At 74.5% G+C, this 57671-nt stretch carries 47 protein-coding genes and 1 pseudogene (1 of these 48 cut by a window edge); 25 read left to right on the forward strand and 23 right to left on the reverse strand.

The genetic code is table 11. From position 1 onward, the window contains the following. Positions 1 to 455 precede the first annotated feature (455 nt). The gene (locus IO29_RS07495) at positions 456 to 1199 is read left to right on the forward strand and encodes a class I SAM-dependent methyltransferase (protein ID WP_030377924.1); all 744 of its coding nucleotides are present in this window, start codon (positions 456 to 458) and stop codon (positions 1197 to 1199) included. Between the two features lie 16 nt (positions 1200 to 1215). Here the strand turns inward: IO29_RS07495 and IO29_RS07500 are convergent, their stop codons facing one another. The 3 genes from IO29_RS07500 to IO29_RS07510 all read right to left on the reverse strand — a co-directional run bounded on the left by IO29_RS07500 (position 1216) and on the right by IO29_RS07510 (position 3657). Then, positions 1216 to 2184 carry an acetylxylan esterase gene (locus IO29_RS07500; RefSeq protein ID WP_030377925.1) on the reverse strand — a complete coding sequence of 323 codons (969 nt, stop codon included), beginning with the start codon at positions 2182 to 2184 and terminating at the stop codon, positions 1216 to 1218. A 219-nt stretch (positions 2185 to 2403) separates the two neighbouring features. Beyond that, positions 2404 to 2991: an Rv1733c family protein gene (locus IO29_RS07505; RefSeq protein ID WP_030377926.1), complete on the reverse strand. Its 588-nt coding sequence runs from the start codon at positions 2989 to 2991 to the stop codon at positions 2404 to 2406. 216 nt (positions 2992 to 3207) lie between these two features. After that, positions 3208 to 3657 (reverse strand): MarR family winged helix-turn-helix transcriptional regulator, encoded by a 450-nt coding sequence (locus IO29_RS07510; RefSeq protein WP_030377927.1) that lies wholly within the window; start codon positions 3655 to 3657, stop codon positions 3208 to 3210. A gap of 243 nt (positions 3658 to 3900) precedes the next feature. Between IO29_RS07510 and IO29_RS07515 the strand changes: the two genes are divergently transcribed. The 3 genes from IO29_RS07515 to IO29_RS07525 all read left to right on the forward strand — a co-directional run bounded on the left by IO29_RS07515 (position 3901) and on the right by IO29_RS07525 (position 7371). Continuing rightward, positions 3901 to 4677, forward strand: coding sequence for a putative protein N(5)-glutamine methyltransferase (locus IO29_RS07515; RefSeq protein ID WP_030377928.1), 777 nt, complete (start codon positions 3901 to 3903; stop codon positions 4675 to 4677). An 81-nt stretch (positions 4678 to 4758) separates the two neighbouring features. After that, positions 4759 to 6774, forward strand: coding sequence for an NADPH-dependent 2,4-dienoyl-CoA reductase (locus IO29_RS07520; protein WP_030377929.1), 2016 nt, complete (start codon positions 4759 to 4761; stop codon positions 6772 to 6774). Between the two features lie 42 nt (positions 6775 to 6816). After that, a complete protein-coding gene (locus tag IO29_RS07525; RefSeq protein WP_030377930.1) occupies positions 6817 to 7371 on the forward strand; it encodes a PadR family transcriptional regulator in 555 nt (184 codons plus the stop codon). A 25-nt stretch (positions 7372 to 7396) separates the two neighbouring features. Here the strand turns inward: IO29_RS07525 and IO29_RS07530 are convergent, their stop codons facing one another. After that, positions 7397 to 7951 carry a hypothetical protein gene (locus tag IO29_RS07530; RefSeq protein ID WP_030377931.1) on the reverse strand — a complete coding sequence of 185 codons (555 nt, stop codon included), beginning with the start codon at positions 7949 to 7951 and terminating at the stop codon, positions 7397 to 7399. Positions 7952 to 8417: 466 nt separating this feature from the next. Between IO29_RS07530 and IO29_RS07535 the strand changes: the two genes are divergently transcribed. Further along, positions 8418 to 9302, forward strand: coding sequence for a glycoside hydrolase family 75 protein (locus tag IO29_RS07535; RefSeq protein ID WP_051707361.1), 885 nt, complete (start codon positions 8418 to 8420; stop codon positions 9300 to 9302). Between the two features lie 769 nt (positions 9303 to 10071). Here the strand turns inward: IO29_RS07535 and IO29_RS07540 are convergent. From IO29_RS07540 to IO29_RS07560, 5 genes are all read right to left on the reverse strand, one after another. Beyond that, the gene (locus IO29_RS07540) at positions 10072 to 10500 is read right to left on the reverse strand and encodes a PTS-dependent dihydroxyacetone kinase phosphotransferase subunit DhaM (protein WP_030377933.1); all 429 of its coding nucleotides are present in this window, start codon (positions 10498 to 10500) and stop codon (positions 10072 to 10074) included. Then, positions 10493 to 11092: a dihydroxyacetone kinase subunit DhaL gene (dhaL, locus tag IO29_RS07545; protein ID WP_030377934.1), complete on the reverse strand. Its 600-nt coding sequence runs from the start codon at positions 11090 to 11092 to the stop codon at positions 10493 to 10495. Before dhaL ends, IO29_RS07540 begins: the two co-directional genes overlap by 8 nt. Before the next feature lie 46 nt (positions 11093 to 11138). Further along, the gene (dhaK, locus tag IO29_RS07550) at positions 11139 to 12131 is read right to left on the reverse strand and encodes a dihydroxyacetone kinase subunit DhaK (protein ID WP_030377935.1); all 993 of its coding nucleotides are present in this window, start codon (positions 12129 to 12131) and stop codon (positions 11139 to 11141) included. Between the two features lie 283 nt (positions 12132 to 12414). Then, positions 12415 to 14028, reverse strand: coding sequence for an MFS transporter (locus IO29_RS07555; RefSeq protein ID WP_030377936.1), 1614 nt, complete (start codon positions 14026 to 14028; stop codon positions 12415 to 12417). A 235-nt stretch (positions 14029 to 14263) separates the two neighbouring features. Then, a complete protein-coding gene (locus tag IO29_RS07560) occupies positions 14264 to 14716 on the reverse strand; it encodes a MarR family winged helix-turn-helix transcriptional regulator (protein ID WP_420705342.1) in 453 nt (150 codons plus the stop codon). A 1197-nt stretch (positions 14717 to 15913) separates the two neighbouring features. On the opposite strand from IO29_RS07560, the gene IO29_RS07565 reads away from it, so the two are divergent. The 11 genes from IO29_RS07565 (at position 15914) to IO29_RS07615 (ending at position 28947) form a co-directional block, all read left to right on the forward strand. Then, a complete protein-coding gene (locus IO29_RS07565) occupies positions 15914 to 17509 on the forward strand; it encodes an acyl-CoA dehydrogenase family protein (protein WP_234307400.1) in 1596 nt (531 codons plus the stop codon). 47 nt (positions 17510 to 17556) lie between these two features. Then, positions 17557 to 17868, forward strand: coding sequence for an acyl carrier protein (locus IO29_RS07570; protein WP_033224716.1), 312 nt, complete (start codon positions 17557 to 17559; stop codon positions 17866 to 17868). Then, positions 17868 to 21863, forward strand: coding sequence for a non-ribosomal peptide synthetase (locus IO29_RS07575; protein WP_051707366.1), 3996 nt, complete (start codon positions 17868 to 17870; stop codon positions 21861 to 21863). The genes IO29_RS07570 and IO29_RS07575 overlap by 1 nt, the downstream gene beginning before the upstream one ends. Next, positions 21850 to 22314 (forward strand): SRPBCC family protein, encoded by a 465-nt coding sequence (locus IO29_RS07580; RefSeq protein ID WP_030377941.1) that lies wholly within the window; start codon positions 21850 to 21852, stop codon positions 22312 to 22314. The genes IO29_RS07575 and IO29_RS07580 overlap by 14 nt, the downstream gene beginning before the upstream one ends. Next, positions 22311 to 23612, forward strand: a complete 1302-nt coding sequence (locus tag IO29_RS07585) for a beta-ketoacyl-[acyl-carrier-protein] synthase family protein (RefSeq protein ID WP_051707367.1) — start codon at positions 22311 to 22313, stop codon at positions 23610 to 23612. The genes IO29_RS07580 and IO29_RS07585 overlap by 4 nt, the downstream gene beginning before the upstream one ends. After that, a complete protein-coding gene (locus IO29_RS07590) occupies positions 23609 to 24826 on the forward strand; it encodes a beta-ketoacyl-[acyl-carrier-protein] synthase family protein (protein WP_030377943.1) in 1218 nt (405 codons plus the stop codon). Before IO29_RS07585 ends, IO29_RS07590 begins: the two co-directional genes overlap by 4 nt. 143 nt (positions 24827 to 24969) lie before the next feature. Next, entirely contained in the window at positions 24970 to 25338 is a 369-nt protein-coding gene (locus tag IO29_RS07595; RefSeq protein WP_030993893.1) for a DUF6479 family protein, read from the forward strand. A 72-nt stretch (positions 25339 to 25410) separates the two neighbouring features. Continuing rightward, positions 25411 to 25761: a DUF8129 domain-containing protein gene (locus IO29_RS07600; RefSeq protein ID WP_030377945.1), complete on the forward strand. Its 351-nt coding sequence runs from the start codon at positions 25411 to 25413 to the stop codon at positions 25759 to 25761. Positions 25762 to 25882: 121 nt separating this feature from the next. Beyond that, positions 25883 to 26269 (forward strand): four-helix bundle copper-binding protein, encoded by a 387-nt coding sequence (locus IO29_RS07605; RefSeq protein ID WP_030377946.1) that lies wholly within the window; start codon positions 25883 to 25885, stop codon positions 26267 to 26269. Between the two features lie 208 nt (positions 26270 to 26477). Further along, positions 26478 to 27287: an oxygenase MpaB family protein gene (locus tag IO29_RS07610; RefSeq protein WP_420705341.1), complete on the forward strand. Its 810-nt coding sequence runs from the start codon at positions 26478 to 26480 to the stop codon at positions 27285 to 27287. 85 nt (positions 27288 to 27372) lie between these two features. Continuing rightward, a complete protein-coding gene (locus tag IO29_RS07615) occupies positions 27373 to 28947 on the forward strand; it encodes a phytoene desaturase family protein (RefSeq protein WP_030377948.1) in 1575 nt (524 codons plus the stop codon). Between the two features lie 54 nt (positions 28948 to 29001). On the opposite strand, the gene IO29_RS07620 is transcribed toward IO29_RS07615, so the two are convergent. After that, positions 29002 to 31410 carry a penicillin acylase family protein gene (locus IO29_RS07620; RefSeq protein WP_030377949.1) on the reverse strand — a complete coding sequence of 803 codons (2409 nt, stop codon included), beginning with the start codon at positions 31408 to 31410 and terminating at the stop codon, positions 29002 to 29004. A 215-nt stretch (positions 31411 to 31625) separates the two neighbouring features. Between IO29_RS07620 and IO29_RS07625 the strand changes: the two genes are divergently transcribed. The 4 genes from IO29_RS07625 (at position 31626) to IO29_RS07640 (ending at position 35008) form a co-directional block, all read left to right on the forward strand. Beyond that, positions 31626 to 33191, forward strand: a complete 1566-nt coding sequence (locus IO29_RS07625; RefSeq protein ID WP_051707370.1) for an acyl-CoA synthetase — start codon at positions 31626 to 31628, stop codon at positions 33189 to 33191. Positions 33192 to 33285: 94 nt separating this feature from the next. After that, positions 33286 to 34023, forward strand: a complete 738-nt coding sequence (locus IO29_RS07630) for a nucleotidyltransferase domain-containing protein (RefSeq protein ID WP_033224719.1) — start codon at positions 33286 to 33288, stop codon at positions 34021 to 34023. A 197-nt stretch (positions 34024 to 34220) separates the two neighbouring features. Continuing rightward, positions 34221 to 34463 (forward strand): DUF397 domain-containing protein, encoded by a 243-nt coding sequence (locus tag IO29_RS07635; protein WP_030377952.1) that lies wholly within the window; start codon positions 34221 to 34223, stop codon positions 34461 to 34463. Between the two features lie 47 nt (positions 34464 to 34510). Then, the gene (locus IO29_RS07640; protein ID WP_030377953.1) at positions 34511 to 35008 is read left to right on the forward strand and encodes a hypothetical protein; all 498 of its coding nucleotides are present in this window, start codon (positions 34511 to 34513) and stop codon (positions 35006 to 35008) included. Positions 35009 to 35103: 95 nt separating this feature from the next. On the opposite strand, the gene IO29_RS07645 is transcribed toward IO29_RS07640, so the two are convergent. Together IO29_RS07645 and IO29_RS07650 are read right to left on the reverse strand one after the other, a co-directional pair. Beyond that, a complete protein-coding gene (locus tag IO29_RS07645) occupies positions 35104 to 37119 on the reverse strand; it encodes an N-acetylmuramoyl-L-alanine amidase (protein WP_030377954.1) in 2016 nt (671 codons plus the stop codon). A gap of 198 nt (positions 37120 to 37317) precedes the next feature. Continuing rightward, positions 37318 to 38448: an aminoglycoside phosphotransferase family protein gene (locus tag IO29_RS07650; RefSeq protein WP_030377955.1), complete on the reverse strand. Its 1131-nt coding sequence runs from the start codon at positions 38446 to 38448 to the stop codon at positions 37318 to 37320. Between the two features lie 234 nt (positions 38449 to 38682). Here IO29_RS07650 and IO29_RS07655 point away from each other — a divergent pair, with 234 nt between their 5' ends. Then, the gene (locus tag IO29_RS07655) at positions 38683 to 40182 is read left to right on the forward strand and encodes a DNA-binding protein NsdB (protein ID WP_030377956.1); all 1500 of its coding nucleotides are present in this window, start codon (positions 38683 to 38685) and stop codon (positions 40180 to 40182) included. A 42-nt stretch (positions 40183 to 40224) separates the two neighbouring features. On the opposite strand, the gene IO29_RS07660 is transcribed toward IO29_RS07655, so the two are convergent. From IO29_RS07660 to IO29_RS07700, 9 genes are all read right to left on the reverse strand, one after another. Then, positions 40225 to 41664: a PP2C family protein-serine/threonine phosphatase gene (locus tag IO29_RS07660; protein WP_030377957.1), complete on the reverse strand. Its 1440-nt coding sequence runs from the start codon at positions 41662 to 41664 to the stop codon at positions 40225 to 40227. 316 nt (positions 41665 to 41980) lie between these two features. Beyond that, positions 41981 to 42994, reverse strand: coding sequence for a Gfo/Idh/MocA family protein (locus tag IO29_RS07665; protein ID WP_030377958.1), 1014 nt, complete (start codon positions 42992 to 42994; stop codon positions 41981 to 41983). A gap of 66 nt (positions 42995 to 43060) precedes the next feature. Further along, entirely contained in the window at positions 43061 to 44800 is a 1740-nt protein-coding gene (locus IO29_RS07670; RefSeq protein WP_030377959.1) for an alpha/beta hydrolase, read from the reverse strand. 145 nt (positions 44801 to 44945) lie between these two features. Next, complete coding sequence (locus IO29_RS07675) at positions 44946 to 46154, reverse strand: acyltransferase family protein (RefSeq protein ID WP_078618099.1); 1209 nt, start codon at positions 46152 to 46154, stop codon at positions 44946 to 44948. A gap of 211 nt (positions 46155 to 46365) precedes the next feature. Next, entirely contained in the window at positions 46366 to 46629 is a 264-nt protein-coding gene (locus IO29_RS07680) for a GlsB/YeaQ/YmgE family stress response membrane protein (protein ID WP_030377961.1), read from the reverse strand. A gap of 97 nt (positions 46630 to 46726) precedes the next feature. Further along, positions 46727 to 48301, reverse strand: a complete 1575-nt coding sequence (locus IO29_RS07685) for an FAD-dependent oxidoreductase (protein ID WP_033224722.1) — start codon at positions 48299 to 48301, stop codon at positions 46727 to 46729. Beyond that, on the reverse strand, positions 48298 to 49008 hold the full coding sequence (locus tag IO29_RS07690) for a class I SAM-dependent methyltransferase (protein WP_030377963.1): 711 nt from the start codon (positions 49006 to 49008) through the stop codon (positions 48298 to 48300). Before IO29_RS07690 ends, IO29_RS07685 begins: the two co-directional genes overlap by 4 nt. Beyond that, positions 49005 to 50234, reverse strand: a complete 1230-nt coding sequence (locus IO29_RS07695) for a lycopene cyclase family protein (RefSeq protein WP_030377964.1) — start codon at positions 50232 to 50234, stop codon at positions 49005 to 49007. The genes IO29_RS07690 and IO29_RS07695 overlap by 4 nt, the downstream gene beginning before the upstream one ends. Positions 50235 to 50369: 135 nt before the next feature. Beyond that, the gene (locus IO29_RS07700; protein ID WP_033224724.1) at positions 50370 to 50975 is read right to left on the reverse strand and encodes a sigma-70 family RNA polymerase sigma factor; all 606 of its coding nucleotides are present in this window, start codon (positions 50973 to 50975) and stop codon (positions 50370 to 50372) included. A gap of 230 nt (positions 50976 to 51205) precedes the next feature. On the opposite strand from IO29_RS07700, the gene IO29_RS07705 reads away from it, so the two are divergent. Beyond that, a complete protein-coding gene (locus IO29_RS07705) occupies positions 51206 to 52465 on the forward strand; it encodes an NAD(P)/FAD-dependent oxidoreductase (protein ID WP_030377966.1) in 1260 nt (419 codons plus the stop codon). A 19-nt stretch (positions 52466 to 52484) separates the two neighbouring features. Here IO29_RS07705 and IO29_RS07710 read toward each other — a convergent pair whose 3' ends face one another. Both IO29_RS07710 and IO29_RS07715 read right to left on the reverse strand, forming a co-directional pair. Then, the gene (locus IO29_RS07710; RefSeq protein WP_030377967.1) at positions 52485 to 53855 is read right to left on the reverse strand and encodes a cryptochrome/photolyase family protein; all 1371 of its coding nucleotides are present in this window, start codon (positions 53853 to 53855) and stop codon (positions 52485 to 52487) included. A gap of 44 nt (positions 53856 to 53899) precedes the next feature. Beyond that, a complete protein-coding gene (locus tag IO29_RS07715) occupies positions 53900 to 55498 on the reverse strand; it encodes an SDR family oxidoreductase (protein ID WP_030377968.1) in 1599 nt (532 codons plus the stop codon). A gap of 318 nt (positions 55499 to 55816) precedes the next feature. Between IO29_RS07715 and IO29_RS36385 the strand changes: the two are divergent. From IO29_RS36385 to crtI, 3 genes and pseudogenes are all read left to right on the forward strand, one after another. Beyond that, a pseudogene (locus IO29_RS36385) lies at positions 55817 to 56116 on the forward strand (hypothetical protein); the annotation flags it as partial. A gap of 4 nt (positions 56117 to 56120) precedes the next feature. Beyond that, the gene (locus tag IO29_RS40340) at positions 56121 to 56228 is read left to right on the forward strand and encodes a hypothetical protein (RefSeq protein ID WP_420705344.1); all 108 of its coding nucleotides are present in this window, start codon (positions 56121 to 56123) and stop codon (positions 56226 to 56228) included. A 157-nt stretch (positions 56229 to 56385) separates the two neighbouring features. Continuing rightward, positions 56386 to 57671: the 5' portion of a phytoene desaturase family protein gene (gene crtI, locus IO29_RS07725; RefSeq protein ID WP_234307402.1), read on the forward strand. Its footprint extends 283 nt past the window's final position; 1286 of the gene's 1569 nt are visible here — the first part of the coding sequence; the start codon lies at positions 56386 to 56388; its stop codon lies beyond the right edge, outside the window.

Consider the following 57671-nt stretch of genomic DNA (forward strand, 5'->3'; position numbering starts at 1 on the left):
GAAGGGGAGGGGGCCGCGAGGGGGAGGGCCTGTGGGCACGTCTCCACGGGGCGGCGGGAACGGCGTCCCGGGCGCGGTTCCGCTACGGGAACCGCCATGACGGCCGCGAGGACCGTCGGGTCGGCGGGATGCCGGGTGGGAAGCCACCGGCCGGTCGTACGACGACGGGCGGGGCGGCGGAACGGGAGTGAACAGTTGCACCGGCGCCCCGGACGGGGCGTGAACACAGGTGCTGTTCGCACTGTAGCACTGGCCTCGACGGCGTCAACGCCCCGGCGGCCGGGCTTGTTCCCCGACGGCGGCGTCCACGGAGGCGGCGGCGAGCCCGTGCCGGCCGGGCGGGGGCGGGACGGAACGTGCGCACGGGGCGACGACAGGCGACCGGGGCCGATACCCGCGGGACGTGTACGAGGCTGCCCCGACCGGGTGCGCGGTTGCGCATAGGCTGTGCGGTGATGTTCTCTCCCCAGGGGCCCGGCCTCCGTGAACTGGCCGTCCAGGCGCTGTCGTCCGTCGAACACGGCTACGACCTCCTCGCGCCCAAGTTCGACCACACGCCGTTCCGTACGTCGGACACCGTCCTGGACGCGGTGGCCCGCGCGCTCACGGACCTCGGCCCCTTCGACCGCGGCCTCGACCTGTGCTGCGGCACCGGGGCGGGGATGGACGTGCTGCGGTCGGTGTGCGGCGCGAGCGTCACCGGTGTCGACATCAGCGCGGGCATGCTCACGGTGGGGCGGGAGCGCTCGGCCGGGCGGGGCGCGGCGACGCCCCCGCGCGTCGACTGGGTGCGCGGGGACGCCCTGGCCCTGCCCTTCGGGCCGGTCTTCGACCTGGCCGTCAGCTTCGGCGCGTTCGGGCACTTCCTGCCCCGGGAGTTGCCGGCGCTGTTCGCCCAGGTCCACTCCGTGCTGCGGCCGGGCGGGCGGTTCGCGTTCCCGATCGGCGCCCCGCCGCCCCTCGCCTCGCCCTGGTACTGGGCCCTGCTCGGCTTCGACACGGCGATGCGGGTGCGCAACGCGGTGTGGCGGCCGCCGTTCGTCATGTACTACCGGACGTTCCGCCTCGGCGACGTCCTGTGCGCGCTGAACGGCGCGGGCTTCGCGACCGGACTGCGCGCCCTGCCGGAGTTCGGTCGGCGGCCGGACGGCAGCCCGCGCGGGCGACTGGTCGTCGCGACGCGGGCCGCCGCCGGCTGACGTCCGGGGCGGGGACTCAGATGCGGGCGGGGAGCCAGGCCAGCTGGGCCGCCTGCTGGTAGGGGCCGCCGCCCTCGTGGTCGTTGAAGTCGTACACCTCGATCGCCTTGTCCTCGCCCGCCCACGCGTTGAACGCGGCGAACACCGTGGACGGCGGGCAGGTCTGGTCCTCCAGGGCCGTCGAGAACAGGGCCGGGGCGTTGCCGCGGGCGGCGAAGTGCACGCCGTCGAAGTACGACAGGGTGCGCAGCACCTGCTCGGTGCGGCCGCGGCGGGTCTTGAGGTAGTTGCCGATCTCCCGGTACGGATCGCGGTCCGTCAGCGTCGTCGCGCGCGGGAAGTCGCACAGGAACGGCACGTCCGGGGCGACGGCGGCGAGGTCGGGCACGAGGCCGCCCACGGCGAGCGTGATCCCGCCGCCCTGGCTGACGCCGACGGCGGCGGTGCGGGCCGGGTCGGTGAGCGGATGGGAACGGGCGGCCTCCACGGCGCGGACGGCGTCCGTGAACAGCCGCCGGTAGTAGTAGTCCTCCGGGTTGTCGATGCCGCGCGTCATGAACCCGGGGTAGGCGGGGCCGAAACCCACCGGGTCCGGGGTGTCACCGCCGCCGCCCCAGCCGCTGCCCTGGCCGCGGGTGTCCATCACGAAGTGGGCGAAGCCGGCGGACGCCCACAGCAGGTGCGTGTGCGGCAGCCCGCGGCCGCCGCCGTAGCCGAGGAACTCGACGACGGTCGGCAGCGGGCCGTTGGCCCACGCCGGAACCGTCAGCCAGCCCTTGACCGGGTGGCCGCCGAAGCCGGCGAACGTGACGTCGTGCACCCGGACGGTCTTCAGCTGCGTCTCGACGGGCTCGAAGCGGGCGTCCAGGTCGTGGGCCCGGGCCTCGTTCAGTGTCTTCGCCCAGAACGCGTCGAAGTCCTCGGGTGCGACGGATGCGCTGCGGTAGTCGCGGAGCTCGTCCAGGGGAAGATCGAACAGGGCCATCGAGGACCGCCTTCTGCAACATCGGGTGCCGGCCCGGGTGGCCGTACGCGAGTGATCACACGGTACGTGGCGGGCGGGGTGTGCAGAAGGGGGGTCTGGAAAGGGCTTTCGCCCGCTCGTCGCCCGCTCGTCGCCCGGTCGGTACCCGGTCGGCACGCGGTCGGCACCCGGTCGTCGCCCGGCTTTCGCCGGGCTTTCAGGGGGCGGGCCGGGCGGCGTTCACGGGGTCCGGTTGCGCCACTCCGGTTCCGTGCGCTCCCACTCGCGTTCCCACTCCGCCATGCGGTGCCGTTCGCCGACGCGGCGGACGGTGAGCCGGCCGACGAGGAGCACGGTGGCGGCGCCGCCCGTGGCCCAGATGCCGGTGGTCAGCGCGTGCTGCCAGACCGTCGTGTCGGTCATCGGCGCGTCCACGCCGTGCCCCTGGCGGTCCAGCCAGACCTCGGCCCGGTCGCCCTGCCGGCTGCCGGCCGGTACCAGGGCGCGCCCGGTCCGCGCGGTGTCCGAGTGGGGGACGGTCCACCGCACCTCCACGCGGTACAGCGGCTGTTTGCCGCCCTCCGTGGAGGAGACGGCGGCGGGCGCGTCCTCGAGCAGGACGGCGGAGACCTGGTGGCGTGCGGCGCGCTGGGCGGTGGCCTGGGCGCGCGCGTCGTCGTACGCGCGCAGACCGGCGACGGCGCCGGCGAGTGGCGCGCCGACGAAGAGGAGGACGGCGACGATCAGGGCCGCCCATGCCTCGAAGACGTCCGAGCGGCGGCGCAGCGGATTGCGACGCCAGCGCCAGCCGCGCACCCGGGTTCGCATCTCGACCTCCTCGCCGCTCGGGTTCACCCCGGCCGGCGTCCCGCGCCGGGGCGACGGCGTTCGGCCCCCTGTCGATTCTCCGCCCTGACCGAGGTGCGGCGCACCTGCGGAGTGCCCGCGGGGGGCCGCCCGAAACGGGGCGCCTCCGGCGGTGGGGAGGGACTGCGCGGGGCGGGGCCGTTCGGCGGCCGACGATGATCCTTCAGATGAGGGCCGTCAGCCGGCGGGGTCGGGTCCCGGCCCCGCGGACGACGCGTTGTAGCGGACCAGGTAGTCCGCGAACCGCGCGAGGTCCTCCTCGGGCCAGTCCGCCAGCCGGTCCTGGAACGCCCGGCGCCGCCGGTCCGTGACCCGCGCCAGGATGCGCGTGCCCGCCTCCGTCAGGTGGAGCTCCTGCACCCGGTGGTCCTCCGCCGCGAGCCGCCGCTCGATCAGCCCGGCCCGCTCCAGCGCGGTGACCTGCCGGCTCACCGTCGACTTGTCGAGCGCGTAGTGCGCGGCCAGGTCGGTCGCCCGGCACCCCCCGCTGTCCTCCAGATGCCCCAGCAGCGTGTACGACACCAGGGACAGCTCCGGATGCATCCGCCCCGCCGACGCCCTGGCCCGGCGGGCGAACGCCGTCAGCTCGCGGTGGATCGTCTCGACGGACCGCTCGGCCGCACTCACGGAACGGAACCCCCTTCGGTTGCGCAGTACAACTAGCCTACGGCCCCGGCCGCGGAGGTCACGGCCCGGCTGCTAGGGTGACCGTCCCGGTGCGGACGGCCCCGCCGGGACCGGACGAGGAGGTGAGACCCATTACCGCAGTGTCAGGTCGGGTGCTCTCACCCCCGCGCGGCGCGAACCGCTAGCCGCCGGCCGGGAAGGGGAGCGCCTTCGGCTCACTCCCCGAAAGGCCCCTTGGCTGTCATGCCTTCCCCTGTACTCGCCTCCGTCGTCACCACCCTGCGCGCTGCCGGCTGCGTCTTCGCCGAGGACGAGGCGGAGTTGATTTTCGCCGCTGCCCGTACACCCGCCGAGGTCACCGCCATGGTCGACCGCCGGGTCGCCGGCGAGCCGCTGGAACTCGTCGTCGGCTGGGCCGAGTTCCACGGTCTGCGGATCACCGTCGAACCCGGCGTGTTCGTTCCCCGCCGCCGTACCGAGTTCCTCGTCGACCAGGCCCTCGCCCACGCCCCCGGTGCCCGTCTGGTCGTGGACCTGTGCTGCGGCTCGGGCGCGGTCGGCGCCGCCCTCGCCGCGTCGCTGGACGGACCGGAACTGCACGCCGCCGACATAGAAGAGGCGGCCGTGCGCTGCGCCCGCCGCAACGTCGCCCCGTACGGCGGCCACGTCCACGAGGGCGATCTGTACGCGGCCCTGCCGGGCGCGTTGCGCGGACGGATCGACGTGCTCACCGCCAACGTGCCGTACGTGCCCAGCGACGAGGTGCGCCTGCTGCCGGCCGAGGCGCGCGAGCACGAACCGCTGGTCGCGCTGGACGGCGGCGCCGACGGCCTCGACCTGTTGCGCCGGGTCGCCGCGGAGGCGCCCCACTGGCTGGGCCCCGGCGGCGGCCTGTTCGTCGAGACCAGTGAGCGGCAGGCCGCGGCGGCCGCGGCCGCCTTCTCCGGTGCCGGGCTCGAGACCCGGCTCGCTCAGTGGGAGGAGTTCGGGACGACGGTGGTGATCGGCCGCCGGGGGTGAGGACGGTTGTGCAACTAGTTGCACAATGGAGGGCGCGTCGTCTACAACGGAGACGTCCACCGTTGTGTCCGGAGGGTCCCGATGAGCCGTTACCCGCACCTGCTGAGCCCCCTCGACCTGGGCTTCGTCACGCTGCCCAACCGCGTGCTGATGGGCTCCATGCACGTCGGCCTGGAGGAGGCCGAGAACGGCTTCGCGCGGATGGCGGAGTTCTACGCGGCCCGGGCCCGCGGCGGCGTCGGCCTCATCGTCACCGGCGGCATCGCGCCCAACGAAGCGGGCCGCCCGTACGAGGGCGGCGCCAAGCTGACCACCGGGGCCGAGGCCGAGCAGCACCGGGTGATCACCGACGCCGTGCACCGCGAGGGCGGCCGCATCGCCCTGCAACTGCTGCACTTCGGCCGGTACGCCTACCACCGCGACCTGGTGGCGCCGAGCCCGCTCCAGGCGCCCATCAGCCCCCATGTGCCGCGCGAGCTCACCGACGCGGAGGTGGAGGAGACCGTCGAGGACTACGTCCGGGCCGCCCGGCTCGCCCGCCGGGCCGGCTACGACGGCGTGGAGATCATGGGCTCCGAGGGCTACCTCATCAACGAGTTCGTCGCCGCGTGCACCAACCACCGTACCGACCGCTGGGGCGGCCCGTACGAGAACCGCATGCGCTTCCCCGTCGAGATCGTGCGGCGGGTGCGGGAGGCGGTCGGCGAGGGCTTCCTCCTCGTCTACCGGCTCTCCATGCTCGACCTCGTGCCCGGCGGCTCCACCCCGGAGGAGGTCGTCACCCTCGCCAAGGCGGTCGAGGCCGCCGGGGCGACGCTGCTGAACACCGGCATCGGCTGGCACGAGGCGCGCATCCCCACCATCGCCACCTCCGTGCCGCGCGGCGCCTACACCTGGGTCACCGAGCGGCTCATGGGCCAGGTGTCCGTGCCGCTCGTCACCACCAACCGCATCAACACCCCGGAGGTGGCGGAGCGGGTGCTCGCCGAGGGGCGGGCGGACATGGTGTCGATGGCCCGGCCGTTCCTCGCTGACCCGGACTTCGTCGCCAAGGCCGCCGCCGGGGCGTCCGACACCATCAACACCTGCATCGGCTGCAACCAGGCCTGCCTCGACCACACCTTCGGCGGGAAGATCACCTCCTGCCTGGTCAACCCGCGCGCCTGCCACGAGACCGAGCTGGTGCTCGCCCCGACCCGGCGGCGCAAGCGGGTCGCCGTGGTCGGCGCCGGGCCCGCCGGTCTCGCCTGCGCGGTCTCCGCCGCCGAACGCGGTCACGAGGTCGTCCTCTTCGACGCCGCCGGGGAGATCGGCGGCCAGCTCAACGTCGCCCGCAAGGTGCCCGGCAAGCAGGAGTTCGACGAGACCCTGCGCTACTTCCGCACCCAGCTCCGCCTGCGGGGCGTGGAGGTACGGCTGCGCACCACGGTCGGCGCCGGTGACCTCGCGGAGTACGACGAGGTCGTCGTCGCCACCGGTGTCACCCCGCGGGTCCCCGAGCTGCCGGGCGTCGACCACCCCAGCGTCCTCGGCTACCTCGACGTGCTGCGCGACGGCGCCCCCGTCGGCGAACGGGTCGCGATCCTCGGCGCCGGCGGCATCGGCTTCGACGTCGCCGAGTACCTCACCGACGGCGGCGAGGGCGCGAGCACCGACCCGGCGACGTACTTCCGCCACTGGGGCGTCGACATGGAGTACCGCACGCCCGGCGGACTCACCGCGCCGAAGCGGCCCGCGCCGCCGCGCACCGTGCACCTGCTCCAGCGCAGGACCACCAAGGTCGGCGCGGGGCTCGGCAGGACCACCGGGTGGATCCACCGCACGGAACTGAAGCACCGCGGCGTCACCATGATTCCGGGCGTCACCTACCGGCGCATCGACGACGCCGGACTGCACCTGAGTGTCGACGGTGCCGACCGCGTCCTGGAGGTCGACACGATCGTCCTGTGCACCGGGCAGGAACCCCGCCGCGAGCTGTACGACGCCCTGGCCGCCGCCGGGCGCACGGCACACCTCATCGGCGGCGCCGACGTGGCCGCCGAGCTCGACGCCAAGCGCGCGATCCAGCAGGGCACCGGGCTGGCGGCGGCGCTGTAGGGGCGGCCCTTGTTCGGGGTGGGCTCTTCCTAGGATGACGTCATGTCACTCCCGCACGCGATCCTCACCGCCCTGCTCGAGAAGCCCTCGTCCGGGCTGGAGCTGACCCGCCGGTTCGACATGTCGATCGGCTACTTCTGGTCGGCGACGCACCAGCAGATCTATCGCGAGCTGGGAAAACTGGAGGGCCGGGGACACATCCGGGCACTCCCGGCCGAGCAGCCGGCCCGCGGGCAGAAGAAGGTGTACGAGGTCCTGCCCGCGGGCCGCGCCGAACTGGCCCGCTGGACCGCCGGGGCCCAGGACCCCAAGCCGCTGCGCGACACCCTGCTGCTGCGGCTGCGTGCCGCGGCCGTCGTCGGCACCGACGGGATCGAGGACGACCTGCGCCGCCATCTCGTCCTGCACGAACGGCAGTTGGCCGAGTACCGGGAGATCGAGGAGCGCGACTTCGGCCCCGGCCGGGACACCGCCCAGGACCGGCTGCGCCATCTGATCCTGCGCGCCGGCATCGACCTGGAGACCTTCTGGACCGGGTGGCTCACCCATGCCCTGGAGGAGTTCGGCCGGCTGCCCGCGGCGCCCCGGCCGGAGTAGGGGCCCTGCAAGACGTGTCCGGCGGTCAGAGGTGGTGCGGGCGCCGGGTGCGGCGGCGCAGGTACCACGCGGTGGCGCCCACGCCGGCCGTGACCAGGACACCGCCCGCCACCTTGGTGAGGGTGCCGTAGTCGCGGACCGATCCGCCGATCCCGCCCATGACACCCAGCGACGGGGACACGGCGGGCGAGGGGGTCGCGGGGGAGGGGGTGGCGGGCCTGCTGGTCGCCGACGGCGAGACGATGATCGGCTGGGTGCCCGCGGTCGAGCCGTTGGCGCACACCACGACCACCGTGAACGTCCCGCGGCCGACGTTCGACCAGGCCGCGGACTGGGTGCCGTTCGCCTGCGACAACGCGGTCTGCCGGCCCTGGGCGAAGTTCGACTGCCCGGGGGAGAGCAGCGAGGCGTTGCCGAAACTGCCGTTCACCTGCTTGCAGGCGGTGGTGGCCACCGACACCGTGGACCCCGCGGTGCTCACCGAGATGCCCGCGGCGGTGGCGGGCGAGGCCAGGGCCAGCGGCAGCGCGGCGGCGGTCGCGGCCAGGCCGGCGCGGGCCGATATCTGAGATCTACGCATGGGACTGCCCTCCAGCGGCACGGCCGGCGGCACACCATTGCGCCGCCGGGATCGGGGAACGTTCGTGCCGCCTCGAAGCGATCTCAGACGCCCCGGGGGCGGGCCGCATCCGGACGGCCCCCGGCCAGGTGAACCTTTCCGTCGTCCGGCGCACGGTTTCGCCGCCGGGCGGACACGGGTGGGGCGGGTGCCGGGGCGCGGACGGCGGGGGAGTGTGCGGCGGGCCTGCGGGGCTTCGTATGCTGAACCCCCACGGGGCGTGAACTCCGCCGTCCGCGACGGCAGTTCGCGCCCACGGCGCGGACCGCTGTCGTCGCTGAGCCCGCGCCGGCGCGGACGGCCGGGGGCCGTGGCCGGGTCCGGCCCGGTCCCCGGCCGGTCACCCGAACGGCCCCGGTCGGTGCCGGGGAGCGCTCCGCCGGGCGGTGCGTGATCGGCGCCGTCCGCCGTGAGAGGGTCCGTAGCCGTGCGTTACACCACCTCGTTGTCGCTGGTGGCGGCCAGTGCCGCCCTCCTCGCCCCGGCCGGGCCGGCTCCGGCCGGGCCCGTCGCGGCCGTCCGCCCGCAGGCGCCCGCGCCGCCCCTGCCGCCCGCGGCGGCGGAGCGCGGTGCCGGTCGGAGCCACGCCCTCGCGCCGCAGGGCGGCGGGGTCCCGGGGCGCTCCCCGGTCTTCCACGACCGCGATCGCGGCCGGGAGCGGCCGGTCCTCGGGCGGCGCGGGGCGCGCGAGGGGCGGGTCGCCGCGGCCGATCTGCTGGCCCAGACACGGCACTGCACCCCCGTCTCGCACGGGCGTTTCCGCAGCGACGCGGGGGCACGCGCCGACATCCCGGTGTGCGGCCGGCACGGTGCGGTGTTCTGGAAGGCCGACATGGACATCGACTGCGACGGCCGCGCCGGGCGGCGCTGCAACCGGCGGACCGATCCGCAGTTCGCCCGGGCCACCGCGTTCCAGGGGCCGGACGGGCGGCGGCTCGACGCCGAGAAGGTGCCGTACATCGTGGTTCCCGAGCCGAGCCGGCTCTGGGACCACCGGGCGGACGGGGTCCGTGGCGGTTCCGTCGCCGCGGTGATCCACGGGGACCGGGTGCAGTACGCGGTGGTCGGCGACACGGGGCCGCGCGACATCATCGGCGAGGCCTCGTACGCCACGGCGAAGGGGCTCGGTATCCGCCCCGACCCGCGCGGCGGCGGCACGGACGACGACGTGACGTACGTCGTCTTCCCCCACTCCGCGGTGCCCTCGCTCGACCGCGAGGCGACGGCGGAACGCGGGGAGGAACTCGCCCGCGAGTTCCTCCGGAGGTCAAGCGGCACCCACGCACCGGGGGGCACCCCCGCGCACCCCTAGCACAGCGAGGGGCTCCGCCCCACCACCCCGGAAACCTCCGGGGCCGCGCCCCCGACCCCAGCGGGGGCTGCGCCCCCCCGCACCCCCGACAGGCGTGAGGGGCTCCGCCCCTGAGCCCGCCCCTGGGCTTCGCCCGAACTCCCGAGGGGGCTCCGCCCCCTGGACCCCGGACAGGCGTGAGGGGCTCCGCCCCCGAGCCCGCCCCCGGGGCTTCGCCCGAACTCCCGAGGGGGCTCCGCCCCCTGGACCCCCGACAGACGTGAGGGGCTCCGCCCCCGGGCCCGCCCCTGGGCTTCGCCCCGACCCCAGCGGGGGCTGCGCCCCCCGCACCCCCGACAGACGTGAGGGGCTCCGCCCCCGAGCCCGCCCCCGGGCTCGGCCCCGGACTCCCGAGGGGGCTCCGCCCCCTGGACCCCCGGGAAAGTCCGGGGCTGCGCCCCCCGCACCCCCGACAGACATCCCCACCCCGTGGCACTCCGACGCCGCACTTCTCCGCCCCGGCTCACCCCGGCCGACCCCAGGGGCGCGGGACTGTACTGATGTGCGGCTTCGCTGCGTGGGCGCGACCTGCTACTCCCGCACATGCACCCGTCGGCGCACCGCGGCCGACCTAGGGGCGCGAGGCTGTATTGACGTGCGGCTTCGCCGCGTGGGCGCGACCAGCCCCCGCCCACCCGCGCCCGCCAAGGCACCGCACCCCCCGAGCTGTCCCGCAGGGGGGCCACCGGGGGCCACCGGGGGCCGCCCGAGGTGCGGTGGCCACCTTCGCCTACTCCTTCCGGTAGGAGTACGCCTCCGCCGCCGCGGACTCCACCGCGGCCACGTCCGCCCCGGCCGACGCCGTCACGACCGCCGCGACCGCGCCCTCCACGAAGGGGGCGTCGACCAGGCGGGTGCCCGGGGGGAGTTCGTCGCCCTCGGCCAGGAGCGCCTTGACCGTGAGGACCGCGCTGCCGAGGTCCATCAGGATCGCGACGCCCGCGCCGCGGTCCACCGACGCCGCCGCCGCGGAGATCAGCTCCGCGCTGGTGCCGAGACCGCCGTCCGCCGTGCCGCCCGCGGGGGCCACGGGCGCCGTCGGGCCGCCGCCCGCGAGGCCCCTGGCCAGCTCCGCCACCGACGCCGCCACCGCCGCGCTGTGCGACACCAGCACCACACCGACCAGCCCCTGCTCCGCGCTCCCGCCCGCCTCACTCACCGCGGGCCTCCTCGAGCGCGGCGATCAGCAGCGCCGCCGAGGTCGCACCCGGGTCCTGGTGCCCGATGCTCCGCTCGCCGAGATAGCTGGCCCTCCCCTTGCGGGCCCGCAACGGCGTCGTGGCGACGGCACCCTCCTCCGCCGCCGCTCCGGCCGCGGCGAACGACTCGCCGAGCGCCCCGACCGCCGGCACCAACGCGTCGATCATGGTCTTGTCACCCGGCGCCGCCCCGCCCAGCTGCCGCACCGCGTCCACGGCGGTGCCCAGCGCCTCGGCGAGCTGCGCCTCGGTGACCTCGGCGGCGTCGCCGAGCGCCTTGCCGGTGCGCCGCAGCAGCGTGCCGTACAGCGGTCCGGACGCGCCGCCGACCGTGGAGATCAGCTGCCGTCCGGCCAGCGTGAGCACGGCTCCGGGCGTGTCCGGCGCCTCCTTGTCGAGTACGGTCACCACGGCGCGGAACCCGCGTTGCAGATTGCTGCCGTGGTCGGCGTCGCCGATCGGCGAGTCGAGGGCGGTGAGCCGCTCGGCCTCGCGGTCGACGGACGCGGCGGTCGCCGCCATCCAGCGGCGGAAGAAGTCGGCGTCGAGCATGGATCTCCTTGCGTGGTACGGACGTTGCGGGCGGCCGGAAGCGGGGCTACCTGCCCCAGCGCAGCCCCGGCGTGCTCACCGGCGCGTCCCACAGCCGCAGCAGCTCCTCGTCGATCTGGCACAGGGTGACGGACGCGCCCGCCATGTCCAGGGAGGTGACGTAGTTGCCCACCAGCGTGCGGGCCACGGCCACGCCCCGCTCGGTGAGCACCCGCTGCACCTCCGCGTTGAAGCCGTACAGCTCCAGCAACGGGGTCGCGCCCATGCCGTTGACGAGCACGAGGACCGGGTTGCGCGGCTCCATGTCCTCCAGGATCGCGTGCACCGCGAAGTCCGCGATCTCCCGCGAGGTCATCATCCCGCGCCGCTCGCGCCCCGGCTCGCCGTGGATGCCGATGCCCAGCTCCAGCTCCCCGGCGGGCAGGTCGAAGGTGGGGGTGCCCTTGGCGGGGGTGGTGCAGGCGGACAGGGCGACGCCGAAGCTGCGCGCGTTGTCGTTGACCTGCCGGGCGAGCGCCTCGACCCGCTCCAGCGGCTGCCCCTCGTCCGCCGCCGCGCCCGCGATCTTCTCCACGAACAGGGTCGCGCCGGTGCCCCGGCGGCCCGCGGTGTAGAGACTGTCGGTCACGGCGACGTCGTCGTTGACGAGGACCTTGGCCACCTGGATGCCCTCGTCCTCGGCGAGCTCGGCCGCCATGTCGAAGTTCAGGACGTCACCCGTGTAGTTCTTGACGATGAAGAGGACACCCGCCCCGCCGTCCACGGCGGCCGCGGCCCGCACCATCTGGTCCGGGACGGGGGAGGTGAAGATCTCGCCGGGGCAGGCCGCCGAGAGCATGCCCGGGCCGACGAAGCCGCCGTGCAGCGGTTCGTGCCCGGAGCCGCCGCCGGAGACGAGGGCCACCTTTCCGGCAACCGGCGCGTCCCGCCGTACGATCACCCGGTTCTCCACGTCGACGGTGAGCTCGGGGTGGGCGGCGGCCATTCCCCGCAGCGCGTCCGCGACCACCGTTTCCGCGACGTTGATCAACATCTTCATGGGTACCTCCGGTGAGCCGGGCAGGCCTCGCTCCGGCCTGCGTCCTGGGCCGCTCCTACCGGCAGTATCTGCCCCGGAACGGCGAAGGTCACCTGTGACGACGGTGGGGGAGGTGCCCGGCGGGCCGGATGTGCCGGCACCCGCTGCCGCCGGGGGGCCGGGAACGGGAACGCCGATACCCCCCCTGGTGGTCCCAGGGGGGAGCGGAGCGACGGAGTACCGTCCCGGTGGCGCGGGGGATGTGACCACCGGGACGGTGCCGGGGAGAGAGGCGCCGGGCCTCTCAGGCGGGCGCACCCACCGCGACGTCCGTGGTGTCGTCCGGGCGGACCTGGCCGTCCTCGTCGAGGTCCGGCGGGACCGTCGAGAGGGCGCTGGCGTGCAGGTCCTTCGTGCGCAGCATGGTGAAGCCGATGACCGCGGCGACGAAGCCGAGGATCGCGCTGAAGGTCATGGCGCCGTGGAAGGCGTTCATGAACGCGTCCTGGCCGGCCACGAGGACCTTGTCGCGGAGCGGGCCCGCGGCCTGCGCGACGGCGTCGAGGCCACCGGCGCTGATACCGTGCGCGGCCTCGTTGGCGGCGTCGTCACCCATCTGCCGCCCCACCGCGGAGCCGGTGAAGTCGTCGGCCACGCTGTGCTGGAAGTAGGCGCCCACGGCGGCGATGCCGACCGCGATGCCGACCTGCTGGAAGGTCTCGTTGATGCCGGAGGCGACACCCGACTTCGCGGGCTCGGTGACCCCGATGGCCAGCGCGGCCCGGGCCGGGTTGAAGGCGCCCATGCCGAAGCCGGAGATGACCAGCGCCGGGATGAGGACCGTCCACTTGGAGTCGGCCTCGGTCATGTTGAGGAAGAGGATGCCGACGGCCATCACCAGGGTGGAGCCGCCCAGCAGGACGCGGAAGGGCACCTTGCCGATGAGGCCGCCGCCCAGCGCACCGGCCACGAACATCGCGCCGGTCAGCGGCAGGAAGCGCAGACCCGTGCCCCACGCGTCCACGTGCAGCATGTTCTCGATGTAGCTGGTCTCGAAGAACACCGACGGCAGGGCGCCGGCGTTGCCGATCATGGCGACGAGGGAGATGCCGATGAAGGTCGGGCTGCGGAAGAACGCCAGGTCGATCATGGCGCGCTCGCCCAGCCGCTTCTCGATGAACACGAACAGCGCGAGGAACACGGCGCTGGCGGCGTAGAGGCCGAGGGTGGTGGCGCTCTTCCAGCCCTCCACCGGGCCGCGGATGGTGGCGTACACCAGGGCGGCCAGGGCGACGCTGAAGGTGGCGAGCCCGGCCCAGTCGGTGGGGTGGGCCTTGGGGTTGCGCGACTCGCGCACCCGCAGGGCGCCGATGACCAGGGCGATCACGCCGACCGGCACGTTGATGTAGAAGATCCAGCGCCAGGACAGGGAGTTGATCAGGGAGCCGCCGATGAGCGGACCGGTGGCCACGGCGAGACCCACGGCCGCGCCGAACGCGGTGAAGGCGGTCGCGCGCTCCTTGCCGTGGAACTCGTGGCTGAGCATGGCCGGGCCGACGGCGAACATCACCGCGGCGCCGACGCCCTGGATCGCGCGGAACCAGCTCAGCGCGTTGGCGCCGTCCGCCAGACCGCAGGCCAGGGAGGCGACGGTGAAGACGGCGAAGCCGACCTGGAAGAGCTTCTTGCGGCCGATCCGGTCGGCCAGCGAGCCCGCCGCCACCAGGAAGATCGCCAGCGTCAGCGCGTAGGCGTCGAACACCCACTGGAGGTCGGCGAAGCTGCTGCCCAGGGACTCGTGGATCTGCGGCAGCGCGATCGAGACCACGCTCAGGTCGAGCATCAGCATGAACGAGCCCAACGCGACGATCCCGAGCGTCCACCACCTCGTGGGGGACGGGACGCGTTCTGCGGACATGCGGGGAACCTTCCAATCAGCAGGTGTTGTAGATGATGGAAATCTAGATGATTGGAAAGTGGTGCGTCAACGCGAGTCCGCCGAACGGGCTGTGAACGGTCACCGGCCGGGCGGCGCAAGGGAGTTGGTGCGGGGGAGCGATGGCCCCCGGACATGCGAGAAGGGGTGCCCGGCCGAGCCGGACACCCCTTCTCAGGGCTTCATGGTGCCTGCGGGATCCCGCAGACGTCTCGCGTCAGTCGGAACAGACCGACGCCGGCCAGCGGCCCGCGAGCAGCCTGCCGAGCATGCCGCGCAGCGCCTCGCGCTCGCCGTCCCCGAGCGCGCCGAAGAACTCCGCCTCCACCTCGGAGGCCACCCGGTCGGCGGTCGCGAGCGCCTCGCGGCCGGAGTCGGTGAGGATCAGGTTGTAGCGCCTGCGGTCGGCGGGGTTGCGCTGCCGCTCGACGTGCTTGTTGCGCTCCATCTCGTCGATCACGGTCACGACGGTGGTCGGGTCGAGGTTGAGCAGCCGGCTCAGGTCCTGCTGCGAGAGCTCGGGTCCGCCGGCCAGGGCGGCCAGCACGAAGAAGTAGCGGATGCGCATGCCGACGTCGGCCAGCGCCTTCTCGGCGTCCTCGAGCAGCACCAGCCCCGCCTTGTGCAGCAGGTAGCCGGGGCGCTCGGCGATGAGGAAGTCCTCCCGCAGGGACTGCCGCGCCTCGGGCCGTTCGGCGTTGCCGGTGCGAGCCATGAACCCGCTCCTCTCGATCATACGAAACTTCTACCATCAAGATAGCAATGTTTCCGGGGAGAGATCCAGTCCCGCCGATCGCGGGCTCCCGAGTGCCCGGTCCGCGGGCCGCGGCGGGGCGCGAGGGTGCCGGGGACCTGCGCGGTTTCCCGGCCGGCCGGCCGCTCGTGCGCGCCCGCTACCCCGCCCGGGGCGGCCGCGCTGGCCGGCCCGGCGGCCCGGCTTGTTCACACCGCTGTTGCACGACGGCGGCCGTCCACCCATGAAATGGCAAAATCTGGCGGGCTCCCGGGCGGCCCGGCGTGCGGCGGAATCCCTGGTTCATCCGCGCCCTGCCAGGTCGGGCGGCTATCCGGGGCGCGCGGTATTGCCCCGCCGAACTGTCTCGGTAAACCGGGACGTGACCTGGGTCACATGATTTCGGAATAGCGGCCCTGCTACGCTCTCGCCCCGTTGGCCGGAACGTCACGCACAGTGGCTTACGGAAGTCGTTGTGTAGGCTCGATTTCGAGTCACGGGCCGTCGACCGAAGAGTCCGTATCTGAGGCAGCGGGGGTAGCTTCGAGAGAAGTGACGGGGAATGGCACAGAGGAGTCTTTGTGACCCGTCGTGGGGTCACGGGGGAAGAATCAACACCACACCATCCATTGCAGGCTGTCGTCAGGCATCGTGCTGACGTCGGGGTTCCGTGCGCCCGTTTGCGCTGGTCAGCCCTGGTGTAGATGCCCTTGTCCGGCCTTCCGTATTTCTCGTCGTCATGCGTTGCGCCCGGTGTGCACCGCTTTTCGGCGTGCGCTGTTTCGATGTTCTCGGCCGTCCGTCGCCGTCAACAGGTCGGTCGGCCGATCCGCCCTGCCCTTTCGTCAGATGAATCCCACACCTCTTGCGCGAAACGGAAACAGACGCGATATGACCCAGTTAGAGGCCGAGTCACCCACCGTTACGTCCCTCGCATTGGCGGAGTCGCTCGAGAAATGGTTCGGGGACCCCGGTACGGAGTCCAACTCCCTCAATTTTTCCTCAGCTCTGGAACTCGACGAACGCAATGAACTGCCGGCCGCGGGAATCGATCGGCTACGTAGGTTCGGATTCAACCGCTTTTTCGTCCCGGCGCAACTCGGCGGTAACTTGCGGGCCGCCGAGGACATCCTCATGCTGACCCGTGCCATCGCCCGCCGGGACATGAACGTCGCCGTCAGCGAGAGCACCCAGGTGTGGATGATGCTCGCCTGGATCGGCGGCACCCCCGAGCAGCAGGCCAAGCACGCGGCCACCGTGCTCCAGGGCGGGGTCATCCCGTGCCTGGCCTACTCCGAGCCGGAGCACGGCGCCGACCTCGCGGCCAACACCTTCCGCGCCACCCCCGACGGCGGGCAGTACGTCCTGTCCGGTGAGAAGTGGCCCATCAACCGCGGCCGCACCTCGACCCACGTCGTACTGCTCGGCACCACCGGCGACGAGACCACCCCGGCCAAGCGCCGGCAGTCCATGTTCCTCGTCGACCGCTCCACCGTGCTCTCCGGCGAGGTGACCGGCGTCCCGCGCGTCCCCACCTACGGCCTGCGCGGCTGCGACATCAGCGGCGTCGCCTTCGACGAGGCCCGGGTGGACGCCTCCGCCCGGCTCGGCGCCGAGGGCGAGGGCCTCGAACTGGCCCTGCGCGGCCTGCTCATCACCCGCACCTTCTGCACCGGCCTCTCCCTGGGCACCGGCGACACCATGCTGCGCACGGTGGGCGACTTCCTCTCCGACCGCGTCCTGTACGACGGACCGGCCAGCGAGATCCCCTATGTCAACGAGTCCCTCGCGGGCGCCTACCTCAGCCTGCTGGTGGCCGAGTGCGAGAGCCTCGTCGCGATGCGCGGACTGCACCTGTACACCGAGCAGTTCAGCATCTGGGGCAACCTCGCCAAGGTGCAGGTCGCCCGTCTGGTCGACTTCAGTGCCAAGGCGCTGGCCCGCACCCTGGGCGCCCGCTACTTCATGCGCGCCCACGAGCACGTCGGCACGTTCCAGAAGATGTACCGCGACAGTGCCGTCGTCTCCGTCTTCGACGGCAGCGAGCCCGTCTGCATGGACAGCATCGCCCTCCAACTGCCCGCCCTGGCCAAGGCACACGGCCACGACCGGGACGAGGACTGGCGCCCGCTCTACGACCTGCGCGCCGAGCTGCCCGTCTTCGAGCCGCACCGGGTCAGTGTCTTCGGCCGCGGCCGGGACGCCACCTTCGCCAGCCTGCCCGCCCTGATCGACCGCCTCGCCGCGCTCACACCCACCGTCGGCTGCGACGCCGAACGGCTGGCCACCCTGCGCACCCGCGCCGAAGGCATGCGGGACGAACTGGACGCGCTGCTCGCCCGGGTCCAGGAGGCCCGCCGCACCCCGGCGGACGCCACGGCGACGGCGTCGGCCAAGACCACCTCGCCCGCCCTGATCCGGGTGGCCGAGGAGCTGAGCGCCCTGCACGCCAAGGTCGCCGCGCTCGGCATCTGGCTGTTCAACCGCGACCACCTCGGCGCGTTCTTCGCCGACGGCGTCTGGCTGGAGGCCGCCCTGGCCCGAGAGCAGGTCCATCAGTACGGCACCGGCGACCTCGACCCGGCCGCCGCCCGCACCCTCGCCGCCGAGATGCACCGCCAGCGCACGGCGGGCGAGTACTTCTCCCTGCTCACCGTGCGCATGGCCGCACCCGGCGCCCCCGAGGAGGGCGGCACCGACACGCTGGCCTCCCCGCCCACCGCCGCCTGACCGTCACTCACCCCACGCCCGGACCACCGGAAAGGTTCCGATCCGAGATGAGCACCACGGACATGACGCTGGACGACGTCCGCAACGTACTGATCAAGGCGGTGTCCGCCGAAGCCGGCGTCGCCCCCGCCGAACTCGCCACCGACCAGCCCTTCACCTCCTACGGCCTGGACTCCATGGCGGCGCTCACCGTCGGCATGGAGATAGAGGACTCCTGCGGCCTCACCGACCCGCCGGTGGACCTGCTCTGGGACCATCCCACGGTCGACTCCCTCGCCGAGGCGCTGTGGGCGCTGATGAACGACGGGACGCCGGCCGACGGCGCCGTACCGGCCCGGGCCGCCGCGGACGGTCAGTGATGAGCGCACCGATACCCGCCAACCACCAGCAGGCCGGACTCTGGTTCATCCACGAGACCGACCCCGGGTGCGCGGCCTACCACATCACCTTCGCCGCCGAGGTCACCGCCGACCCCGCACTCGGCCCCCGGGTCCTGGACGTCGTCGAGGACCTGACCCGCGAGCACGACGCCCTCCGCATCGCCTTCCGCAGCGGCCCCGAGGGGCCCGAGCAGTGGGTGTCCGACACCGTCCGCCCCGACATCCGGCACGCCGACGTCCGCGGCACCGACCCCGACGCGCTGCGCCGCCGCATTCGCACCGACAGCCGCGAGCCGTTCGACCTGGCCCGACCGCCGCTGTGGCGCGTCCACCTCTACCGGACCGCCGAGCGCACCTGGGTGTTCACCGTCGTGATGCACCACATCGCGATCGACTTCTGGTCGCTGGCGCTCCTGCTGTCCGAGGTGCGCGGCCGGCTGGAGGGCACCGAGAACCGGTTCACCCTGGACGGCGGCGCCTTCGCGGCCTACGCCGAGCAGCAGCGCACCTTCCTCGCCGGCGAACGGGCCGCCACGCTGCTCGCCGGCGAGGCCGAACGGCTCGCCGACGCGCCCCCCGCCCTCGACCTGTACGGCGACCGGCCCCGGCCGCCCGCCCCGTCCTACGACGGCTCCTCGGTGCCGTTCGGCCTGAGCGCCGGCACCACCGAGGCGGTACGGCGACTGGCGCGCGAGTCCGCCACCACGCCGTACACCGTGCTGCTCTCCGCCTATCTGGTGCTGCTCAGCCGGCTCAGCGGCCAGGTGGACGTCATGGTCGGCACGCCCACCTCCGGCCGGGTGCAGCGGCAGTTCCGGGACGCGCTCGGCAACTTCGTCAACACCGTCGTCGTCCGCGGCGAGGTGGACGAGGAGTCCACCTACCGCCAGCTCCTCGCCTCCGCCCGCGAGCGGGTGCTGCGGGCCACCCGGGCGCAGGAACTGCCCTTCCCCTGGCTGGTCCGGGAGCTGGCGCCACCGCGCGACCCCAGCCGCACGCCCCTGTACCAGGCCGGTTTCGCCTGGGACCGGCTGCCGTTCCTGAACGACATGGACGACTTCTTCCTGCTGGAGCCCGGCGAGGGCACCGAGCTGGAGCTGGCCGGCGCCACCCTGCGGCCGTACCCGCTGCCGCAGCAGGAGGGCCAGACCGACCTCTGGATCGAGATGGGCGCGGAGCGCGCCGGCGCCTACGCGGGCGTCCTGCGCTTCAACACCGACGTCTTCACCGCGGAGACGGCCCGCGAACTGGCCGCCTCCTTCGTCACCACCGTGGAGACGCTGGTCACCCGCCCCGACGAGCCGCTGGGCAGCCTGCCCCGGGGCGACGAGGGACAGCGGACCCGGATCGCCGGCTGGGGCACCGGCCCCGACCGCGCCGTCCCCGAGGCCGGACTGCCGCACCTCTTCCGGGAACAGGCCACCCGCACCCCCGACGCGACCGCGCTGGTCGCCGGGGCCGCCGGGGAGGAGCAGTGGAGCTACGGCCGGCTGCTGCACGAGGTCGAGACGATCGCGGCCGCGCTGCGGGCCGCCGGGGTCGTCACCGGGGACCGGGTCGCGGTGATGGTCGACCGCGGGGCGCCGCTCGTGGCCGCCCTGCTCGGCGTCCTGGAGGCCGGGGCCGCCTATGTGCCCCTGGACCCGGGCCTCCCGGCCGAGCGGCTGGCCTACATGGCCGAGGACTCCCGCGCCCGGCTGCTGCTCAGCCGGAGCGCACTGGCCGCGAGCCACCTGCCCGGACTGCCGGTGCTCGACCTCGACGAGCTGCCGCCCGCCGCCCCCGGCGGCGAGCGCGCCACGGTCGGGGCGGGCGACCTCGCCTACGTCCTCTACACCTCCGGCTCCACCGGCCGGCCCAAGGGCGTGGCGATCCCGCACCACGCCCTGACCAACCTGCTCCTCTCGATGCGCGAGGACACCGGTTTCACCGCCGCCGACAGCCTGCTCGCCGTCACCACGGTCTCCTTCGACATCGCCGGCCTGGAGCTGTACCTGCCGCTCCTCACCGGCGGCCGGGTGATCGTCTGCGACAGCACCACCGCGGCCGACGGCGCCGCGCTCGCCGTCCGTATCGAGGAGTCCGGCGCCACCTGGATGCAGGCCACGCCCACCTCCTGGCGCATGCTCCGGGACGCCGGCTGGCAGGGCTCCCAGCGGCTCAACGTGCTCTGCGGCGGCGAGGAACTCCCCCTGGAACTGGCGGAGTTCCTGGGCTCCCGGGTGGCGAGCCTGCGCAACGTCTACGGGCCGACCGAGACGACCATCTGGTCCACCTCGGGCCGCGTCGACCCCGCCCGGGGCATCGACATCGGCACACCGCTGGCCAACACCCGGCTCTACACCCTCGACCCGCAGGGCCGGCAGGTGGAACCGGGCTTCCCCGGCGAGCTGTGGATCGGCGGCGACGGCCTCGCGCTCGGCTACTGGGACCGCGAGGAGCTGACGGCGGAGCGGTTCGTCACCGGACTCCCCGCCGCCCCCGGGGACCGGCTCTACCGCACCGGCGACCGGGCCCGCTTCACCAGCGACGGACGGCTGCTGCACCACGGGCGGCTGGACAACCAGGTCAAGCTGCGCGGCTACCGCATCGAGCTCTCCGAGGTCGAGACCGTCCTCGAAGCGGTCGACGGGGTCGCCACGGCCGTGGTCGTCGTCCGCGACGACCGTCTCGTGGCCTACCTGGTCGCCGAGCCCGGCGCCGAACTCAAGCAGGCGGACGTCAAGTCGGCGGCGGCCGTCTCCCTCCCGCCGTACATGGTGCCCGGCGTCGTCATGGTCCTCGACGAACTGCCGCTGACCGCCAACAAGAAGATCGACCGCAACCGGCTGCCCGAGCCCGTCGTCACCTCCGACGCCGGATTCGCCAAGCCGCGCGACGCCACGGAGATCACCCTGGCGCGGATGTGGTCGGAGATCCTCGGCCTGTCCCAGGTCGGCATCCACGACAACTTCTTCGACGTGGGCGGCCACTCGCTGCTCGCCGTCCGGCTCAGCGCGGCCATCCGCGAGGAGTGGGACGTCGACGTGCCGATCTCCGTCATGCTCCGCCAGGGCACCGTCGCGGAACTCGCCGCGCTCGTCCGCCGCGGCGGCCAGGACAGCGAGCGCGTCCCGGTGGTCACCCTGCGGGAGGGCGACCCCGCCCACCCGGACCAGCGGCCGGTGTTCCTGTTCCACCCCTTCGGCGGCACCGTCTTCTGCTACGTCGAACTCACCCGCCACCTCCCCGAGGGCCGGCCCGTCCTCGCCATCGAGGCGCCCGGCATCGAGAGCGAGGGCGAGGCCGAGGTCAGCGTCGAGGCCATGGCCACCCGCTACCTGGAGTACCTCAAGGACGTGCAGCCGGCCGGCCCCTACTCCGTGGGCGGCTGGTGCTTCGGCGGCGTCATCGCCTACGAGGTCGCCGTCCAGCTGCGCGCGGCGGGCGAGGAGACCGACCTCCTCTTCGGCATCGACAGCCGCGCGCCCATCGAGGAGAACATCCCCGAGTCCTCCGACGACGCGACGATCCTGTCGTGGTTCGCCCGGGACCTCGCGGTGCCCTACGGCAAGACGCTCGACATCCCGGCCGAGCTCCTGCGCGAACTCGGCGGCGACGCCGCGTTCGACCACATCCTCAAGGAGGCCGCCGACCTCGGCGTCCTCGCCCAGGACGCCGACCGGGCGCAGATCCTGCGCTACTTCGAGGCCTACCTGGCCAACGGCATCGCCCTCCAGACCTATCTGCCGGAGCCCGCCGACGTCGACCTGGTGCTGCTGCGCGCCGTCGACGAGACCACCGACTACGGGCCCACGCTCGGCTGGCAGTCACTGATCCAGGGGTCCCTGGACGTCATCGACGTCCCCGGCGACCACAACTCGGTGATGTACCCGCCGCACGCCGAGAAGGCCGCCCTGGCCGTCGGCCCCCACCTCCACACGCACCCGGCCGCCGGCCACGGAGAAGGAGACACCCACGATGACCAAGGATGAGACGGTCAGGGCCGAGTACACCTTCAGCGTGCCCGTCCCCCCGCAGGAGGCGTTCGCGCGCATCTCGGACCCCGAGCAGGACCCGGTGTGGCAGGCGGCCGTCGTCGAGGTCACCCTCCTCAACGGCGAGCCGCGGCCCGGCTGCCGGTACGACATCGTGTTCCAGCTCATCGGCAAGCGCATGGAGTTCACCGTCGAGATCGACGAGTTCGAGCCGGGCCGCCTGTCGACGTTCCACACCCTGAGCGGACCGGTGCAGTACCAGGGCACCTACGCGTACACCGCCAACGCGGACGGCGGCACCGACGTGCACTGGACGTTCGACGTCCAGCCCGGGGACTACTTCGGCATCATGCCGAAGACCCTGCTGCGCAAGGTCCTCGTCAACTCCGTCAAGAAGGACTCCGGCAAACTCGCCGCCCGGCTCGGACAGGAGGCACGCACCCGATGAGCACTTCCCAGGAGCAGGCCAAGGTCGTCGTCACCGGCCTCGGCGCGACCACCCCGCTCGGCGGTGACGTGGCCGCCACATGGGACGCGCTGCTGCGCGGCGACAGCGGCGTCCGCGTGCTGGACGACGAGCCGTGGACCGAGGAGATGCCGCCCGTCCTGGGCGGCCGCGTCAAGGTCGAGCCCGGCGCCGCACTCGACCACCAGCAGCGCCGCCGCTTCAGCCGCTCCGCACAGCTCGCGGTCACCGCCGCGGCCGAGGCGTGGAGCGACGCCGGGCTCGACGACGCCCCCCTCTCCCCGCACCGGGTGGCCGTCGCCGTCTCGGCCGCGCTGGGCGACATGAACGCCATCATCGCGGGCTGGGAGGCGCTCAAGGACCGCGGCTGGCGGCGGGTGCCGCCGATGACCGTCCCGATGTCCATGGGCAACGGCTCCGCCGCGGCCGTGGCCCTGCTGGTCAACGCCCGCGTCGGGGTGCACGCCAGCGTCAACGCCTGCTCGTCGGGCACCCAGGCGCTGGCCACGGCCGCCGAGCTGATCCGCCGCGGCGACGCCGACGTCGTCGTGGCGGGCGGCACGGAGGCCCCGCTGCACCCGCTGGTCCTCGCCTCGTTCTCGGCCATGCGGGCACTGTCCTCGCGGGTGGACGACCCCGGCTCCGCGCCCCGCCCCTTCGACGCGGACCGCGACGGCATGGTCCTCGGCGAGGGCTCGGGCATCCTCGTCATGGAGTCCGAGCGGCACGCCCGCGAGCGCGGCGCCCGGATCTACGCCGAGCTGGCCGGGGTCGGCATCACCTCCGACGCCTACCACATGGTGCAGCCGGACCCGGAGGGCGCCGGCAGCGCCCTCGCCGTACGGGCCGCGCTCAAGGAGGGCGGCGTCTCCCCCGGGGAGGTGGCCTTCTTCAACGCCAACGGCACGGCCACGCTCCCCGGCGACGCGGCCGAGGCCAAGGCGGTGCGGGCGGTGTTCGGCGAGAGCGGCCGGCTCCCGGCGCTCACCGCGCTGAAGTCCATGACCGGGCACAGCCTGGGGGCGGCCGGCGCCATCGAGTCCATCGCCACCATCCTCAGCCTGCACCACGGGCTGGTGCCGCCGACCCGCAACTTCCACCGCCTCGACGACGGCGTCGAGCTCGACGTGGTGCACGGCTCGCCGCTCAAACTGGGCGACGAGCAGAACGCCGCGGTGAAGAACTCGGCCGGCTTCGGCGGACACAACGTCGCCCTGCTCTTCAAGGGCGGCGCACGGTCCGACCGGTCCGCGGAGCACACGAAGGAGAACGGCGGATGAGCCGGGACCCCGGCGTCCTGATCACCGGCCTCGGCGCGCTCACCCCCCTGGGCGCGACCGCGGCCGACTCCTGGCAGGCGCTGCTCGACCAGCGCTCCGGCGTGCGCGCCCTGCCCGGGGACTGGCCCGAGGATTTGCCCGTACGGATCGCCGGGACGGTCACCGCCGACCCGGTCGACGTCCTGGGCCGGGTGCGGGCGCGCAAGCTGGACCGCGGCGAGCAGCTCGCCGTGGCCGCCGCCCGGCAGGCCATGGCGGACGCGGGCCGGCCCGAGGTCGAGCCCGAACGGCTCGCCGTGGTCGTCGGCACCGGCATCGGCGGCGTCCTCAGCACGCTCGGCCAGAACGAGCTGTACGAGAACTCCGGCATGCGCCGGCTGTCGCCGCACGCCGTGCCCATGCTGATGCCGAACGGTCCCGCCGCCTGGGTCAGCCTCGACCTGGGCGCGCGGGCCGGGGCGCGGGCGCCGGTCAGCGCCTGCGCCTCCGGCGCGGAGGCCATCGCCCTGGGCCTGGACCTGATCCGGCTCGGCCGCGCCGACGTGGTGGTCGCGGGCGGCACCGAGGCCTCGGTGCACCCGTTCATCGTGGGAGCGTTCGCCCAGATGAAGGCGCTCTCCCGGGACGACGGCGACCCCGCCGCCGTGTCCCGGCCCTTCGACGCGGACCGCACCGGCTTCGTGATGGCGGAGGGCGCGACCGTCATGGTCCTGGAGCGCGCGGACCTCGCGCGCGCCCGGGGCGCCCGCGTCTACGGCGCCCTGGCCGGGGCCGCCGTCAACTCCAGCGCCCACCACATCTCCGCCTCCGACGCGGAGGGCCAGGTGCAGGCCATCCGCGCGGCGCTGCGGGACGCGGAGCTGGCACCCGGCGACATCGGGCACGTGCACGCGCACGCCACCTCCACGGAGGGCGGTGACCTGGCGGAGGCCGACGCGATCGCCAAGGCGGTGGGCGACCACCCGACGGTCACGGCGACGAAGTCCATGACCGGGCACATGCTCGGCGCCTCCGGGGCCTTCGGCGCCATGTCGGCGCTGCTCACCGTCCACCACGGGGTCGTCCCGGCGACCCGCAACCTGCGGACGGTGGACCCCCGGATCCACCTGGACGTCGTCGCGGGGGAGAACCGCGTGGACCGCCCGGCGGCCGCCCTGGCCAACTCCTTCGGCTTCGGCGGGCACAACGTCAGCCTCGTGGTGACACGGGCCTGAGTGACCGAGCGGCGGGCCCGTTCTCCTGACATCACGCCAGGAGAACGGGCCCGCCGTCGTCCGGTGGGCGGGGCGGCGGCCGGTTCACCCGCTCGGACAGGTCCCCCCGGGTTGGGTGGGGACACCCGGGGTACCCGGGAGCCATGCATACGGAATGGACGGTAACCACCGCGGCCAGTGGCTTCTCCGTCATCGGGCCGATCGTCGCCGGCGTGGTCGTCGTCGCGCTGCTGATCGGGGCGGTCTGGAAGGGCTACCAAATCCGCCGGCGCGAGCCGGCCCCGCCGCGCCCCGAGGAACAGCCGCAGATGCCGGAGGGCGGCCCCGTCCGCGAGGAGCAGCAGGTGCGCGAGCCGCACGAGATGCCCCGCGACGACGAGCACCGCCTCACCCCCCACGAGATGCCCGCCCACGGCAACCCCTCGTCCCGGACGGACCCGGAGCAGAAGCGGCCCCGCTGGAACGAGGGCAGCAGCGGCTCCTTCGGCAGCGGCGGCCCCGGCGGCACCTGACGGACGACGCCGCGGTCCGTCGGCGTACGAGGGGGCCCGCGCCTCCGCACGGCACTCCGAGAGGAGAGAACCATGACCGACTCCACGCACAGCACCCTTCCGCTGCCCGACTACGACCACCTGCCCCTCGGTGGTCTGGAGAGCCGGATACGGTCGCTGAGCAGCGACGAGGTCGAAACCCTGCTGGCCTACGAGCGGGCGCACGCCCACCGTGTCCCGGTGGTCGAGCTGCTCAGCACCCGGCTCGACCGGCTGCGCGCGGGCGCCGAACCGACCTCCGGCGACCGCGGCGCCGTCCGCCCCGAGCAGGGCGGGCACCGCACGGGCTCCCCGGTCTCGCCGGCCACGTCGCCGCAGCCGATGAGCCCGCCGCCGCACGGCACGCCGGACCAGCGGGGCCGCCCGAAGGGCAACCGCACGTAAGGGGCCGGCGGTACATGAGGGGCCCGCGCCGTCCTGGCGCGGGCCCCTCATGTGCGCCCGCGCACCCGGCGCCCGCCCCGGCCGGTGGTTTGGGGCCCCGGGCCCCGGCTACCCGCACAGGGTGACTACGACGACAGCAAGGACGACGACTCAGGAGGAGCTCTTCCGGTTCCTGGAGGACCGCTTCGCGTGCGCCCAGACGTGCACCGAGTGTGCACGCGCCTGTGCCCTGCGCGCGAGCCTCGTGGACCCGGGCGGGCCGGAGGACCAGGAGACGGTGCGCCGCAAGGGCATCATGTGCGCCGAGGTGTGCGACGCCACCTGCCGCGTCCTGTCCGAACAGGGCAGCCAGGACGAGACGGCACTCCGCGTCCAGGTGGAATGGTGCCGCGCCGTGTGCCTGGAGAGCGCCCACGTCTTCGACGACCACCCCGGCGCCGAGGACACGGCCAAGGCCTGCCGCGAGTGCGCCCAGGCGTGCACGGACTTCATGACGACGCTGGCTTGAGCCGACGCAAGGGGCGCGGGGCTGTGTCATTTTGCGGCTCCGCCGCGTGGGCGCAATCCTTTCGGGGGTCCGGGGGCGGAGCCCCCGGGGACGGGAGAGGTAGGGGCGGCGGAGGCGGACAACCGCGTTAGCCTGGCCCCGTGGACACCCGGCCCCCCCCGCTGACGTGAACGCCCGCCCCGATCCGGGCCTCTTCACGCCCGCCTCCGTGACCTGGCAGGCCCACGGCGACCCCATGATGTGGATCGCCGGCATCCGCGCCCTCTACCTCCAGGCCCTCCACCCCCGCGCCGTCCACGCGGTCATCGAGAACTCCGACTTCCGCAACGACGCCTGGGGCCGCCTCCGCCGCACCGCCGATTTCGTCGGCACCACGACCTACGGCACCACCGCCGCCGCCGAACACGCCGGCGCCCGCGTCCGCAAAATCCACGCCACGCTCCGCGCCACCGACCCCGACACCGGGCACACGTACCGCGTCGACGATCCCGACCTGCTCCTCTGGGTGCACTGCGCCGAGATCGACTCCTACCTCCACGTACTGCGCCGCTCCGGCCTCCCCCTCACCGGCACCCACGCCGACCAGTACGTCGCCGAAGCCCGCGTCAGCGCCCGCCTCGTCGGCCTCGACCCCGCCGCCGTCCCCGGCAGCCGGGCCGAACTCGCCGCCTACTTCACCTCGGTACGGCCCGCGCTCACCGCCGGACCCGACGCCCGCGAGGTCGACGACTTCCTGCGCCGCCCGCCGGTCCACCCCCTGCTCGTCCCCGCCCGCGCCCTGCTCTGGCGGCACGTGGCGCACCTGGCCTACGCCGCCCTGCCGCCGTACGCCCACGAGCTGTACGGCCGCCCCGCCCCGCCGCCCGCGACCGTCACCCGCCGGCTCCGCCGCACCGGCACCGCGCTGCGCGCCGTCCCCGCGCGGGTGCGCCGGCAGCTCCCTCCGAAGCACATCCTGCGCGCCACCGCCCGCCTCGGCCCGGGCACCCGCCCCGACCCGCGCCGCCTGGCCCCCTGAACACGAGCCCGCCGCCCGGCCCCTGACCACGGCCCCGGCACCCACGCACCCTGGCCCACCCCCGCCCCGCGTGTTACCAAGGACCATGCCCGCACGCCAGGGACACCCCGCCGACCGCTACGACGCCGTCATCGTGGGCGGCGGCCACAACGGACTGGTCGCCGCCGCCTACCTCGCCCGGGCCGGCCGCTCCGTGCTCGTCCTGGAACGCCTGGACCACACCGGCGGCGCCGCCGTCTCCACCCGCCCGTTCCCCGGCGTGGACGCCCGTCTGTCCCGCTACTCGTATCTCGTCAGCCTGCTGCCCCCGAAGATCGTCCACGATCTCGGCCTGACCTTCCGCACCCTCCCGCGCACGATCTCCTCGTACACCCCCGTCGAACGCGCCGGCCGCCCCACCGGACTGCTGGTCGGCGGCGGCGAGGCCCGCACCCGCGAGGCGTTCGCCCGGCTCACCGGTTCGGAGCGCGAGTACGAGGCCTGGCAGCGTTTCTACGACATGACCGGCCGCGTCGCCCGCCGGGTCTTCCCCACCCTCACCGAACCCCTCCCGACCCGCGCCGAGCTGCGTCGCCGCATCGACGACGAGGAGGCATGGCGGGCCCTGTTCGAGGAGCCGGTCGGCGCCGCGATCGAGGAGCGGTTCGCCGACGACACGGTCCGCGGCGTCGTCCTCACCGACGCCCTCATCGGCACCTTCGCCGACGCCCACGACCCGTCCCTGAAACAGAACCGCTGCTTCCTTTACCACGTGATCGGCGGCGGCACCGGCGCCTGGGACGTGCCCGTCGGCGGCATGGGCGCGCTCACCGACGCCCTCGCCACCGCCGCCCGGGACGCGGGCGCCGAGCTGCGCACCGGCCGCGAGGCCGTCCGCGTCGAGACCGACGGCCGCACCGCCGAGGTCACCCACCGCGGCCCCGACGGCGAGGCCACCGTCGCCGCCCGGCACGTCCTGGTGGGCGCCTCGCCCGAGGAACTGGCCCGGCTCACCGGCGACACCCCGCCCACCCCCGCCGAGGGCGCCCAGCTCAAGGTGAACATGCTGCTCACCCGGCTGCCCCGGCTGCGCGACACCTCCGTCGACCCGCGCGAGGCGTTCGCCGGCACCTTCCACATCGCCGAGGGCTACGAGCAGCTCGCGACGGCCCACGCCCAGGCCGCCGCCGGGGCACCGCCCACCGCGCCGCCCTCGGAGATCTACTGCCACTCGCTCACCGACCCGAGCATCCTCGGCCCCGACCTCGCCGGCCGCGGCCACCACACGCTCACCCTGTTCGGCCTGCACACCCCGGCCCGGCTCTTCACCGCCGACAACGACGGCCTGCGCGAGGAACTGCTGACGTCCACCCTCGCCCAGCTCGACGCCCACCTCGCCGAACCGCTCGCCGACTGCCTGGCCACCGACGCCGACGGCCGCCCCTGCGTCGAGGCCCGCACCCCCCTCGACCTGGAACGCGACCTCCGGCTGCCCGGCGGCAACATCTTCCACCGCGAACTGTCCTGGCCGTACGCCGAAGAGACCACCACCGGCCGCTGGGGCGTGGAGACCGCACACGCCAACATCCTGCTGTGCGGAGCGGGCGCGGTACGCGGCGGCGGCGTGAGCGGCGTCCCGGGCCACAACGCGGCCCGGGCGGTACTGGAGGACACGGTCTGACGGCGCCCCCGGGCGGCGGTGGCGGACCCGACGTGGGCCCGCCACCCCCGTCCCTCAGCCCCTGATCCGCACCACCTTCAGCGCGGGCGAGGAGCGGATGTCGCGGTCGCAGAAGCGGAAGCCGACCCACTTCTCCTGGGAGAACAGCCGGGTCTGGTCCGCGTAGTGGGGCGAATGGGGGTTCGAGGACTGGGAGTACGTCAGCAGTGTCCGGGCGACGGGGCAGCCGCTGCCGTCCCAGCCGACCGCCTGGATGTGGCTGGACCCGGTGACGACCTCCGTGTAACCGCCGGCCGGCGCGTCCCACACGGACTCCACCTTGTTCCACACCCCGAGCGCCTCGGTGCCGCCCGGCACCGGGATGCGCGTGCCGCCCCGCACCACGAACTGGTGGGCGCCCAGCGGCTCGTCGAGCCCGATCCCGGCCCCGTCGAGCTCCTGGACCGCGTCGGCGAGGGCGGTGGCGAAGGCGGGCGTGGCGGTGTTCAGGGCGCGCGGGGTGTCGAGCGGGTCGGCCGCCGAGAACGGGACCTTCCACAACCGGTCCGGGGGCACCAGGGAGCCGAGCTTCCGCCAGAACCGGTCGAAGAGCAGCGCCCCCTCGCTGTCGGTGTCGGCGGTGCGGTTCCAGTGTGCGAGGACCCGGCAGGCCCCGGACACGTCCACGGCGCTCCCGTCGGACGCCGTCGCCGTGCCGCCGGGCAGTGCGGCGCAGGCCCTCGCGGTGTCGGCGGCGGCCAGGTCGGCGACCGGCACCCGGTCGGCGAACTGCTGCCGTTGCAGGTCGCGTACGGTCAGCCCGCCGCGTGCGGCCATGGCGGACACGTCCTGCACGGCACCCCGCGTACGCGGGGTGACGGGCGCGGCGACCGTGCCGAAGATCCGCTCGTAGCCACTGAGCGGCCGGTCCGCGTTGGCCAGCCAGGCGCTGTCGTTGCTGTTCTCGGCGTAGGGCGCGTCCTTCAGTGTCGGCATCCGCGAGGGTCCGAAGATGCCCGGCTGGACGGCGTCCTCGTCCCGGCCGAGCGCGCACGCCGAGCGGGAGCCGTCGAGGACCGCGAGGCCCGCCGAGGGATACGTGGCCTTGCCCAGCGCGGTGGAGCAGCGCGCCGCCAGGTCGTCGGTGATGCGGGGCAGCACCTGCGACTGGGTGAACAGGGAGTGCCCCGAGGAGTCGGCGGCGATCGTGTTCACCCACGGCAGCCCCTGGTTCCGGTCCAGGGAGCGCCGTATGTCCGCGGTGCTCCGCGCCTTCGCGAAGCCGAGGGAGGTGTCGGCGAAGCGGAGATTGGCCGCGTTGGGGTCGTTCAGCGCGTACGCCGTCGTCGCCGTCCAGGGCAGCGGTATCCCGGAGCCCATGGAGGTGAGGACGGGGCCGTAGCGCGTCCACCACTGGGTACGGGTGACCGGCGGGCCGTCCTTGACGGCGACCGTCACCGTCCGCTTCGTCATCCGCTCCCGCTTGCCGTCGACCAGGTAGACCGTGGGGTCGGACGGATCGAGGGTGAGCTGGTACAGGTTCTCCGGGACCCCGGTGGCCACGGTGTGGCTCCACGCCATGTGCGCGTTGAAGCCGATGGAGGTGATCGGCAGGCCGAGCAGCGAACCGCCCGCCACGTCGAGCCTGCCCGGGATGGTCAGCTGCGACTGCCAGAAGCGGCGGCCGCCCTGCCACGGGTAGTGCGGGTTGCCCAGCAGCAGCCCCCGGCCGTTCGCCGTGGTGGCCCCGCTGAACGCGACCGCGTTGGACCCCATGTCACTGGTGTCCTGCGCGAACATCTCCCGCGCGGCGGCGGCCGCCGCCCGCGGGTCGGGAGCCGCCGCGGAGTCCCCGCCCGTGGGCGGCCGCGCGGTGGTGACGGAGTCGACCACGCGGCCCTGACCGGCCAGGACGACCACCGCGTAGCCGCGCACGGCCACGTCGAGCGAGGTGATCGGCCGCACCCAGTCCGCGCCCCCGCACGCGGGGTCGGTGATCCGGTGCCGCGCCAGCCAGGCGTTGTACCCGGCCGCCCAGCCGCGCATCAGCTCCCGTACCTCCTGGCTCGGGCCCAGCGGCGCGCGCCGGGCGAGCAGTTTCTCCACCGTGTGCGCCCGGCGCACCCCGCGGAAGTAGAGGTCGCTGGTGAGATTGGTCGACGCCGAGGACAGCGAGCCGTCGGGCTCCCCGTCGGCGCCGAACCAGCGCGAACGCTCCCCGCGCAGCGTCACGAAGCCGTCGGCCAGCGTGCAGACCTGGTCGGCGGCCTGGGCGTAGCCGTTGCCGAAGCCGAGGCCCGCGTAGTCCTTGGCCACGATGTGCGGAATGCCGTACTCGGTGTATCGGATCTCGGCCGACAGCCGGCCGGCGGACGGATGTTCCCGGTGGTGTGCCGCGCCCTCGGCGGCGGTCGCGGGCAGGGTCCCCGCGGCGGCGAACAGAACGGCGGCCACGACGGCCGGCCATCTCCGACGGATACGCAATGTGCCCCCCAACTACAGTGGCGGAAGGGAGCGTTGAGCCTAACAAGGGACACGCTGTCCGGTACGGGGGTTGCCGGGACCCGGTTCCGGGCCGGCCGTGATCGCGCCATGCCCGCCACCGCCGCACCCGCGCACCCCCCCCAGGCGCGATGCTTGACCCCGCCCCCGCGGCGCCCCAGGATCACGGGCAGTACGGGCCGACGGAGGGACAGGGCATGACGCCAGCGGCAGGGGAAACGGACCAGGGCGGGCAGGGCGGTACGGCAGGCCGGAGCGCCACCGTGGACGGCGTGCTGCGGCGCAGCGCCCGCCGCACCCCCGCACGCGTCGCCCTCCACTACGCCGACCGGCGGTGGACCTACGCAGACCTCGACGACGCCGTCTCCCGCGCCGCCCGGACGCTGCTCGACACCGGACTCGCCCCCGGCGACCGGGTCGGCGCCTACGGCCACAACTCCGACGCCTATCTGATCGGCTTCCTCGCCTGCGCCCGGTCCGGACTGGTCCACGTGCCCGTCAACCACGCCCTCACCGGGGCCGACCTCGCCTACCTCGTCGCGCAGTCCGGCTGCTCCCTCGTCCTCGCCGACCCGGACCTCGCCGGAAACCTGCCCGACGGCGTCCGCGTCCTGCCGCTGCGCGACGCCGAGGACTCGCTGCTCGCCCGGCTCGCGGCGACCGAGCCGTACGACGGCCCCGAACCGCGCGCCGAGGACCTCGTCCAGCTCCTCTACACCTCGGGCACCACCGCCCTGCCCAAGGGCGCGATGATGACGCACCGCGCGCTGGTGCACGAGTACCTCAGCGCGATCACCGCCCTCGACCTCCAGGCCGGCGACCGCCCCGTGCACGCGCTGCCGCTCTACCACTCGGCCCAGACCCACGTCTTCCTGCTGCCCTACCTCGCCGTCGGGGCCGAGAACATCCTCCTCGACGCCCCCGACGGCGACCTGCTGTTCGACCTGATCGAGTCGGGCCGCGCGGACAGCTTCTTCGCCCCGCCGACCGTCTGGATCGCCCTGGCCGCCCGCCCCGACTTCGGCACCCGCGACCTCGGCGGACTGCGCAAGGCCTACTACGGGGCGTCGATCATGCCCGTCCCGGTCCTCGAACGGCTCAGGGAACGGCTGCCGCACCTCGCCTTCCACAACTGCTTCGGGCAGAGCGAGATCGGTCCGCTCGCCATGGTCCTCGGCCCCGACGAGCACAAGGGCCGCATGGACTCCTGCGGCCGCCCGGTGCTGTTCGTCGAGGCCCGGCTGGTCGACGAGGACGGGCGGGACGTGCCCGACGGCGAGCGCGGCGAGATCGTCTACCGCTCGCCGCAGCTCTGCGAGGGCTACTGGGACAAACCCGAGGAGACCGCCGAAGCCTTCCGCGACGGCTGGTTCCACTCCGGCGACCTCGCCGTACGCGACGCCCACGGGTACTTCACCGTCGTCGACCGGGTGAAGGACGTCATCAACTCCGGCGGCGTACTGGTCGCCTCGCGCCAGGTGGAGGACGCGCTCTACACGCACGAGGCGGTCGCCGAGGCGGCCGTCATCGGGCTGCCCGACGCGCGCTGGATCGAGGCCGTCACCGCGGTGGTCGTCCCGCGCGGCCAGGTCACCGAGGAGGAACTCCTCGCCCACGCACGGGAGCGGCTCGCCCACTTCAAGGCGCCCAAGCGGGTGCTCTTCGTGGACGCCCTGCCCCGCAACGCCAGCGGCAAGATCCTCAAACGGGAGTTGCGGGGCCGGTTCGCGGGCGCGGAGCAGCCCGGGGAGCCCCGCGAATAATCCGGTGACCGCGCCCTCCACCGCTCACCACAATGGGCCCCACCAGCACAGGGATTCCGGCACGGGGACTCCCTGCGGAGGGAGGGACCCGCCCATGTCCGCCACCCATCACACCCACGGCGCCGACGTCACCCACGTCCTGCTCTCCGGCGTCGTCGGCTCCACCGCGTACGGACTCGCCCACGCGGGCTCCGACGTCGACCGGCTCGGCGTCTTCGCGGCACCCACCGAGGAACTGCACGGCCTGCACCGGCCGAGGGAGTCCCATGTCACCACCGCCCCCGACCGCACCCTGCACGAGGCGGCGAAGTGGTGCCGGCTCGCCCTCGGCGGCAACCCCACCGTGCTCGAACTGGTCTGGCTCCCGGACGAGTTGTACGAGGTGCGCACCGCGCTGGGCGACGAGCTCATCGGCCTGCGTTCCACCCTGCTGTCCGCCCCTCGCGTCCGCGACGCCTACCTCGGCTACGCCACCCAGCAGTTCCGGCGGCTCCAGGCACGCGGCGACGGCTCCTTCTCCGCGGACCTGCGCAAGCGCACCGCCAAACACGCCCGCCACCTCAAACGCCTGTGCCACCAGGGCCACGAGCTGTACGCCACCGGCCGGCTGACCCTCCGCGTCGAGGAGCCGGAGGAGTACCACCGCTTCGGCGAGCGGGTCGCCGCCGACCCGTCCGCCGCGGAGCCACTCCTGCGCCACTACGAGGACGCCTTCGCCACGACCCGCACCGTGCTGCCCGCGCAACCGGACGAGGCCCCCGTCGAGGCCTGGCTGCGCCGCGTCCGCGCCCACCTCTACACCCGGCCGGACGACGGCCGGACCGGCGGCTGACCCGGGAAAGACCGGGAGGGGGCGGGCACCACCCGTGCCCGCCCCTCCGGCACACCACTCGCCCGGGCGGCCCAGCGGCCCGAGCCCGCCTTCCCCGCCGCCCCGGTTCCACGAAGCCTCCCCCTCACGTGCTCTGTCGGTGCCCGGACCCGGTCGCTAGGCTGACCGCGGACGACGAAACCGGGAGGAGCACGGCCGTGGCCGAGAGCACCATCCAGCAGCACCCCCTCGCGGGCTGGGACAAGCCCGACCTTGACCTCAGCAACGCCGAATGGCACTCCAGCAGCAAGGGACGCGGGGATGTCCAGATCGCCTTCGTCGAGGGCTTCATCGCGATGCGCAACAGCGGCCGCCCCGAGAGCCCGTCCCTGATCTTCACCCCCGCCGAATGGGGCGCCTTCGTCTCCGGCGCGCGGGAGGGGGAGTTCGACCTGACCTGAGCACCGGCCCCAGGTCCGTCGCGGGCGCGGGCACGTACCATGGCGGCATGTCCTTCCTCCGCCGCCGCAGCGCCACCCCCGCCGGGCCCGACTTCGACGTACTGGCCATGGATCCGGGCGACTGGCCGGGCAACCTCGGTGCCGGTCTGCTGCCCGCCCCCGACGGCAGCTGTCAGGGCGTGTTCCTGCGCTACGACCTGTTCGGCGGCCGGGGCCCCGCGATGATCATCGGCAACCTCCCGGAGGGATCGCCCGCCCGGGAGGTCGACGAGGACGAGATCCCCTTCGAGGTGGCCCAGCTTCTCCTCGCCCTGGAGAACGACGAGGAGGTCACCGTCGTCGGCACCGAGGACATGCCGGTGCTCCAGGGCGACAACCTGCTGGTGGTGCGCCGCCTCAAGCTCTCCGAAAGCCGCATCTCCTGTGTGCAGTTCGACCGCAGCGACAACGTCCTGGTGACCATCGCCGCCTGGGACCGCCCCATCACCGACGACCTGTACGCCCTGCTCAAGCCGCTCCCCGCCGAGCTGTTCCAGCAGGGCTGACCGCCGGAAGCCGCTGAAAGCAGGCGCGGGCGCAGGACACACGGGGGCCGGGCCCGCCTCCCCGCGGACCCGGCCCCTGAGCATGTCCCTCGTGGCTACGAACCCGAGGGAAGCACCGTCACGTCGGCCGCCCGGACGAAGCCGACCCGGTGGCCGTACTGGATCTCGTAGTACCTGTCCTTGCCGGTGACGACCTTGTGCGAGGCCTCGTCGAACGTCACCGCGTAGTAGTACTGGCCCGGCAGCTCGTCCCCGACCACGTACTTCTGGCCCGCCGGGATCCGGTACGGCAGCGGCGACACCGACTGCGCCGGGACGCCCGCCGGGTACGCGGCGGCCTCCGGGTAGGCGCGGCCGTAGACGGGGATGTCGCTCGCGCCGGCCTTCGGTGTCACCACCGTGCCCTTGGCGTGGACGGCCGTCGGCTGCTTCGCCGGGTTCTTGAACCAGGCCTTCTGGCCCAGGTACCAGATCGCCGTCCAGTCCCCGTCCTGGCCGGCCACCGCGTACTGCTGGCCGGTGGAGACCCGCGAGGCGAGGTCGTTCACGTCGATCGTGGAGTCGCCGCCGCCCGGCCGCAGGCCGATGTCCTTGATCAGCGGCGCGCTCTCGTCGGGCGCGCTGTACAGCCGCACCTCACTGGAGCCGTGCGCCGCGCAGGGCTCGTCGCCGTCGGCGCAGCCCGTGTACCGCGGTGTGTTGGCCGCGTAGTCGGGCCGGATCGTCACCAGGCCGCCCTTCGCGTCGGCGGTGCTCTTCAGCGGCGCGCCGAGCAGGTCGAAGTAGTGCCGCCAGTCCCAGTACGGGCCCGGGTCGGTATGCATCCCGGGCACGGTCGAGGTGGTGGGCCCGGGCACGTTGTCGTGGCCGAGGAGGTGCTGGCGGTCCAGCGGGATCTTGTACGTGTCGGCGAGGTACTTCACCAGCCGGGCCGAGGAGCGGTACATCGCCTCCGTGTACCAGGCGTCCGGATCGGCGAGGAACCCCTCGTGCTCCAGCCCGATCGAACGGGAGTTCACGTCCCAGTTCCCGGCGTGCCAGGCCACGTCCTTGGCCTTCACATGCTGGGCGACGTGCCCGTCGGTGGAGCGCAGGGTGTAGTTCCACGACACATAGGCCGGGTCCTGGACGAGGTTGATGACCCCGTCCCAGGCGCCCTCGGTGTCGTGGATGACGATGTACTCGATTGTTTGCGAGGCGGGGCGGCCGGCGAGGTCGTGGTTGCCGTAGTCGTCGTCCCCGAACTCCTGGTACGGCGCCGGGATCCATTCGCACGCCACGGTCTTCGGGCACTCGGTGCCGGCCGCGTGGCCCTTGTGCAGGCCCGCGCGGCGCAGCGGCGCCCTGTCGGGGGCCAGGCCGGGGCGCGCGGCCAGGGTGACCCGCTCCCCGGTGTCGGTGGTGCGCCGTTCGCCGGTGCGGAGCACGTCGTAGACGTCGTCGGCGTACGCGGCGGCGGTCGCCGTGTCGTCCGCGCCGGAGAACGCGGCGACGGCCCCGTACCAGTCGGCCGGGTCCGTGCTGAGCGGTTCGCCGAGACGTTTCTGCGCGGCGGCCAGCAGGGCGGCGCCGCCGCGGATGTTGGCGGCGGGGTCGCTGCGCAGCGTGGCGGCGGGGATGCCGGTGAGCCCGGCGGCCTTCGTGAGCGTCGTGAGCCGGGCCGGGAGGGCGGCGGTGGCCGGGACGCCGGGTGCGTGGGCGTCCGGGTGCAGTGCGGGTCGTGCCGTGTCGCCGCGGGCGTCCCCGGCCTTCCCGGGGCGCGCGGTCGCGGTCTGTTCCGGGTGCGTGGCCGCGTGGGCGAGCGCGGTGCGGGCGTCCGTGAGGTGCATCGGGCCGTAGCCGCCGGAGACGCTGGGTGCGCCGGCGTGGGTGTCCCAGCGGGACTGGAGATACGAGACGCCGAGCAGCACGCCGCGCGGTACGTGGTACTCCGCCGCGGCGGTGGCGAAGGCGCGCTGAAGCCCGGCGGTGCGGGCACCGGGCGCGGCCGTGCCGCCCTGGCCGGCCGCCGGGGCGGCGCCGAGCAGGGGGAGCAGCAGGGCGGCGGAGGCGGCGACGCCGGCCGCCGTCCTGCGGGTGGGTCTGTGTCCGGTGGTGGGGGATCCTCGCAAGGCATGCCTCCTGGGCGGTCTGGCGCGATGGGGCGTGCGGGGCCGAACGTGCGTCTGTGGTACCGGCTCCTTGACGTGCCGTCAATCATGCGCAGGAGGTGGGGTTCTCCCCGCTCAACGGCACGCGCCCGGACCTGCGGTGCGTCAATGGAGTGGACCAATGACCCGGATGGACGCGTCCGCGTGACCTTCGTCCCGTCAGCGCGTGCCCACCGCTGCGCGGAGTGCGCGGCGGGCCAGTTGGCAGTCGTCGTGGAGGCGGCGGAGGAGGAGGCGTTGTTCCTCGCCGGACGGGGTGGCGCCGGGGGGTGTCGTCGGGGGGCTGTCGTGCATCGAGCGCTGGACGGCCGTCTCGTACGTGCGGATCTCCCGGGTCAGTACCAGCATCAGGTTGACCAGGAACGCGTCCCGCGAGGCCGGGCCGGCCGACTGGGCGATCTGGGCGATCTGCCGCCGCGCCAGCGGGGCGTCCCCGAGGACCGTCCACAGCGTCGCCAGGTCGTACCCCGGCAGATACCAGCCCGCGTGCTCCCAGTCCACCAGGACCGGGCCCGCGGGGGAGAGCAGGACGTTGGACAGCAGGGCGTCGCCGTGGCAGAACTGGCCCATGCCCTGGCGGCCCCCCGCGTGCGCGATGCCGTGCAGCAGCTTTTGCAGGTCGCCCATGTCCCGGTCGGTGAGGAGCCCGAGGTCGTGGAAGCGGGAGATGCGCTCCGCGTAGTCCAGCGGGGCGTCGAACGTGCCCGCCGGCGGCCGCCACGCGTTGAGCCGGCAGATCGCGCCGAGCGCGGCCCGCACGTCCGCGCGCGGCGGGGCCTGCACCGGGTGCCGGTGGAGCGCGGCGACCCGGCCGGGCATCCGTTCGATCACCAGCGTGCAGTTGTCCGGGTCCGCCGCGATCAGCCGTGGCACCCGCACCGGCGGGCGGTGCCGGACGAACGCGCGGTAGGCAGCTATTTCGTGCCGGGTCCGCTCGGACCACATCGGCGAATGGTCCAGTAAACACTTGGCGACGGCCGTGCTGCGCCCTGTCGTGCCCACCAGCAGCACCGAGCGGCCGCTGCGGCGCAGCACCTGCACCGGGGTGAACTCCGGGCAGATGCGGTGCACCGAGGCGATCGCCGTGCGCAGCTGCGCACCCTGGGGGCCGGACAGGTCGAGCCTCCCGCTGAGGGGCGCGCCGGCCAGTCCGGGCACACGCCGGGGCCGGCCGGCCCCGTGCACGGGGGTCTGCGGACGCGCGGGGTCGAGGTAGGGGCCGCCTGCTCCCGGCCGGCGGGTGCGCAGCGACGGGGACGGGGCGGACACGGAGGACGATGCTGCGTACATGGGTGAACACGGATCCCTTCGTGTGCCGGTGAGTTGCCGCGCCGCTCCGGCCCGGTCGCCGCGGCGCACCCTGGGGAATGCCCCTGGGCGACCGGGTCGGGGTGGCGCATTCCTACCTGACACCCGGGGCCGGTGGGCACACCATCTGGCGCACCCTGGCGAACCCTGGCGAATAGTCCCGCAGCAACTGACAGGCGGCTACTGTCAACTCAGCCGAGTACCTGGGGGCTTGACGTGAGCGGACAACCCAACACCCGTCTGGCGGACCTCTTCGGCCTGACCGGATGGTCCAAGGGAGAACTCGCGAGGCTGGTCAACCGGCAGGCGGCGGCCATGGGCCACCCCCAGCTGGCGACCGACACCTCCCGCGTTCGGCGCTGGATCGACATGGGAGAGATCCCGCGCGATCCCGTGCCACGGGTGCTGGCGGCCCTGTTCACCGAGCGTCTCGGCCGTGTCGTGACCATCGAGGACCTCGGTCTGGTCCGGCACGGGCGTACGGGGAAACGGCCGGGCGGCGGGGACGTGGAACATCCCGACGGAGTGCCGTGGGCGCCCGAGCAGACCGCTGCGGTCCTCACCGAATTCACGGGAATGGACCTCATGCTCAACCGACGCGGTTTGGTGGGCGCGGGCGCCGCGCTCGCCGCGGGCTCCGCACTCAGCAGCGCCATGCACGACTGGCTGCACACCGATCCGGCCCTGACGGCCGACGCCCCCGACCTCGACCACCCCCTGCACGCCGACCCCGCCGGGTACGACCGCTATGAGGCCGCCCCCATCGGGACGCAGGAGATCGAGGAACTGGAGCGCTCGGTCGAAGTGTTCCGCGCCTGGGACGCGGCCCGCGGCGGCGGGCTGCAACGCAAGGCGGTGGTGGGCCAGCTCAACGAGGTGGGAGGCATGCTCTCCTACCGGCACCCCGACCATGTGCAGCGGCGCCTGTGGGGCGTCGCCGCCAACCTCGCCGTCCTGGCCGGCTGGATGTCGCACGACGTCGGCCTGGAACCCACGGCCCAGAAGTACTTCGTCATCGCCGCCCACGCCGCACGGGAGGGCGGCGACCGGCCCCGCGCCGGGGAGGCGCTCTCCCGCGCCGCCCGCCAGATGGTGCACCTCGGCCGGCCCGACGACGCCCTCGACCTGATGAAGCTCGCCGACTCCGGCTCCGGCGACCAGGTACTGCCGCGCACCCGGGCCATGCTCCACACCATCGAGGCCTGGGCGCAGGCATCGCTGGGCCGGGGCCAGGCCATGCGGCGCACGCTGGGGCAGGCGGAGGAACTCTTCGTCTCCGACAAGGGGGACGTGCCCCCGCCGAGCTGGATGCAGCTGTTCGACGAGGCGGATCTGCACGGCATGCAGGCCCTGGCCTACCGCACCCTCGCCGAGCACGAGCCGGGCGCGGCGGCCATCGCCCAGCAGCACGCCAGGAAGGCACTGCACCTGCGGGAGAGCGGGCGCGACCGGTCGAAGATCTTCGACCACCTCACGCTCGCCTCGGCCTGCTTCCTCGCCGACGACCCCGACCAGGCCGACCGCTACGCACGGCTCGCCCTGAACTCGATGGGGTCGAACTCCTCCCACCGCACCTGGGACCGGCTGCGCGAGATGTACCGGCTCACCGCCCAGTACTCCAGTTATCCGAACGTGCAGAACCTGCGCGAGGAGATCGAACTCGCCATGCCGCCGGGCTGGAAACGCAAGGGAGGCAGCAGCACCGCCCGGGCCTGACCCCCGTCCGTCCGCCGCGCGTCCGCGTCTTCGGCGGCTACGTCAGCCGGTGACCCTGGCCACCAGCACGCAGGCGTCCTCCTGGCGCTCGGTCCCGCCGAACTCCTCGACGACGGCCCGTACGCAGCCCTGTGCGCCGCGGGCCGCGCCGAACGTTGCGGCCAGACCGAGCAGCCGCCGGGCGGCCGCCGGGCCGGGGTGCCGGGGCACCAGCCCGCCGGTGTACAGAAGCAGCAGGTCACCCGGGTGCAGCGGCTCCTCGGCCGCACCGTAGGAGGCGCCGGCGGTCGCCCCGAGCAGTACGCCGTCCGGCGCCGTCAGCGCACGCCCCGTCCCGTCGCGGAACAGCAGCGGGGCGGGGTGTCCCGCGCGCGCCCACCGCAGCGTGCGCGAGGCGGGCCGGTACCGGCAGCAGAGGGCGCCGCCCAGCGCGGGCTGCGCGAGGGAGGCGTCGAGCAACTGGTTGAGCCGGCCGAGGAGTTCCCCCGGCTCCGCGCCCGTCACCGCCATGCCGCGGACGGCACCGAGCAGCATTGCCACCCCGGAGGTGGCCGCGACACCGTGCCCGGCCAGCTCGCCCACGCCCAACAGCGTCTCCCCGTCCGGGAGTTCCAGCGCGTCGTACCAGCCGCCCCCGACCGGCGCCCCGGCGGACGACGGCAGATAGCGGGCGGCCAGGTCCAGCGCGCCGGGGCCCTGGCGCGGGAGCCGCAGGGGACCGCGCCACGGCGGCAGCACGGCCTCCTGCAACTCGACCGCGACCCGGTGCTCGGTCTGCGCGAGCCGGCGGCGCTGGTGCAGCGAGTCACGGGTCTCGCGCACGGTCCGCCGCCGGCGGCGCAGTTCGCTGACGTCCCGCAGTACCGCCCACATCGAGACGGTGGAGCCGTCGGCGTCGAGCACGGGTTCGCCCATCATGTGCACGGTGCGCTCCGCGCCGTCGGGGCGCAGGACGCGGAACTCCCCGTCGATGGGGCGGGCGTCGATCAGACAGTCCGTGACCATCGTGGTCAGTCGCGCGCGGTCGTCCTCGTGCACGAGGGAGGGGAGTTCGTCGAGGGTGAGGGCGGGGGCCGCGGGATCGCGGCCGAGGATCCGGTACAGCTCGCCGGACCACGCGGCCCGGTCGGTCAGCAGGTCCCACTCGGCGGACCCGACCCGGCCGAGCAGCGGCCCGCCGGGGGGCCGGGGCTGCGGGGCGGCCGGCGGTGGGCCGGTCGCGGAGGCGTGGGCGGCCGGGAGGGGCGGGGGGCCGTCACGCAGCTGGGCCAGATGGGCGTCCAGATCGGCGAGCTGGTGCAGCGCCAGATCGTACAGAGCGCGCTGCCAGCGGGCCTCGGGATCCGAACCGTCCGCGGGCGCCTCGCGCCGTACGGCGTCCATGTCGCCGCGCAGCCGCCGGGTCCGCGAGAGCAGCGCGTCGACCGCGCCGCGCCGGGGCGGCTGCGCGGCGGAGCGGTCCGCTGACGGAGGGGGCGACATGGCGTACTCCGGGTGACAGTGCGACCGACTGGTGAGGAAGGACCGTTACGACTGTCGCACAGCGCGTCGCGCGCTGTAAGGGATTTGCCAACATGGGCGCCGGGGATGCGTCTGGCATATGACGGTGTCCCGGCGTTGGGCAGTGCCCCGGCCTCGCGCCCCGCGCTCCCGCGCCCCTGGAGGCCCCGCAGGGCCTCCAAGGGGCGTGGGGCTGTATCGATCTGCGGCTCCGCCGCGCGGGCGCGACCAGCCACGAACCGCCCGCACCCGCCAACGAACCGCATCCCCCACCCATGAGGCGCCCGCACACCCGACGTCACGCGTACAACGCCGGCCGCGCCGCCAACCGCACCGGCACACGCGCCCCCGTACGCGCGGACCGCACGCCCGCCTCGGCGGCCGCTGACGACGCGTACCCGTCCCACGCACTCGGACCGCCGACGCGGCCGGCCCGGCACGCGTCGACCCAGTCCCGCAGCTCCCGGTCGTACGCGTCCGCGAACCGTACGAGGTAGTCCTGCGGCACCTCCCGCGACTCCCGCCCCGGTGCCGTCACCGTCATGCCGTGCTCCTCGCCGATCCGTGCGCTGCCGCCCTCGCAGACCGCCTCGCACCGCACCTGGTAGCCGAAGCCGGTGTTGACGAAGATCTCCACGTCGACCAGGACGCCCCCGTCGGTCTCCAGGACCACGAACTGCGGGTCGACGAGCCCTTCGGGCGCCCGCCCCGTGCTGCCCGGACGCAGCACGGTCACCGCGGTCGGTTCCTGGCCGAGCAGCCAGCGGGCCGCGTCGATCTCGTGCGACACCGAACTGTCCACCAGCATCGCGGAGGTGAAGCCGGGCGGCGAGGAGACGTTGCGGTGGACGCAGTGCAGCATCAGCGGGCGCCCGAGCCCGCCCTCGTCCAGCAGGGACTTCAGCCGCAGGTACTCCGCGTCGTAACGGCGCATGAACCCCACCTGGACCAGCCGCCGGCCGCGCTTCACCTCCGCCTCGACCACCCGCAGCGCCCCCTCCGCGTCCGGCACCAGCGGCTTCTCGCACAGCACCGGCAGATCGCGGGCGAACGCCTCGTGCAGCGCGGCCTCGTGCGCGGGCCCCGGGGAGGCGATCAGCACCGCCTCGACACCCGGCGCGTCCAGCGCGGCGGCCACCTCGGCGTGCGCCGACGCGCCCTCGATGTCCGCCACTGCCGCCTCGGCCCGCGCGGTGTCCGGGTCGGCGACCGCCACCACCCGCGCCCCGCTCACCACCCGGTCGAGCCGGCGAATGTGATCGGCCCCCATGTGACCCGCACCCAGTACCGCGACACCCAACAGCCCGCTCACGTCCGCACGCCCCTTCACGATCATGGCCTCGGCGTAGCGTAGGCGGCCGGGACGCGTGGGGGGAGATCAGCCGTCCTCCTGCTCCGGCCCGCAGGAACTGCCGTCCGGGGGCAGGGTGCCGTACAGCAGGAAGGTGTCGACCTTGCGGTGCACGCACGGCGAGGAGGCGTAACCGGTGTGTCCCTCGCCCCTGTTGTCGAGCACCACGGCGGAGGGGCCGAGCCGTTTCGCGGTCTCCACCGTCCAGCGGTACGGGGTGGCCGGGTCGCCGCGGGTGCCGACCAGCAGCATCTTCGGCGCGGGCACGTTCCGTACGTCCTCGCGCACGAAGTCGGTGCCCCGGGGGCGGCCGTAGCACATCAGCACCTCGGCCAGCCGGTAGCGGCCGAAGACCGGCGACGCCTCCTCGTAACGTGTGCGCAGCCGGCCGAGGTCGCCGACCATCTGGGCGGCGGTGCGACGGTCGGGGTCGTCGGCGCAGTTGACGGCCATCAGCGCGGCCGGGAGGTTGTCGGCCGGCACGTCCTCGGGGTCGACGAGCCCGCCGCCGGCCCGGGCGCCCCCGGTGGCGGGGGCGGTGTCCTCGCGCCCGGGCGCGGGGCGGGAGCCGGTCAGGTCCGCGTACCCGGGGACCGGGCCGGGGCGGGGCGGTGCGGCGGGACCGTCGGGTGCGGCGGCCCTGGGGGGTACGACCGTGCCGCCGCCGGTGAAGCCCGTGAGGCGGCCGGCGTCGCCGCCCTGTGTCAGGTCGGCGAGCGCCTGTTCGAGCGCCGGCCAGAACTCCTCGCTGTACAGCCCCTGTCCGATGGCCGCGACCAGGTCCTGCCCGGTGAACTGTCCGCCGAAGTCGGTCGGCAGCGGATCCTCGTCCAGCGACCCCACCAGCCGTACCACCTGCTCCCGGGCGGCGCGGGCGTCCTGCCCGAACGGGCAGGCGACGTCCTGGGCGCACCAGGCGAGGAAGTCCTCCAGCGCCCGCTGCTGTCCCGCCGCGCTCACCACACCCTGCTCGTCCAGCGACTCCGTGAGGGTGTCGACGCCGTCGAACACCATCCGCCCGACCTTCTTCGGGAACTGCGCCGCGTACACCGCGCCGAGCCGCGTGCCGTAGGAGAAGCCGAGGTAGTTGAGCCGGTCGTCGCCCAGCGCCTGGCGCATGACGTCCAGGTCGCGGGCCGCGTTCACCGTGCCGATGTGCCGCAGCACCGGCCCCGAGTGCGCGGTGCACTGGGCCACTGCCGAGCGCAGCGCCTTCAGCGCTGCTTCGGGATCCTGCCCGACGGCGCCGTCCTCGGTCGCCGCCAGCATCTCGTCGGTGCCCTCGCCGCAGCTCACGGGGGAGGAGCGGCCGACGCCGCGCGGATCGAAGGTGACCACGTCGTAGCCCTCGGTCAGACCCATGAAGTCCTTGCCGCCCAGGGCCAACTGGGGGACGCCCGGGCCGCCGGGTCCGCCGAAGTTCAGCAGCACCGAACCCCGGGACGGGCCCGACGCGCGGTAGCGGGCCAGCGCCAGGTCGAGCGTGCCGGCGGCGGGGCGGGCGTAGTCGAGCGGCACGGTGACCTTGCCGCACTCCAGGTCGGACGGCATGCCGTCGCCCTCGCACGCGGACCAGGCGACGCGCTGCCGGTAGAAGCGCGAGAGATCGGGAGGGGAAGGGGAAGAGGGGGCGGTGCGTGGCGTGGTCGGTGACGGGCCGGTGGCCGCCGCCGGGGCCGACGGGGCGCCGGCCGGGCCGAGCAGGGCGAGCGCCGTCGCCGTGACCGCCGCCGCGGCGGCCGGCCGGCATCCGAACATCGGCAGCATGCGGCCTCCCGGTACACCCGGCTGCGCACCGGGAACTCCCCCTGTTCGAGCCGTGCCCGCCCCCGGCTCACCATAGGCGGGCCGGGCCCGCGCCGCCTCCGGACGGCGGGGGAGGGGCGGCGGGCGTACGTCGGCGGGGTGTACGTCAGCGGGCCGCGCGGGACGGGTCCGGTGCGGTGGGTTTCTCCTGGCGGTCCCGAGGGGTGCCGCCGGCCGCCGGGCGGGGGACGAACGCCCAGTCCATCCGGGGCTCGACCACGTGCCGGAAGGCCGTCCGTACCGGCGCCGAGCAGAGCGCGGTGATCATGCCGACCGCGAGCGCGGTGACCAGCAGCTCACCAGCGGGCGTGTGCAGCCAGGGGTGGTCGTACCAGCCCCAGAAGCGCGAGGACTTGATCAGGAAGCCGTGCAGCAGATAGCCGTACATCGTGCCCGCGCCCAGCGTGGTGAACCACATGTGGCGGCGCGGCACCCAGGCGAGGAAGCACGCCGTCAGCGCCAGCGCGAGCACGAACAGCGCCGGCGTGGTCAGCAGCCCCGCCCACGCGGGGGCGCCCTGGCCGGTGACCGCGCCCCGGTGGTACAGCCAGCCCGCGTCGAACGACGGGGCCGCCCAGTACGCCGCCGCCAGTACGGCCGCGAACACGGGGAGCGCCAGCAGCCGGGCCCGGCGGGTGCGCAGCCGTGCGAAGTGCGCCGGGCGCAGGGCGAGGCCGAGGACGAAGTACGGCAGGAAGCCGAGGGCGCGCTGTATCGACAGATCGCCGCCGAGGTCGGGGGAGCAGGCGGCGAGCATCGCCAGGCCCATGGCGAGGGGGAGCGGGTGACGCAGCATCAGCCACAGGGGGGTGGTGAGCCGCCAGATGAACAGCGCGACCAGGAACCACATCACGTACCAGGGGTCCAGCAGGCTCAGCGGGTAGCCCGGGTCGTCCTGTGCCCACCGGTAGAAGAGCGTGTACGCCGTCTCGAAGATCAGGTACGGGACCACCACGCCGGTGATCAGCCGCTTGAGGCGGCCGGGGGCCATGTCGAAGCTCCGCGAGAAGTAGCCGGAGATCAGGGCGAAGGCGGGCATGTGGAAGGCGTAGACGGTGAGGTAGACGGCGTGGGCGGTGCGGCTGCCGTAGGTGAGGGGTTCCCAGGCGTGGCCGCAGGCGACCAACACGATGGTGAGGTATTTCGCGTTGTCGAAGAAGGGGTTGCGGGGAGTGGACCCGGCGGACCTCTTGGGTTCCCCGGACTCCTTGGGTTCCGCGGAGCGGTGGGGTGGTGGGGGTTGTCGGGCGGGTTGCGTGGGTACGGGTGGGGATGAGTGGGGGGCCTGGGGGGTGTCGGGCACCGCATCTCCCATGCGCGGGGACGTTGGACGGACCAGGCGCGCCTGCCCCGTTGTGCGCGGGTCATTCGTGGGGGCGGGGAAGGCCGTCCCAATGGCGGAACGGGGTTTTCCCCGCCCCCTCTGTCCTTCCGTCCGCCGGGGGCTCCGCCCCCTTCGACCCGGGGGTGGGGGAGCGTGGGATTCCGCTCCCCGCGCCCCGGTCCGCGTCCCCTGAGGCGCGTGTTCAGCGGCGGGACATGCCGCGGTCCAGTGCCGCTATTCCCAGTGCTGCCAGGGCGATCTGGATCAGCCATTCGATCCAGTCGACGCCGTTCGTGTCGGCGACGCCGAGGGCCGAGGCGAGGGCGGAGCCGATGAGTGCGGCGACGATGCCGACCAGGATGGTCAGCAGGATGCCGATGTGCTGGCGGCCCGGGACGACGAGGCGGCCCAGTACGCCGATGACGATTCCGATCACGATGGCGCTGACGATGCCCGCGATCTCCATCTCTGCCCCTCCTTGTGAAGTCCCCCGTGCACTCTCTGTACGAGGCCTTGTAAGAGGTCGGATGCCCGCTGTCGGCCGGGGCAGTCCGGCTGTCCGGTCACCGGCCGTCCGCGGGTCCGGCGAGCCGGGCCAGTCCGCGCAGTACGGGCGTACGGCCCCGGCGCGGCACCGTCCAGAGTGTGTGCCCGCGTACGCCCCACCGCGCCAGCAGCGCGCTCGCGGCGAGGAAGCCCGTGGTCGCGGCGCGTTCCATCAGGGCGACCGGCAGTTCCGTGCGCACCAGGTCCCCGGCGACCGTCACGGCCGGGTCGGGCGTGCGGACGGTGGGCCGGCCGGCGTGGGTGCCCACGGCGAACAGCGGGCAGTCCGCCCGCCACTCGTGGCGCGCGTCGACGATCCGGGCGTCCCGCGTCTCGGGGTACACCCGGTGCAACTGCTCGATCAGCCGCCGCTGTTCGGCCTCCCGGCCGGCGCCCTCGCCGGCCAGCGCGTACGCGTGCAGCTCGACGACCGAGCCACCGGTCCGCGCCGCCCACCGGGCCGCCTCGCCCTCCCACCGCTCCAGCACGCTGACGTTGTCCAGCGACCCGTACCCGCTGGTGCCGAGGAAGCCCGGCCGGTCCGGCGCCACCGGCCGGTCCAGCCACAGCCGGCTGACCAGGAACGGCGGCGCGGTGCGCAGCCGGGCGATCCCCGCCCGCCACTCCTCGGTGACCAGCCGGGGAGACTCCCCGACGACCGCCTTCAGCCCACCGGTGTCCAGCGCGAGCACGAGCCCGTCGTACCGCGCCGGGCGGCCCCCGGACGCGCGGACGACGCACCCGCCGTCCGGCGCCGGAGCCACGCCCCGCACCGCCGTCCCCGTACGGATGTCCACGCCCAGGCCGGCCAGACGGCGGGCCAGCGGTTCCCAGAGGGCGGTGGGGAACGGCTCGCGGGGGACGTCGAAGAGGAGGCCCTCGCCGGAGCCGAGGAAGTAGATGTGGAACATCAGCACCATCTCGGCCGCCGACAACTCGCGCGGGTCGGCGAAGAAGCTGCGCGAGAACACCTCGAACGCCAGGTGGTGCGCGGCCGGGGGAAAGCGGACGGAGGCGAGGAAGTCGTCGGCGCTGACACCGTCCAGCCGCGCGTAGACCTCCGGCACGCGCACGTCGAGCAGGGGCAGCGCGGCCCGCGGCCGCATCCGCAGCAGGTCGCGGCCGCGGAAGGCGGGGCTGAGCACGGCGAAGCCCAGCGCGCTCCACGGAGGCGTGCGCGGCACGTGCCGGAAGCCGTCGCGCAGGCCGTCGGCGTGCACGAGGGGGTAGTCGGGGAGGCCGGTGAGCAGGTCGAGCCCCGGGTCCGTCCGGCGCAACAGGGCGCGCAGGTTGTAGTACTGGCGGAAGAACGCGTGGAAGCCGCGGCTCATGGTGACCCGGCTGCCGTCCGCCAGCGTCACCGGGTGTCCCGCCAGCCGGCCGCCGAGCACCGGCTCCCGTTCGTACAGCGTGACGCGTACGCCCCGTTCGGCCAGCCCGGTCGCCGCCGCGAGCCCCGCGATGCCGCCGCCGACCACCGCGACCGAGGGGGCCTCGCCGGTGACGCGGGGGCGGCCGGGCGCGGGGTCGAGGCGGACCGCCCGGCGGTCCCGGCCGCGCCCCGGGGAGACGGCGCCCGCCGGGGGCCTCACGCGGGCACCCGGCCCACGAACGTGTGGGTGATCCCCGTCTGCCAGCCCGGCAGCGGCAGCACCCGCACGTCCGCGAACCCGGCCCGCGAGAGCCGCCTGCCGAACGCGTCCGCCGTGTCGAAGCCGACGACGCTGCGCCACAGATGGCGGTAGAGGGCGCCGTCGCCGTACGCGCTGCCGAGCGGCGTGACGATGCCACGGCACACGGCGTCCCAGACCAGCCGGTGCGCCCGCCGGCCGCTGAGCGCGTACTCGTGCACCGCGAGCCGTCCGCCCGGCGCCAACAGGCCGCGCACCTCGGCGAGTACGGCGTCCGGGTCGGCCACATTGCGCAGCAGGTACGCCGCGAACACCGCGTCGAACGGCCCGCGTACGCCCTCCTCGGCCAGGCGTTCGGCCGGCGCGTGGACGAACCTGACAGGGGCGGCCCACGGTTTGCCGGCGGCGCGGGCCAGCATCCCCGCCGACGCGTCCACCGCGGTGATCTCCGCCCGCGGCAGCACGGCCCGCAGCGCCGCCGTCGACGCGCCCGTGCCGCAGCCGAGGTCGAGGACGCGCGCCCCGGCGCCGCCGTCGGGCAGGCCGAGGCGGCGGGCGGAGCGGCGCAGCTGGGCGTGGTAGCCCGGATTGAGGGCGACCAGCGCGTCGTACCGGGGCGCGGCCCGGTCGAACGCGCCGGCCAGCGCCTCGTCGCGCAACAGGGTCATGGGGACTCCTCGACGGGTGGGGGAGCGGGGGCAGGGGCGGGGAGCGGGCGGCGGGGGAGACGGGGAAGTTCCGCCGCCGTGCGCAGCATCGGGCGTACGGGGGCGTGCAGGCCGACGGCGAGATCCTCGTACAGGCCGGTGCCGCCGTCGAGGAAGCGCAGCAGCCGTGGCGTCGGCACCCGCGCGAACAGGCGGCTGAAGAACTCCGCGCCGTCCACCCGGCCGGTGTCCAGCGCCCGCAGCAGTACGGCGTCCATCGCCCGGGACCGGGCCGAGTGCGCGGGCGGCGGCAGCGGCCGGCGGCCCGCGCGGAGGGCGGCGGCGATCGCGCGGGTCTGCCGCTGCACGGCGGCGAACGTGTAGCCCGTCGACGGGCGGGTCGCGCCGCCCGCGGCGCCGATGCGGAAGACGGACGCGCCGGTCGTGCGGGCGAAGGGCGCGTCGGTCATCGGGATGACGCCGGACTCCGTCGCCACCACCTCCAGCGGGCCGAGCCGCAGCACGTCCTCGGTGTACGCGCGCAGCGCCGCGTCGTACGCCTCCCGGGACAGGACGGTGCGGGAGAACTCGGTGTACTCCACCAGCGCCTCGTGCGGCCCGGTCGGCAGGACGTAACCGAACGCCAGTCCGTGCGCCGGGCGGGGGACGCGGAAGTCCATCAGCTCCACCACGGTGGGGTCGAACACGGGGCGGGAGGTGCGGACGAACCAGCCGCGGAAGTGCTGGAGCAGGGTGGTGCGGGCGGCGGGGAGGCTGCCGGGCGGCCGGGAGTCGAACACCCAGCGGGCGCGGACGGCGACGGGGGCGCCGTCCGCGTCCCTGCCGTGGAGCTCCGCGCCCCCGCGCACGCTCCGTACCGTCTCCACGGCCACCTCCCGGCGCCGGATCGCGGGGCGTTCGGCGAGCCGCCGGGCCGCGAACGCCTCGAACGCGTCCGAGCGCAGCATCTTGTAGCGCAGCGGGGCGGTCTCCCCGACGGTCGCCCGCCCCGTCGGGCCGTGCACCCGCAGCCGCTGCCAGGTGGCGGTGAGGGCGCTGTCGTACGGGCCCGGGCCGCGCTCCCAGTAGCACCAGGTGCGCGGCGGCGGGCGCAGCGGGCCGGGGGGTGCGTCGAGGAGCAGTACGGAGGGGCGGGCGGCCGGTGCGGCGGAGGGGGCGGAGAGCCGGAGGGCGAGCGAGAGGCCGGCGGCGCCCGCGCCGACGATCACCACGTCCGCGTCGTTCACCCGGGGCCTCCTTGTCGTCTGTACCGCTCGCACCGCACCGCTCGTACCGCACCGCTCGCGTCAGGGGTTCCGTCCGGGCACCGCGTCCGGATGCGGGCGGGGGCAGGAGTTTTCCTTCGTGCTCAGGCGGCGTGCTCAGACGGGTCGTTCCTCCGTGTGCCGCTCCTCCATGTCCCCCAGCCCGTGCCGCAGCCGGTGCAGTCCGCGCCGGGCGTGGCTCTTCACCGTGCCGAGCGGCCAGCCGGTGCGCTCGGCGATCTGGGCCTGGGTCAGGTCCTCGTAGAACGCCAGGCGGAGCACCCGCTGCTGCGCGGACGGCAGTCCGGCGAGCGCGCGGCCGACCAGCACGCGGTCCAGGACCGCCTCGCACGGCTCGTCGGCGTGGCCGCCGGGGGCGGCGGGCGGGGTGGCGGAGGCGACGGAGGCGAGCAGGTCCAGGCGGCGGGTCCGGGCGGACAGGGCGTCGGCGATCTTCCGCCGGGCGATGCCGACGATCCAGCCCGCCATCGCCCCGCGCTCGGGACGGTAGCCGTGCCGGCCGCGCCACACCCCGAGGAACACCTGCTGGGTGACGTCCTCCGCCTCCCGCACGTCGCCGAGCGAGCGTGCGGCGAGTCCGTGCACCAGGGCCGACCAGCGGTGGTACGCCGCGGCGAGACACGCCTCGTCCCCCTCGACGAGGCCGCGGGCGAGCTCCTCGTCCCCCGGCCCGTCCTCGACCGGTACCGGCGGTGCGGTCATGGCGGCGGCTCCTCGTACGGCGGATGGGCGAGTGCGGGGTACCCGCCCCGCCCCTCGCCATTCTGCGAGCCGGCGCGCACGATGCCGCGCGACATGCGGGGCGGTGCCGTTCCGGGGTCCTGCGGTGGTTGGTCCGGTGCGGTTCCGGGGTTCACCCGGCTGCCGGGGTTCGGGCCGGGGGATCCGTGGGACTCGGAGGGCCGGGGTCCGCCCGGTGAGAGGAGGCGCGCATGTCCGCGACACCCGAGCGCACCGACGTCCTGGTGGTGGGAGCCGGCGTCGCCGGGCTCGCCTGCGCCCGGGACCTCGCGGCCGCCGGCCGCTCCGTCCTCGTCGTCGAGGCCTCCGACGACGTCGGCGGCCGTATGCGCTCAGACCGGCTCGACGGCTTCGTCGTCGACCGCGGCTTCCAGGTCTTCAACACCTCCTACCCCCAGGTCAAACGCCGCCTGAACCTCCGCGACCTGCGCCTGCGCCCCTTCACCCCCGGTGTGCTCACGCACACCGACCACGGCCGGCTCCGCCTGACCGACCCCAGCCGTGACGCCCGCTCCCTCACCGGCCTGCTGCGCGGCCGGCTCGCCGGTCCCCGCGACCTGCTGGCGCTCGGCACCCTGTCGGCCCGCGACATGCTCGGCCCGGCCGCCCTGCTCAGGCGCGCCGAGGACCGCACCACCCGCACCGCGCTCGCCTCCGCCGGGTTCTCCGAGGAGTTCGTGGAACGGTTCTTCCGGCCGTTCCTCTCCGGGATCTTCCTGGAGGACCAGTTGGAGACGTCGAGCCGGTTCTTCCACATGGTGTGGCGCAGCATGCTCCGCGGCACCCTGTGCCTGCCCGCCGACGGCATCGGCGCCGTACCCGCGGCGCTGGTGACCGCGCTGCCCGCCGGCAGCGTCCTGCTCGACGCCCCCGTCGCCGTGCTCACCGACGACGGCGTGCAGACCGCCCACGGCGACCGGCTGGCAGCCCGGGCCGTCGTCGTCGCCACCGGCAAGGGACCGGCCTCGGCCCTGCTGCCGGGTCTCGACGTACCCGCCGGGCGCGTCGTGACGACGTACTACCACGTCGCCCCGCGCCCGCCGCTCGCCGAACCCACCCTGCTCACCGACGCACGGCTCCGCTTCCTCAACACCTGCGTCCTCAGCGAGGTCGCCCCCACCTACGCGCCCGCGGGGCATGCCCTGATCGCCACCTCCGTCCTCGGCGAGGACAACCCGCAGGCGCGCAAGACGGTGACGTCGGCGCTGGAGGAGGTGTACGAGACCGACACCGCCGGCTGGGACCTGCTCACCGCCCGCACGGTCCGCGACGCGCTTCCCGCGATGCCGCCGCCCCTTCCGCTGAGCCGCACCTCCCGCGTGGCCCCCGGCCGCTACGTGTGCGGCGACCACCGGGCCACCGGCTCCGTCCAGGGCGCCCTCGCCTCCGGCGCCCGCGCCGCCCGCGAGGTGCTCGAGGACCTGACCGGGCGGCGGCACCGGAGGCGCTGAGCCCCGGCGCCCGGCGCCCTCACGCGCGCGCCCTGCGGAACCGTTCCAGACCCTCCGCGAGGTCCACCACCCGCTCCGGATAACCGTGGGCCGCCTCCCGGTCCCGGCCCCGCAGCTTCCACGGCTCGTGCACCCCGCCCGCCCGCACCCGAGCCAGCTCCGGCACCCAGCGGCGTACGTATGCCCCGTCCGGGTCGAACCGCCTGCCCTGTACCACCGGGTTCAGCACCCGGTTGGGGCGGCTGTCCGTCCCGGTACCGGCCACCCACTGCCAGTTCAGCTGGTTGTTGGCGAGGTCCCCGTCGACCAGCAGGTCCAGGAAGTGCCGGGCACCCACGCGCCAGTCCACGTACAGCGTCTTGGCCAGGAAGCTCGCGGTCAGCAGCCGGCCCCGGTTGTGCATCCAGCCCTCGTGCCGCAGCTGGCGCATCGCCGCGTCGACGACCGGGTAGCCGGTGCGGCCCTCCCGCCACGCCTCGACGTCCTCGCGGGCGCCCCCGCCGGTGCGCCAGTGGTCGTGCCGGGTGCGGTAGTCGGCGTGCGCGGCGGCGGGCCGGGCCGCCAGCACCTGCCGGTGGAAGTCCCGCCAGGCGAGCTGCCGTACGAACCCCTCGGCACCGGGCCCGCCCAGGCCGCCCGCCCTGTGCACCAGTTCGACGGGGGAGAGGGTGCCGAAGTGCAGATGCGGGGAGAGCCGGGAGGTCGCGTCGCCCGCGAGGTCGTCGTGCCGGTCCTCGTACTCCTCGACGCCGCCGCGCAGCCAGTCCGCGAGCCGCGCGCGCCCCGCCCGCTCGCCGCCGACCGCGAGCCCCGGCGACAGGCCGGACAGCGCACGGCGGGAGGGCGGCTCCTCCGAGCCGATGCCGTCCGGGACCGGCACCGCGCGAGGGGCGCCGAGGACGGGCCGCGTACGCTGCTCCGACCAGCGCCGGAAGTACGGCGTGAACACGGCGAAGTGGTCCCGGCCGCCCGGCGTCACCGCACCCGGCGCCAGCACGGTGGTCACCGTGTCGTGCACCAGCAGCCGTCTGCCTCCCGCCTCCAGCGCGGTGCGCAGCCGGTCCTCGCGCCGGCGCGCGTGGGCGCTCACATCGGCGGCCATGTGCACCTCGCGCGCGTCCGCCTCGGCGGCCACCCGGCACACCTCCTCCACCAGGTCCCCCGAGCGCACCACCAGCCGCCCGCCGCGCTCGCGCAGCCCGGCGTCCAGATCGCGCAGGCAGTCCGCGAGGAAGGCGAGCCGGTTGGGCACGGCGAACCCGGCGGCGTCCACCGCGCGGTCACGCACGAACAACGGCACCACGGCGGACGCCCCGTCCAGCGCGGCGCGCAGCGGCGGATGGTCGTGCAGCCGCAGATCGGCGGTGAAGAGGACGACGGCGGTCGGCATGGAGGACTCCGGAAGGGACGAGGGTCGGGGTACGGGTGCGGTGCTCAGCGGGGTCCGGGAGGACCCGGCCGCCGCCGTAGCCCGAGCCGCTGCCGCTGCCGCTGCCCAGGCCACCGTCGTCGTCCCGGCCGCTCCGGGCCGTCGGGTACGGCCCTCGCGGCCGCCCGCGCGATGTTGCGGGCCATCCCGCCGAACACCACCGCGTGGAAGGGCGAGACGCCCCACCAGTACAGATGGCCCAGCAGCCCGTGCGGATGGAACAGGGCCCGCTGGCGGTAGCGGGTGCGGCCGACGTCGTCCTCGCCGACGTACATCTCCAGCCAGGCGAGCCCCGGCAGCCGCATCTCGGCGCGCAGTCGCAGCAGCCGTCCCGGCTCGATCTCCTCCACCCGCCAGAAGTCGAGCGAGTCCCCGGCCCGCAGCCGGGCGGCGTCCCGCCGGCCCCGGCGCAGCCCGACCCCGCCGACGAGACGGTCCAGCAGGCCCCGTACGGCCCAGGCGAGCGGGAAGGAGTACCAGCCGTTCTCCCCGCCGATGCCCTCCACCACCCGCCACAGCGCCTCCGGGGAGGCGTCGACCGTCCGCTCCCTGCGGTCGGTGTAGAGGCTGCCGCCCGCCCAGCCGGGATCGGTGGGCAGCGGATCGCTGGGGGCGCCGGGGACCGAGGCGGAGGACCAGCGGGTGGCGACCTCGGCCTGCTGGATCCGGCGCAGGGCCAGCCGTACCGCCTTGTCGAAACCGACGGGCCGGCCGGGGGCGGGCGGCAGATACCGTTCGATGTCGTGCTCCCGGCACACCACCTCGTGCCGCAGCGACTCGGTGAGCGGACGCGCGAGGGCCGCCGGCACGGGGGTCACCAGCCCCACCCAGTGGCTGGACAGCCCCGGCGTGAGCAGCGGCACCGGCAGGATGAGGCGGCGGGGCAGCCCGGCGATCCGCGCGTACCGCAGCATCATGTCGCGGTACGTCAGCACGTCCGGGCCGCCGAGGTCGAAGGCGCGGCTGACGTCCGCGGGCATCCGCCCGGCGGCGACCAGCGCGCGCAGCACGTCCCGGACCGCGATCGGCTGGATCCGGGTGTGCACCCAGCTCGGCGTGACCATGACCGGCAGCCGTTCGGTGAGGTACCGCAGCATCTCGAACGAGGCCGAGCCGGAACCGAGGATCACCGCGGCCCGCAGCACGGTGGTGGGCACGCCTGAGTCCAGCAGGATGCGGCCCACCTCGGCGCGGGACCGCAAGTGCGGCGACAACTCCTCCTCGGGCACCCCGGCGGGGGTGAGACCGCCCAGATAGACGATGCGCCGTACGCCCGCCGCGCGCGCCCGCTCGCCGAAGGTGCGGGCGGCCTCGCGGTCGGTGCGCTCGAAGCCGCGGCCGGTGCCGAGGGCGTGGACGAGGTAGTAGGCGACGTCGACGCCGTCCATCGCGGCGGCGACGGACGCGGCGTCGGTGACGTCGCACTTCACCACCTCGACGGCACCCGCCCAGGGGTGGTCGCGCAGCTTGCCGGGGGAGCGCACCGCCGCCCGCACCCGGGCCCCCGTGTCGAGCAGTTCGGGCACCAGCCGCCCTCCGATGTACCCCGTGGCACCGGTGACCAGGCAGAGCGGCCCCTCGGCCCCACCATTCCCCGCATTCATCCCGTCGGCTCCTCTCACCCGGCACCACGTCCGGTCACCCGGCACCACGCCCGGACGGAACTCCTGCCCCGCCACCGCGTCCTTCCGCCCCGCGTCCTTCCGCCCCGCATCCTTCCGTCACGAGTCGGCGGACGGATGCGGTCCCGCGCCGGGCGCGCGACGCCGACCGGGAGCCGGCCCTCGCGCCGCCCGGTGATCTCCGGCCGCATCCGGTGGCCGGCCGGGGGCAGAAGAGGAGGCATCCCGTACCGCCGGACGTGTGGCCGGCGGTCGTCCCCGGCCGGCTCCGGCCGCCCGCGCCGAAGCGCCTGGAGAGTGATGTCGTTCCCCGTGCGGCGGGTCCGCCGCCTCGTTCCCGTCCTGCTGACCGTCCTCGTCCGGCTCTGCGTCGGCGGGGCCCTCGGCCCCTTCGCCGGGCGGCTCGGCGAGGTCGCCACCGACGACCAGGCCGCGTTCCTGCCGCGCAGCGCCGAGTCGACGGAGGTCATCGCCGAGCAGAAGGCGTTCCAGCGGCAGGAGACGCTTCCCGTGATCACCGTGTGGACCGCCGAGGGCGACGGCACGGTCGTACCCCGGCGGGCCGACGCCACCCGCCTTCGGCGTGCTGCTGGACACCCTCGCCGTGCGCTCCCTGCTGGTCCCCGCGCTCGTACGGGACGCCGGGGCGCGCGCCTGGTGGCCCGCCCGGTTCGGCGGATCGGCGGAACGTGGGGACCGTACGCATCCATGACGGCCCTTCGTGCGGAAGACCTTCACAGAGAGCGGAGACCTGTGCAGAGACACGAGCCCGCCTCCGCCCCCGCGAGAGGAACCGCGATGCATCCCACCGTCCGGCACGCAGGACTTCGCCACCGTGCCGCCCCCCGCCCGTCCGCCGGAGCCGTCCGGTGAGCGGCGCGGTGCGCACCGTCCCCGGGCCCACCGACCACGTGGTCGTCGTCGGGGCCGGGCTCGCCGGGCTGTCCGCCGCGCTCCATCTCCTCGGCGCCGGGCGGCGGGTGACGGTCGTGGAGCGGGCGGACGGGCCCGGCGGACGGGCCGGGCTGCTGGAGCGCGGCGGATACCGGTTCGACACCGGGCCCACCGTGCTGACCATGCCGCACCTCGCCGAGGCCGCCTTCGCCGCCGTCGGCGAAAACATGCGCGACCGGCTCGACCTCATCCCGCTGCACCCCGCCTACCGCGCCCGCTTCGCCGACGGCAGCGGACTCGACGTGCACACCGAACCGGACGCCATGGAGGCCGAGGTCGAACGATTCGCGGGACCGGCCGAGGCGGCGGGCTACCGGCGGCTGCGGCACTGGCTCGAACGGCTCTACCGCGCCCAGATGCGCCGCTTCATCGACGCCAACTTCGACTCCCCGCTGCAACTCCTCCACCCCGACCTCGCCCGGCTCGCCGCCCTCGGCGGCTTCGGCCGGCTCGACGCCGCCATCGGCCGCTTCCTGCGCGACGAACGGCTGCGCCGCGTCTTCTCCTTCCAGGCCCTCTACGTCGGCGTGCCGCCCGCCCGCGCGCTCGCCGCCTACGCCGTCATCGCCTACATGGACACCGTCGCCGGGGTCTACTTCCCGCGCGGCGGGATGCACGCCCTGCCCCGCGCCATGGCCGACGCCGCCGCCCACGCCGGCGCCGACCTCCGCTACGGACACACCGTCACCGCGCTGGAGCGCGGCGGCGGCCGGGTCACCGCCGTCCGCACCGACCAGGGCCGCATTCCCTGCGACGCCCTCGTCCTCACCCCCGACCTGCCCGTCGCCTACCGCCTCCTCGGCCGCACCCCCCGGCGCCCCCTACGGCTGCGACACGCGCCCTCCGCCGTCGTCCTGCACACCGGAACCGACCGCACCTGGCCCGGACTCGGCCACCACACCCTCTCCTTCGGCCACGCCTGGGAGGGCACCTTCCGTCAGATCACCCGCACCGGAGAGCTGATGTCCGACCCGTCGCTGCTGATCACCCGCCCCACCGCCACCGACCCCGCGCTCGCCCCGCCCGGACGGCACGTCCACTACGTCCTCGCCCCCTGCCCCAACACCGACCTCGGACCCACCGCCGCCGAGTGGAGCGACCTCGCGCCCCGCTACCGCGACCGGCTCCTCACCGAACTCGAACGCCGGGGCCTGCCCGGCCTCGGCGCCGCGATGGAAGAGGAGTGCCTGGTCACCCCGGC

The sequence above is a fragment of the Streptomyces sp. NRRL F-6676 genome, assembly GCF_000725625.1.
In the GTDB taxonomy this organism is placed as follows: Bacteria; Actinomycetota; Actinomycetes; order Streptomycetales; family Streptomycetaceae; genus Streptomyces.

Coding starts and splice junctions, on each gene's coding strand:
- IO29_RS07495 (WP_030377924.1), top strand. CDS start 456: ATGTTCTCTCCCCAGGGGCCCGGCCTCCGTGAACTGGCCGTCCAGGCG.
- IO29_RS07500 (WP_030377925.1), bottom strand. CDS start 2,184: ATGGCCCTGTTCGATCTTCCCCTGGACGAGCTCCGCGACTACCGCAGC.
- IO29_RS07505 (WP_030377926.1), bottom strand. CDS start 2,991: ATGCGAACCCGGGTGCGCGGCTGGCGCTGGCGTCGCAATCCGCTGCGC.
- IO29_RS07515 (WP_030377928.1), top strand. CDS start 3,901: ATGCCTTCCCCTGTACTCGCCTCCGTCGTCACCACCCTGCGCGCTGCC.
- IO29_RS07520 (WP_030377929.1), top strand. CDS start 4,759: ATGAGCCGTTACCCGCACCTGCTGAGCCCCCTCGACCTGGGCTTCGTC.
- IO29_RS07525 (WP_030377930.1), top strand. CDS start 6,817: ATGTCACTCCCGCACGCGATCCTCACCGCCCTGCTCGAGAAGCCCTCG.
- IO29_RS07530 (WP_030377931.1), bottom strand. CDS start 7,951: ATGCGTAGATCTCAGATATCGGCCCGCGCCGGCCTGGCCGCGACCGCC.
- dhaL (WP_030377934.1), bottom strand. CDS start 11,092: ATGCTCGACGCCGACTTCTTCCGCCGCTGGATGGCGGCGACCGCCGCG.
- dhaK (WP_030377935.1), bottom strand. CDS start 12,131: ATGAAGATGTTGATCAACGTCGCGGAAACGGTGGTCGCGGACGCGCTG.
- IO29_RS07555 (WP_030377936.1), bottom strand. CDS start 14,028: ATGTCCGCAGAACGCGTCCCGTCCCCCACGAGGTGGTGGACGCTCGGG.
- IO29_RS07565 (WP_234307400.1), top strand. CDS start 15,914: ATGCTGACCCGTGCCATCGCCCGCCGGGACATGAACGTCGCCGTCAGC.
- IO29_RS07570 (WP_033224716.1), top strand. CDS start 17,557: ATGAGCACCACGGACATGACGCTGGACGACGTCCGCAACGTACTGATC.
- IO29_RS07575 (WP_051707366.1), top strand. CDS start 17,868: ATGAGCGCACCGATACCCGCCAACCACCAGCAGGCCGGACTCTGGTTC.
- IO29_RS07580 (WP_030377941.1), top strand. CDS start 21,850: ATGACCAAGGATGAGACGGTCAGGGCCGAGTACACCTTCAGCGTGCCC.
- IO29_RS07585 (WP_051707367.1), top strand. CDS start 22,311: ATGAGCACTTCCCAGGAGCAGGCCAAGGTCGTCGTCACCGGCCTCGGC.
- IO29_RS07590 (WP_030377943.1), top strand. CDS start 23,609: ATGAGCCGGGACCCCGGCGTCCTGATCACCGGCCTCGGCGCGCTCACC.
- IO29_RS07595 (WP_030993893.1), top strand. CDS start 24,970: ATGCATACGGAATGGACGGTAACCACCGCGGCCAGTGGCTTCTCCGTC.
- IO29_RS07600 (WP_030377945.1), top strand. CDS start 25,411: ATGACCGACTCCACGCACAGCACCCTTCCGCTGCCCGACTACGACCAC.
- IO29_RS07615 (WP_030377948.1), top strand. CDS start 27,373: ATGCCCGCACGCCAGGGACACCCCGCCGACCGCTACGACGCCGTCATC.
- IO29_RS07625 (WP_051707370.1), top strand. CDS start 31,626: ATGACGCCAGCGGCAGGGGAAACGGACCAGGGCGGGCAGGGCGGTACG.
- IO29_RS07630 (WP_033224719.1), top strand. CDS start 33,286: ATGTCCGCCACCCATCACACCCACGGCGCCGACGTCACCCACGTCCTG.
- IO29_RS07640 (WP_030377953.1), top strand. CDS start 34,511: ATGTCCTTCCTCCGCCGCCGCAGCGCCACCCCCGCCGGGCCCGACTTC.
- IO29_RS07650 (WP_030377955.1), bottom strand. CDS start 38,448: ATGTACGCAGCATCGTCCTCCGTGTCCGCCCCGTCCCCGTCGCTGCGC.
- IO29_RS07660 (WP_030377957.1), bottom strand. CDS start 41,664: ATGTCGCCCCCTCCGTCAGCGGACCGCTCCGCCGCGCAGCCGCCCCGG.
- IO29_RS07670 (WP_030377959.1), bottom strand. CDS start 44,800: ATGCTGCCGATGTTCGGATGCCGGCCGGCCGCCGCGGCGGCGGTCACG.
- IO29_RS07675 (WP_078618099.1), bottom strand. CDS start 46,154: ATGGGAGATGCGGTGCCCGACACCCCCCAGGCCCCCCACTCATCCCCA.
- IO29_RS07680 (WP_030377961.1), bottom strand. CDS start 46,629: ATGGAGATCGCGGGCATCGTCAGCGCCATCGTGATCGGAATCGTCATC.
- IO29_RS07690 (WP_030377963.1), bottom strand. CDS start 49,008: ATGACCCTGTTGCGCGACGAGGCGCTGGCCGGCGCGTTCGACCGGGCC.
- IO29_RS07700 (WP_033224724.1), bottom strand. CDS start 50,975: ATGACCGCACCGCCGGTACCGGTCGAGGACGGGCCGGGGGACGAGGAG.
- IO29_RS07705 (WP_030377966.1), top strand. CDS start 51,206: ATGTCCGCGACACCCGAGCGCACCGACGTCCTGGTGGTGGGAGCCGGC.
- IO29_RS07710 (WP_030377967.1), bottom strand. CDS start 53,855: ATGCCGACCGCCGTCGTCCTCTTCACCGCCGATCTGCGGCTGCACGAC.
- IO29_RS07715 (WP_030377968.1), bottom strand. CDS start 55,498: ATGAATGCGGGGAATGGTGGGGCCGAGGGGCCGCTCTGCCTGGTCACC.